The sequence below is a fragment of the Psychrobacter sp. AOP30-A2-5 genome (assembly GCF_052378115.1).
Taxonomy (GTDB): Bacteria; Pseudomonadota; Gammaproteobacteria; order Pseudomonadales; family Moraxellaceae; genus Psychrobacter.
Map to the genome: position 1 here is coordinate 1 of NZ_JBQSXK010000007.1, position 57,671 is coordinate 57,671.

48 protein-coding genes and 4 tRNA genes (1 of these 52 running past the window's edge) are annotated in these 57,671 nt (G+C 42.4%); 22 read left to right on the forward strand and 30 right to left on the reverse strand.

The genetic code is table 11. From position 1 onward, the window contains the following. Positions 1-487: 487 nt before the first annotated feature. The 9 genes from ACT3S4_RS06795 to ACT3S4_RS06835 all read right to left on the reverse strand — a co-directional run bounded on the left by ACT3S4_RS06795 (position 488) and on the right by ACT3S4_RS06835 (position 8,077). Positions 488-562: transfer RNA gene (locus ACT3S4_RS06795), tRNA-Thr, on the reverse strand. A 119-nt stretch (positions 563-681) separates the two neighbouring features. Then, positions 682-755 (reverse strand) — tRNA-Gly (locus ACT3S4_RS06800). Positions 756-839: 84 nt separating this feature from the next. Beyond that, a tRNA-Tyr gene (locus ACT3S4_RS06805) sits at positions 840-923 on the reverse strand. A gap of 67 nt (positions 924-990) precedes the next feature. Next, positions 991-1,066 (reverse strand) — tRNA-Thr (locus ACT3S4_RS06810). A gap of 183 nt (positions 1,067-1,249) precedes the next feature. Further along, positions 1,250-2,746, reverse strand: a complete 1,497-nt coding sequence (locus ACT3S4_RS06815) for an anthranilate synthase component I family protein (RefSeq protein ID WP_444760776.1) — start codon at positions 2,744-2,746, stop codon at positions 1,250-1,252. Between the two features lie 277 nt (positions 2,747-3,023). Further along, positions 3,024-4,178, reverse strand: a complete 1,155-nt coding sequence (locus ACT3S4_RS06820; RefSeq protein ID WP_109591056.1) for an FHA domain-containing protein — start codon at positions 4,176-4,178, stop codon at positions 3,024-3,026. A 123-nt stretch (positions 4,179-4,301) separates the two neighbouring features. Further along, positions 4,302-5,156 carry an RsiV family protein gene (locus ACT3S4_RS06825; protein ID WP_109591055.1) on the reverse strand — a complete coding sequence of 285 codons (855 nt, stop codon included), beginning with the start codon at positions 5,154-5,156 and terminating at the stop codon, positions 4,302-4,304. 213 nt (positions 5,157-5,369) lie between these two features. Further along, the gene (locus tag ACT3S4_RS06830) at positions 5,370-6,965 is read right to left on the reverse strand and encodes a peptide chain release factor 3 (protein ID WP_109591053.1); all 1,596 of its coding nucleotides are present in this window, start codon (positions 6,963-6,965) and stop codon (positions 5,370-5,372) included. A gap of 188 nt (positions 6,966-7,153) precedes the next feature. Continuing rightward, a complete protein-coding gene (locus ACT3S4_RS06835; protein WP_444760777.1) occupies positions 7,154-8,077 on the reverse strand; it encodes a hypothetical protein in 924 nt (307 codons plus the stop codon). A gap of 279 nt (positions 8,078-8,356) precedes the next feature. On the opposite strand from ACT3S4_RS06835, the gene ACT3S4_RS06840 reads away from it, so the two are divergent. The 3 genes from ACT3S4_RS06840 to ACT3S4_RS06850 all read left to right on the forward strand — a co-directional run bounded on the left by ACT3S4_RS06840 (position 8,357) and on the right by ACT3S4_RS06850 (position 12,872). Beyond that, entirely contained in the window at positions 8,357-8,770 is a 414-nt protein-coding gene (locus ACT3S4_RS06840) for an organic hydroperoxide resistance protein (protein WP_109591048.1), read from the forward strand. 197 nt (positions 8,771-8,967) lie between these two features. Next, on the forward strand, positions 8,968-11,958 hold the full coding sequence (gene polA / locus ACT3S4_RS06845; RefSeq protein ID WP_406947485.1) for a DNA polymerase I: 2,991 nt from the start codon (positions 8,968-8,970) through the stop codon (positions 11,956-11,958). 122 nt (positions 11,959-12,080) lie between these two features. Beyond that, positions 12,081-12,872, forward strand: coding sequence for a WG repeat-containing protein (locus ACT3S4_RS06850; protein WP_201502019.1), 792 nt, complete (start codon positions 12,081-12,083; stop codon positions 12,870-12,872). Positions 12,873-12,909: 37 nt separating this feature from the next. On the opposite strand, the gene ACT3S4_RS06855 is transcribed toward ACT3S4_RS06850, so the two are convergent. Beyond that, positions 12,910-13,686: a hypothetical protein gene (locus tag ACT3S4_RS06855; protein WP_201502018.1), complete on the reverse strand. Its 777-nt coding sequence runs from the start codon at positions 13,684-13,686 to the stop codon at positions 12,910-12,912. A gap of 92 nt (positions 13,687-13,778) precedes the next feature. Here ACT3S4_RS06855 and ACT3S4_RS06860 point away from each other — a divergent pair, with 92 nt between their 5' ends. The 3 genes from ACT3S4_RS06860 to ACT3S4_RS06870 all read left to right on the forward strand — a co-directional run bounded on the left by ACT3S4_RS06860 (position 13,779) and on the right by ACT3S4_RS06870 (position 16,819). Then, the gene (locus ACT3S4_RS06860) at positions 13,779-14,939 is read left to right on the forward strand and encodes a hypothetical protein (RefSeq protein ID WP_201552955.1); all 1,161 of its coding nucleotides are present in this window, start codon (positions 13,779-13,781) and stop codon (positions 14,937-14,939) included. Between the two features lie 251 nt (positions 14,940-15,190). After that, positions 15,191-15,739: a hypothetical protein gene (locus ACT3S4_RS06865; RefSeq protein WP_444760778.1), complete on the forward strand. Its 549-nt coding sequence runs from the start codon at positions 15,191-15,193 to the stop codon at positions 15,737-15,739. A 294-nt stretch (positions 15,740-16,033) separates the two neighbouring features. Beyond that, on the forward strand, positions 16,034-16,819 hold the full coding sequence (locus ACT3S4_RS06870) for an SDR family NAD(P)-dependent oxidoreductase (protein WP_444760779.1): 786 nt from the start codon (positions 16,034-16,036) through the stop codon (positions 16,817-16,819). Positions 16,820-16,884: 65 nt separating this feature from the next. Here ACT3S4_RS06870 and ACT3S4_RS06875 read toward each other — a convergent pair whose 3' ends face one another. Next, the gene (locus tag ACT3S4_RS06875) at positions 16,885-18,186 is read right to left on the reverse strand and encodes a right-handed parallel beta-helix repeat-containing protein (protein WP_201552941.1); all 1,302 of its coding nucleotides are present in this window, start codon (positions 18,184-18,186) and stop codon (positions 16,885-16,887) included. Positions 18,187-18,395: 209 nt separating this feature from the next. Here ACT3S4_RS06875 and ACT3S4_RS06880 point away from each other — a divergent pair, with 209 nt between their 5' ends. Then, positions 18,396-18,731: a hypothetical protein gene (locus tag ACT3S4_RS06880; protein ID WP_250163710.1), complete on the forward strand. Its 336-nt coding sequence runs from the start codon at positions 18,396-18,398 to the stop codon at positions 18,729-18,731. Positions 18,732-18,849: 118 nt separating this feature from the next. On the opposite strand, the gene ACT3S4_RS06885 is transcribed toward ACT3S4_RS06880, so the two are convergent. Continuing rightward, a complete protein-coding gene (locus ACT3S4_RS06885) occupies positions 18,850-19,665 on the reverse strand; it encodes a BPSS1780 family membrane protein (protein ID WP_443559695.1) in 816 nt (271 codons plus the stop codon). Positions 19,666-19,871: 206 nt separating this feature from the next. Further along, positions 19,872-20,891, reverse strand: a complete 1,020-nt coding sequence (gene hemH / locus ACT3S4_RS06890; RefSeq protein ID WP_060490449.1) for a ferrochelatase — start codon at positions 20,889-20,891, stop codon at positions 19,872-19,874. Between the two features lie 488 nt (positions 20,892-21,379). Between hemH and metX the strand changes: the two genes are divergently transcribed. The 4 genes from metX to trhO all read left to right on the forward strand — a co-directional run bounded on the left by metX (position 21,380) and on the right by trhO (position 25,926). Beyond that, entirely contained in the window at positions 21,380-22,810 is a 1,431-nt protein-coding gene (metX, locus tag ACT3S4_RS06895; protein ID WP_201555008.1) for a homoserine O-acetyltransferase MetX, read from the forward strand. Then, positions 22,807-23,424: a methionine biosynthesis protein MetW gene (gene metW / locus ACT3S4_RS06900; protein WP_045443684.1), complete on the forward strand. Its 618-nt coding sequence runs from the start codon at positions 22,807-22,809 to the stop codon at positions 23,422-23,424. Before metX ends, metW begins: the two co-directional genes overlap by 4 nt. A 560-nt stretch (positions 23,425-23,984) precedes the next feature. After that, positions 23,985-24,566 (forward strand): tetratricopeptide repeat protein, encoded by a 582-nt coding sequence (locus tag ACT3S4_RS06905; protein ID WP_045443681.1) that lies wholly within the window; start codon positions 23,985-23,987, stop codon positions 24,564-24,566. 277 nt (positions 24,567-24,843) lie between these two features. Then, the gene (gene trhO / locus ACT3S4_RS06910) at positions 24,844-25,926 is read left to right on the forward strand and encodes an oxygen-dependent tRNA uridine(34) hydroxylase TrhO (protein ID WP_444760780.1); all 1,083 of its coding nucleotides are present in this window, start codon (positions 24,844-24,846) and stop codon (positions 25,924-25,926) included. Between the two features lie 66 nt (positions 25,927-25,992). Here trhO and ACT3S4_RS06915 read toward each other — a convergent pair whose 3' ends face one another. Both ACT3S4_RS06915 and serA read right to left on the reverse strand, forming a co-directional pair. Then, positions 25,993-26,421 carry a hypothetical protein gene (locus ACT3S4_RS06915; RefSeq protein ID WP_087814015.1) on the reverse strand — a complete coding sequence of 143 codons (429 nt, stop codon included), beginning with the start codon at positions 26,419-26,421 and terminating at the stop codon, positions 25,993-25,995. 139 nt (positions 26,422-26,560) lie between these two features. Further along, positions 26,561-27,787, reverse strand: a complete 1,227-nt coding sequence (gene serA, locus ACT3S4_RS06920) for a phosphoglycerate dehydrogenase (RefSeq protein WP_444760781.1) — start codon at positions 27,785-27,787, stop codon at positions 26,561-26,563. A gap of 481 nt (positions 27,788-28,268) precedes the next feature. Between serA and ACT3S4_RS06925 the strand changes: the two genes are divergently transcribed. Further along, positions 28,269-29,711 (forward strand): FAD-binding oxidoreductase, encoded by a 1,443-nt coding sequence (locus ACT3S4_RS06925; RefSeq protein ID WP_201552926.1) that lies wholly within the window; start codon positions 28,269-28,271, stop codon positions 29,709-29,711. Positions 29,712-29,810: 99 nt separating this feature from the next. On the opposite strand, the gene ACT3S4_RS06930 is transcribed toward ACT3S4_RS06925, so the two are convergent. Further along, positions 29,811-30,440: a BLUF domain-containing protein gene (locus ACT3S4_RS06930; RefSeq protein ID WP_444760782.1), complete on the reverse strand. Its 630-nt coding sequence runs from the start codon at positions 30,438-30,440 to the stop codon at positions 29,811-29,813. A gap of 639 nt (positions 30,441-31,079) precedes the next feature. Between ACT3S4_RS06930 and ACT3S4_RS06935 the strand changes: the two genes are divergently transcribed. The 4 genes from ACT3S4_RS06935 (at position 31,080) to lspA (ending at position 37,314) form a co-directional block, all read left to right on the forward strand. After that, positions 31,080-32,717 (forward strand): carbon-nitrogen hydrolase family protein, encoded by a 1,638-nt coding sequence (locus ACT3S4_RS06935; RefSeq protein WP_045453728.1) that lies wholly within the window; start codon positions 31,080-31,082, stop codon positions 32,715-32,717. A gap of 145 nt (positions 32,718-32,862) precedes the next feature. Further along, on the forward strand, positions 32,863-33,414 hold the full coding sequence (locus ACT3S4_RS06940; RefSeq protein WP_444760821.1) for a protein disulfide oxidoreductase: 552 nt from the start codon (positions 32,863-32,865) through the stop codon (positions 33,412-33,414). Positions 33,415-33,839: 425 nt separating this feature from the next. After that, positions 33,840-36,686, forward strand: coding sequence for an isoleucine--tRNA ligase (ileS, locus tag ACT3S4_RS06945; protein ID WP_444760783.1), 2,847 nt, complete (start codon positions 33,840-33,842; stop codon positions 36,684-36,686). Further along, positions 36,679-37,314 carry a signal peptidase II gene (gene lspA, locus ACT3S4_RS06950; RefSeq protein WP_444760784.1) on the forward strand — a complete coding sequence of 212 codons (636 nt, stop codon included), beginning with the start codon at positions 36,679-36,681 and terminating at the stop codon, positions 37,312-37,314. The genes ileS and lspA overlap by 8 nt, the downstream gene beginning before the upstream one ends. Positions 37,315-37,476: 162 nt before the next feature. On the opposite strand, the gene ACT3S4_RS06955 is transcribed toward lspA, so the two are convergent. Both ACT3S4_RS06955 and ACT3S4_RS06960 read right to left on the reverse strand, forming a co-directional pair. Next, on the reverse strand, positions 37,477-38,121 hold the full coding sequence (locus ACT3S4_RS06955; protein WP_201559992.1) for a glutathione S-transferase family protein: 645 nt from the start codon (positions 38,119-38,121) through the stop codon (positions 37,477-37,479). 183 nt (positions 38,122-38,304) lie between these two features. Next, positions 38,305-38,976 carry a DUF1294 domain-containing protein gene (locus ACT3S4_RS06960; protein WP_060490442.1) on the reverse strand — a complete coding sequence of 224 codons (672 nt, stop codon included), beginning with the start codon at positions 38,974-38,976 and terminating at the stop codon, positions 38,305-38,307. Between the two features lie 148 nt (positions 38,977-39,124). On the opposite strand from ACT3S4_RS06960, the gene ACT3S4_RS06965 reads away from it, so the two are divergent. Next, positions 39,125-39,622, forward strand: a complete 498-nt coding sequence (locus tag ACT3S4_RS06965) for an FKBP-type peptidyl-prolyl cis-trans isomerase (RefSeq protein WP_109591020.1) — start codon at positions 39,125-39,127, stop codon at positions 39,620-39,622. A gap of 50 nt (positions 39,623-39,672) precedes the next feature. After that, the gene (locus ACT3S4_RS06970; protein ID WP_372815687.1) at positions 39,673-40,713 is read left to right on the forward strand and encodes an aldo/keto reductase; all 1,041 of its coding nucleotides are present in this window, start codon (positions 39,673-39,675) and stop codon (positions 40,711-40,713) included. 169 nt (positions 40,714-40,882) lie between these two features. On the opposite strand, the gene ACT3S4_RS06975 is transcribed toward ACT3S4_RS06970, so the two are convergent. Further along, positions 40,883-41,683 (reverse strand): lysophospholipid acyltransferase family protein, encoded by an 801-nt coding sequence (locus ACT3S4_RS06975; protein ID WP_201502000.1) that lies wholly within the window; start codon positions 41,681-41,683, stop codon positions 40,883-40,885. Positions 41,684-41,987: 304 nt separating this feature from the next. Between ACT3S4_RS06975 and hflX the strand changes: the two genes are divergently transcribed. Further along, a complete protein-coding gene (hflX, locus tag ACT3S4_RS06980; protein WP_201580915.1) occupies positions 41,988-43,415 on the forward strand; it encodes a ribosome rescue GTPase HflX in 1,428 nt (475 codons plus the stop codon). 142 nt (positions 43,416-43,557) lie between these two features. On the opposite strand, the gene ACT3S4_RS06985 is transcribed toward hflX, so the two are convergent. Beyond that, on the reverse strand, positions 43,558-44,208 hold the full coding sequence (locus ACT3S4_RS06985; RefSeq protein ID WP_201604901.1) for an IS1595-like element ISPssp3 family transposase: 651 nt from the start codon (positions 44,206-44,208) through the stop codon (positions 43,558-43,560). A gap of 297 nt (positions 44,209-44,505) precedes the next feature. On the opposite strand from ACT3S4_RS06985, the gene ACT3S4_RS06990 reads away from it, so the two are divergent. The 3 genes from ACT3S4_RS06990 (at position 44,506) to ACT3S4_RS07000 (ending at position 46,883) form a co-directional block, all read left to right on the forward strand. After that, positions 44,506-44,940, forward strand: coding sequence for a CidA/LrgA family protein (locus tag ACT3S4_RS06990; protein ID WP_201580914.1), 435 nt, complete (start codon positions 44,506-44,508; stop codon positions 44,938-44,940). Between the two features lie 22 nt (positions 44,941-44,962). Further along, entirely contained in the window at positions 44,963-45,652 is a 690-nt protein-coding gene (locus ACT3S4_RS06995; RefSeq protein WP_055125716.1) for an LrgB family protein, read from the forward strand. A gap of 406 nt (positions 45,653-46,058) precedes the next feature. Then, the gene (locus ACT3S4_RS07000) at positions 46,059-46,883 is read left to right on the forward strand and encodes a lytic transglycosylase domain-containing protein (protein ID WP_045443853.1); all 825 of its coding nucleotides are present in this window, start codon (positions 46,059-46,061) and stop codon (positions 46,881-46,883) included. A gap of 211 nt (positions 46,884-47,094) precedes the next feature. Here the strand turns inward: ACT3S4_RS07000 and tsf are convergent, their stop codons facing one another. The 10 genes from tsf to ACT3S4_RS07050 all read right to left on the reverse strand — a co-directional run. Next, the gene (tsf, locus tag ACT3S4_RS07005; protein WP_109591012.1) at positions 47,095-47,979 is read right to left on the reverse strand and encodes a translation elongation factor Ts; all 885 of its coding nucleotides are present in this window, start codon (positions 47,977-47,979) and stop codon (positions 47,095-47,097) included. Between the two features lie 346 nt (positions 47,980-48,325). After that, entirely contained in the window at positions 48,326-49,123 is a 798-nt protein-coding gene (gene rpsB, locus ACT3S4_RS07010) for a 30S ribosomal protein S2 (protein WP_045443642.1), read from the reverse strand. Positions 49,124-49,484: 361 nt separating this feature from the next. Further along, the gene (locus ACT3S4_RS07015) at positions 49,485-49,934 is read right to left on the reverse strand and encodes a chemotaxis protein CheX (protein WP_045443639.1); all 450 of its coding nucleotides are present in this window, start codon (positions 49,932-49,934) and stop codon (positions 49,485-49,487) included. Positions 49,935-49,975: 41 nt separating this feature from the next. Further along, a complete protein-coding gene (locus ACT3S4_RS07020; RefSeq protein WP_045443636.1) occupies positions 49,976-50,425 on the reverse strand; it encodes a chemotaxis protein CheX in 450 nt (149 codons plus the stop codon). A 29-nt stretch (positions 50,426-50,454) separates the two neighbouring features. Next, complete coding sequence (locus tag ACT3S4_RS07025) at positions 50,455-50,817, reverse strand: response regulator (protein WP_045443633.1); 363 nt, start codon at positions 50,815-50,817, stop codon at positions 50,455-50,457. A 62-nt stretch (positions 50,818-50,879) separates the two neighbouring features. Continuing rightward, positions 50,880-53,090, reverse strand: coding sequence for an ATP-binding protein (locus ACT3S4_RS07030; RefSeq protein ID WP_201602180.1), 2,211 nt, complete (start codon positions 53,088-53,090; stop codon positions 50,880-50,882). 12 nt (positions 53,091-53,102) lie between these two features. Continuing rightward, positions 53,103-53,987 (reverse strand): transporter substrate-binding domain-containing protein, encoded by an 885-nt coding sequence (locus ACT3S4_RS07035; protein WP_045443631.1) that lies wholly within the window; start codon positions 53,985-53,987, stop codon positions 53,103-53,105. A gap of 369 nt (positions 53,988-54,356) precedes the next feature. After that, on the reverse strand, positions 54,357-55,616 hold the full coding sequence (locus ACT3S4_RS07040) for a multidrug effflux MFS transporter (protein ID WP_201580911.1): 1,260 nt from the start codon (positions 55,614-55,616) through the stop codon (positions 54,357-54,359). 317 nt (positions 55,617-55,933) lie between these two features. Continuing rightward, on the reverse strand, positions 55,934-56,746 hold the full coding sequence (locus ACT3S4_RS07045) for a crotonase/enoyl-CoA hydratase family protein (RefSeq protein WP_045453705.1): 813 nt from the start codon (positions 56,744-56,746) through the stop codon (positions 55,934-55,936). Between the two features lie 161 nt (positions 56,747-56,907). Then, on the reverse strand, positions 56,908-57,671 hold the 3' end of the coding sequence (locus tag ACT3S4_RS07050; protein WP_444760785.1) for an ATP-binding protein. It continues 2,770 nt past the right edge of the window; the window shows 764 of its 3,534 coding nt (coding positions 2,771-3,534); the start codon falls outside the window, past its right edge; the stop codon is at positions 56,908-56,910.

Below are 57,671 nucleotides of genomic sequence, written 5' to 3' on the forward strand. Positions count from 1 at the left end.
TGAATCTTTATCAATCAAAGATCGGTGAATAGCTGTTTGACGGCTCATGATGCATACAGAACCATCAAACCGTTGACGCTATGGCTTATCTACTAAAACTGTTGGATCACTTTACGACTGTATATATGTGCTCAGATTATGCATTTCAATGCTGCACACATAAGTTTAAGCATTATACGTATTTTTTAATCTAGTCAACATTGCAAGATATTATACATTATCGCTGTTGCACTACTTTATCTTAGTGTAAATCATTAATAATATTGGAGCCTGCCGAACCTAGATACTTTTATCTTAAATAATTTTATATAATTACTCATGTATTAGTAACTTAATAAATTGACAGCACTAAAAGGCAACACCTCAGTGTCACCCTTAAATATTATTTGCTACACTGTAATTTATAATTTTCAATATTTTGTAATTTCGATATCGTCACAAACTGTTTAAATATGGCAAAGCAAACACAAGAGGTTTAAACAATAAATGGAGCTCATATTGAGAATTGAACTCAAGACCTCTCCCTTACCAAGGGAGTGCTCTACCGCTGAGCTATATGAGCATGTTTTTAATAACCACAAAAAATAACTTATGGATTTACTAAAAAAAATATCACGATACAGCAATACTAAAACTGACTGTCGTGATGATTTATTGATAATCTTTGCGATGTTGTATATATGGAGCGGGTGGCGGGAATCGAACCCGCGTCATTAGCTTGGAAGGCTAAGGTGTTACCATTATACCACACCCGCAATTACTCTTATTTAAGAAGACTCTAATCGAGAGTTATTAAGTATAAAGAGTATGCTTGGCGCTATGACAAACTTTAAAAAATATGGTGGTGGGAGAAGGATTCGAACCTTCGAAGCTTTCGCGACAGATTTACAGTCTGTTGGGTTTGACCGCTCCCCAATCCCACCTTAGTTTGCTTTAAACAAAAATGACTTTAGTTTAAGACAGATTCATAAAAAGCTACTTTAAGAGAGATGGTGCCGACTGCCGGGATCGAACTGGCGACCTACTGATTACAAGTCAGTTGCTCTACCAACTGAGCTAAGTCGGCTTGTTCTCTTAAAGTGGTGGCTATTCTATCAAATTTTTTGAAAGACGCAAGCCCTTTTTTGCCTTTTTTATGATTATTTCAATAAAAAAATATAACTAATTGATTGTAATGATGTTTTTTTAAATAAAAAAATAGGCTATTTTTCCACAATAACCGCATACTGTGTTTTTATGACTGGAGTCCCTAGCGAATCCGTAAACCATTACACGCCATTTTTACCGCTTTGACCAACGCCAATGCTTTTTTGTTGGTCTCTTCCCACTCTGCTTCTGGAATAGAGTCAGCGACCACCCCAGCGCCCGCTTGGATATGAATTTTACCACGGCGCATCACGGCAGTACGAATAGCAATGGCGGTATCCATGTTGCCATGCCAGCCCAGATAACCGACTGAGCCGCCAAATACCGTTCGGCGGACTGGCTCTATCTCGTCAATGATTTGCATGGCGCGTATTTTGGGTGCACCTGATAGCGTACCAGCGGGGAACGTCGCACAAAAAACATCCAACGCATCCTTATTGGGCAATATCGTCCCTTCAACATTAGAAGCAATGTGCATCACTTGCGAGTAACGCTCGACAAACATTTTTTCGGTGACTTTGACACTGCCATATTCACAAACGCGGCCAATATCATTACGACCCAAATCGATAAGCATCAAGTGCTCGGCGATCTCTTTTTTATCACTCAGCAGCTCTTTTTCAAGCGCTAAATCTTCCGCTTCATTTTGTCCGCGTCTACGAGTACCCGCCAATGGTCGTACCGTCACTTTGCCATTTTCGATACGTGATAATATCTCAGGGGATGCTCCAATAATGTCGAAACGCTTGTGATCATCGAGGGTGTAACCATGCACCAGAAACAGATAAGGCGATGGATTTAAGAATCGTAGGGCACGATAAACTGCTAATGAGTCGCCAGTATAATCGGCCGTCAAACGCTGCGCAGGAACGACTTGCATGACATCGCCTGCTAAAATGTAATCCTTTATTTTATTGACATCATGACAATATTTCTGCGCGCCTGTTTGTGAGGTAAATGTCGGCGTTGGCATTACGGGTGCGCTCAGATTTGGCATTTCTGCCAGTTTTTCTTCAATTTTTTCTAGTTCGCGGATGGCATTGCTATAGCCATCTTCAGTGTGACAATCAGCATAAACGATGATAGATAACGTATTTTCTAAACTGTCAAAAACAATCACGCTCATTGACAGCATCAGCCACATATCCGGCATTGTCATCGGATTGGGGGCGTCTGACAAACCCACGCTTGGCTCGATAACCCTCACCATGTCATAGCCAAAGTAACCTACTAAGCCGCCGCTAAAGCTCGGTAGCGTTGCAATATCCTCGACTGTTGGCATCTTATACTGCGCCATTAGCTGACGAATATAGTCAAACGGGTCAGCGACTGCATCGACATCGGTATGGTCATTTTTTTTGACGGTCATATTACCATCGGCATACTGCAAAATGAGATCACTACCTAAACCAATCATCGAATATCGTGCCCAACGCTCCCCGCCTACGACAGACTCAAATAAATATGCAGAGCCGCTTAAATCACGTACTTTAGAAAATACAGATACTGGTGTCTGTGCGTCCATTAGACGTTTTTTTATCAGTGGAGCATGACTAAAGCCACGGTCTTTAAAAGCTTGGTATTCTTCAAAAGTCATCATAGTGAAGCTCTCTTAGCAAAATATTGGCAAAAGATAGGAACAGTAAAAATGATAATAAGCATATAAATGCAATATAGCGTCAACACTCTATCGAATGTTGACGCTATAAAATGACGTATTGTAATTAGCAATGTTCTTAGTCAGCTAATATTTGACGACTGACTAGGCGGCAATGTTCAAAGGCTAATATCAAAGCTCTCTAACATTAATTCACTGTCATACAACGGACTCATTAGTCGATGGCTAGATGCGTGCCATCATCGTTTACATGCGTCAATTATACGCCGCCCATATTAAATAGCCATAGCGCCAATCCGATAATTAGAATGGCAATAAACACCCAAATAAACCAACCACCGCTTGGTTTTTTCTCTGCCTGTCTTGCATTGGCTGGATTACTGATAGTCTGATCCATCGCATTATTACCTTCTGTCCCAAGATCACGAGATTGACCTAGATTGGCAGTGCCAGAAAATTGTGCTGTTGCCGCCTGCTTGGCTCGTAGAATATCGGGATCTGCTTCTTCTTGTAGAGCAGTTTTAGTCGTTTTGTCATGCTCTGATTCAACTGCTGGCTTTTCATGTACAGCTGACTGCTCTACTAATGACGTATCATGAGCAGGTGCTGTCGGTGCCGCCTCTGTCGCTGCGACGACTTCTGGCTGACTTACAGCAGGTTGTGCATCTGCTACAGTTGCAGCAGCGACTGGTGCCGCTTCAGTTGTGTTAGACACGGTATTATCTATAGCCGTTAAGACTTCATCGATGCCCGTTTGTTTGACAATCGGCTCCTGTAAGACTGGTTCAACTGTTTCATTAACACTGGTCTCAGTTACCCCTACTGAGTCTGCTACTCTATCCGAGGCGGTATCAACAGGTACTGTCTTCACATCAGCTATCACAGGCAGAATATATTCGATGCCCGTTTGTTTCACAATCGGCTCTTTTGCCACTGATTCATGAATAACAGGTTCACTCACCGTCAAGTCTTCGACAGCCTGTGTTTCGGCAGTCGTTTCAGCAACCACGGTCTCAGTCTTAGCCACTGAATCCTGTACTGCTACGGGCGCTAATACATCAGTATCTGTGGCAGCAAGTGGCGCGTTTACCTGAAAGCTGAAACTGGCAAATCCAATGGTATCATCTACTTGTAAAAGGCTCGATGTATTACCGTCGATACGCTGCTCGTTGATAAATGTACCGTTCGACGAGTCTAAATCTTTGACATACAATCGACCATCTAAGACGCTTAACACCGCATGATTACGCGATACTTGCTTGCTACCAAGTACCACGTCATTGTCGCTGCCACGACCAACAGACAGGCTGTCATTGACCGTCAACGTTAGGTCACCAAGCGCTTCTGTTAATGCATTAAGTTGCCAAGTCTCTGTGTCGACTGTCGCCTTCATACTATCTGTATTGTTCGTCATGCGGTAACTCCTTATTCTTTTATTAAATTTCAAATGGTTTTAGATAAATCATTGCCAATTTTTTAAGAGATTTTACGATTTTTTTAATATAAACCGTAATAAGTTATGCAATGACCATCCGAACTATTTAGGTATAAAGTGCGGCTTTATGACACCGTCGAGCTTACTGTACGGAATACTAAGTACCGGCATACCGTAGGCATATGGGCCGATAGCGTAATGCTGATAACGAATATCGATGCCTTTATCCGTCAGTGTCACATTGTCACTTAAGGTAAATGGCCAGTTTTTCTCATAACTACTGACATCGTCGTCAACCGTTTTGACCCACGTTTTATAAGCATCATAAGCAAGCGCTTTAAAACGTGATTCCTTGCCTGATTGAAGCATATCCTCAAGCGTGACTTGTTTTTTGGTGCCAAGGTCAAATATCAAGTATTCGCTATAAGGCATGCCATGAGCGCCACCAGTAAAGACATAAGTATTGATTTCAAACAATTCAAAATCACTGACATGACCTAAATACTCAGGCGTTACCATTAGGCTATAAGCCCATGAACTGCCCTCTGGCATATCTATGAACTGTGAGCTGGCAAAGTCATCAATGGCGGCTTTCACCATTGTCTGATTGACGTTCGTTTTGATAGGCGCAGATTCAGTCGGTTTACTATTGACGACTAAATTATTAATACGCGCATTGGCGATATCATTGATCCAACCGTGATTGGTCTTCAGATATTTGATGTCAATCTCTGGACAATTATCGCGCTCAATACACTGTGCTTGCACTTTTTTAGGCAGCTCATATTCTAGATAATCCGTACTACTGATGAGATTACCTGCATTTGCAGGCATGGCGATGCTACCTAGCAGTAAACTGCCGGCAAGCAGTCTCAGCAGACGACTACGACTTGCTGTCATCGATAAATGTGGATTCATTGTTGGCTGATTGATATCAATTTGATTCGCAGCGTTCATATATCCTCTTTTATAAACATAAGATGTTACTTGATATTCTACCGTAACAATGACGATGTATTGTAGGAACACTGTTTGTGTTTTTAGGGTTTTGCTGTCTCCTGCTAACGAATAGCTACCTACCCTCTCTCGTTTAATGCCTAAATCTAAGCTAATAAAAAAGACACGGCTGGCGTGTCTTAAAAGATAAACTAACTCGTGAAATGATGGATTTTAATGCTCACGAGTATTACTAAAAGTGACTTCTGGATAGCGATCTTGCATCAGCTGTAAGTTGACCCGTGATGGGGCAAGATACGTTAAATAACCACCACCATCTAGCGACAACTGGTCATGAGCTTTACGTTTGAATTTCGCTAATGCCACTTCATCATCACAATGAATCCAGCGTACGGTGGCAATCGATACCGGCTCAAAGATACACTGTACTTTGTACTCTTCTTTGAGACGATGCGCGACCACTTCAAACTGTAGTACACCAACCGCACCTAAGATTAAATCGTTGTTAATCTGCGGCATAAAGACCTGTGTCGCGCCCTCTTCGCTTAGCTGCTGTAGCCCTTTTTGCAAGGCTTTTGATTTGAGCGGATCTTTTAGAATGACACGACGGAACAATTCGGGCGCGAAATGCGGAATACCCGTAAAGTTCAGCTCTTCGCCTTCGGTAAAACTGTCACCGATAGAGATGGTGCCGTGATTATGCAAACCGATGATATCACCCGGATACGCTTCTTCTAACGCTTCGCGGTCCCCTGCCAAAAAGGTCAGTGCATCGGCAATACGTACGTCTTTACCCAAACGTACATGCTTTAGCTTCATGCCTTTTTCATACTTGCCTGAACACACGCGTAAAAATGCAATGCGATCACGATGGCGTGGGTCCATATTGGCCTGAATTTTAAAGACAAAACCACTAAAATCCGTCTCTATTGCCGCTACTTCACGCTCATTGGTTGGATGCGACTTGGGTGGCGGTGCATATTTGATCAAGGTATCAAGTACCATGTTTACGCCAAAGTTGCCCAATGCTGTACCGAACAATACTGGCGTCATCTCGCCCGCTAAGAACGCCTCAACGCTAAATTCTTCTAACGCCATTTGTACCAGCTCAAGTGACTCTTCGAAGGCATCAAACATCAATTGACCCAAACGCTCACGGATATCTGGATAATCATAGCCCGCGCGGGTCTCAGAGACTGTCATCTTGCCGCCATTACCTTTTTCATAAAGGTAGGTCTTATTTTCGGTCAGATGATAGACACCAACGAAATCTTGTCCCATACCAATCGGCCAAGTCACTGGAATACATTTAATTTTTAACACTGCCTCAATCTCGCTAAGCAGCTCAAGCGGCTCACGAATTTGACGATCCAGTTTGTTAACAAATGAGATGATTGGCGTGTCGCGCATGCGGCAGACTTCCATCAGCTTGATGGTTCGCTCTTCGACCCCTTTAGCACCATCGACCATCATCAGCGCGCTATCCACAGCGGTCAAGGTGCGATAGGTATCTTCACTAAAATCGGCGTGACCCGGTGTATCCAATAGATTGACCACATGGTCTTGATAAGGAAACTGCATGACAGAAGTGGTGATCGAGATACCACGCTCTTGCTCCATACTCATCCAATCTGATGTCGCATGGCGATCAGTCTTGCGGCCTTTGACCTCGCCTACTACCTGAATTGCCTGACCCCATAATAGTAACTTTTCAGTCATGGTGGTCTTACCTGCATCGGGATGCGAGATAATGGCGAAAGTACGGCGTTTAGCCACTTCTTTGTTTAATTTCTTTGGATCTACGCTCATAATTTTTGGCTTCAACCTTAACTTCAAAAAGGCTGTCTTTTAGACAGTAATCTAACTAAATAGAATAAATAATGAGCGTATTGTAGCGGATTTAGCGTCAAGGTGCAGAATTAGCGCATAAAAAAACACTCCCTAGATAGTCAAATAGAGAGTGTTGGTCAATTTTTTAACATGATGCGTTTTTAAGATTAATAGTAGCGTTTGATTTGTGCAGCCAAGAAATCTCCTGCGACTTCATTGACTATCGTACAATCCACCACACCGCGAATACTGTTGGTATTCGGATTCATCACACCTTTGGCAACATAATTTGCTTCATAAATAGCATTTTTATCATCAGTGTCATCGTTATATTCGACACCATTGTACTGATAAGCAGGCTGATTCCGGTATTCAAAGAACGTCACTTGTGCCGCTTTTTGCTTATTGCCGATGCCTACACCAAACTCAGAGGTTCTGTAGCCTCTATCATCGCTAAAACGGTTTTCAGCTGCATCAATCCACTTATCGAGCGATGTATATCCCGTCTTGTTTTTGTCGTTAAAGGCTAAAAACGAGCTTTCGCTCTCGACTACTGGAATATAGCAAACAGAGCCTATCGGAAACTCTGCATTGGCTGGAATCTTAGGATAATTATTTAAGTCGGTGAGAATACCGCGACTGTTATTTATGTTTGTACCAGCGCTATAACTGTTTGCCTGCAAGCCTGATAAGTTAAGCGTCTTATAATTGGTTTCGTAGTCTAGCTTGTTATTACTGTCTTTTTCATAGATAGGACGTTTGACAGTGCGGTTATCAACTTCAATGTTTTTGTTTTCCAGTCGCCCTTCGAAGTTGTCTGCCAATACCGTTCTGTCCAAAGTATTCAAACCTTGATTACTATAATTATTAACGATATTTTTTATCTTGATTTCACGCTCACCAGTACGGTAGGTCTCATCAATGCGTGCAATGGCGCTATCTTTCGCTTGCTTATCATAGCTATTGTCAAAGCTGGTCAGCGTAATCTTACTGCTACCCGAACCATAAATACCATCATCCTCCCCGCCGCAGCCAGCAAGGGTAAATGTTAGCAAAGAAAGTGCAATAGGTAACACCATTGATTTATTCATCGAATAAGACCTTTATTGGTTAGATTTTTTATCATCTATTTTGATAACTTTATTTTTTACAGCTATATTCCTATATTACATTAATACTTCTGTTACTTATAGCGATTAAGCTTTTCTTGCGATAGTTAAATGCAGCTAAAGATTCTACTAACAGTTCACTTACAAATCCACAGTATATACTTACGACTGACCTATATTGCTCATGCACTGGTTTGTTATGCTGAATCCCCTATCAAAATTTAATGCTTAAACATAAAAACTCACAACAAAGGATATGTTATGAAAACACTATATTCCACCAAAGCAACAGTTACTGGCGGCCGTACAGGTAATGCCAGTCTGCAAGACAGTGATTTGACGATTAATATGGTCGCACCCGGCTCTGATAAAGACGGTAATAATCCAGAGCAGTTATTTGCGATGGGCTATGCAGCTTGCTTTGATGGCGCACTTGCTGCGGTCAAAGGGGCAGAAAAAGCAAAGTTTGATTCTACTACTGAAGTATCAGTAGATTTAATGAAAGGTGAAGGCTTAGATTTTCAATTAGCTGTGAAAATTCATGTCACTGCTGAAAACACAGAGCTATCAGCGGATGAGTTCCAAAAGCTGGTCGAAAAAGCCAATAAAGTTTGCCCATATTCTAAAGCGACTCACGGTAATATCGATAGTGAAGTGACTTCAGAAGTGAGATAGATTTTTAATAATAACAATGTCGGCTTTATCTATAAGAGAACTCAGTGAATACTGGGTTCTTTTTTTATGAGCGTCTGTCAGCAGTAGAAATATCATAACTATCGAGAAGTTCGGCAAGGTCTGATTTTATCGTTATAATGGAAGCATCGTTTTATCTGATATTTACTCTATCTGATACCTAATAATAAGTGACCTTTATGACTGACCATATGACCGACTCCTCCGTAGACAATAACCACAACTCGCATCAAGCGCTTGACCCTAAAGCCTTACCAAATTTTGATACCATGCCCAACGTAGCGACTATGGACACCAGTCACGTGGACAAAAATCAGCCACCTTTTATTTTGGTTGATGGCTCTTATTATCTGTTTCGCACGTATCACGCCTTGCCAAAGACTATGCAAAACTCGCAAGGGCTGATAACGAATGCCATCCGTGGCACGCTCAATGCACTGTTAAAATTGATGCGTCGATATCATCCCACCCATATGGCGGTCTGTTTTGATACCAAATCACCGACCTTTCGCCATCATATGTCTGCTGATTATAAGGCGGCTCGTCCGCCCATCGACATAGAGCTGGTGGAGCAAATTCCTTATATCCATCGCTTGGTAACCGCTTTGGGCATTCCACTGTTACGCATCGAAGGTGCAGAAGCGGATGACATTATCGGCACACTGGCGCACCGTGCGGTCGAGCAAGGTCATCATGTGGTTATCTCAACCGGCGATAAAGACATGATGCAACTGGTCAATGACTGCGTCATATTGGAAGACAGCTTCACGGGCAAAGTGACAGACACCCAAGCGGTCATCGAAAAATTCGGTATTAATCCAAATCAAATGATTGATTTTTTAACCTTGATGGGTGACGCCTCTGACGGCATTAAAGGCGTGCCCGGCATCGGTAAAAAAACCGCTAAAGACTTACTCGTTGAGTACGGTGATATCGACAATATGTTAAAGCATATTGGCTTTATTAAAGGACGCGGCGCTAAAGGCTTGATTGAGCATGCAGAGGAAATTCCATTCAATGCCAAACTGGCCACTATCGTCACAGACTTAGATATCGGTCAAGACTGGAATGATTTGAAAATCGATACCAATCCTTGTGCTCATATAGATGAATTGCGCGAGCTGTATAGCGAGCTTGAGTTTAGAAATGAGCTTGCTTCTCTTGACCACCCAAACCATCCAGCCAATGCTAATGGGAACGGCGTACAAAGTGTTGCAAGTAGCCAAGCAGATGCTGAATCACAAGCACAAATCGCTAAATCGCTACAATCAAGCAGTATTGAGAATGTCCAAAACGGCAAACAGCATGATAGAGCGTGGCATACTGTGCTCGACGAACCAGCTTTTGAGAGTCTAGTCGAATTATTAGAGTCTGCGCCGCACTTTGTCATTGATACCGAAACCACTAGCGTCCATTGGCGTCAAGCACAAATCGTCGGTTTGTCTTTTGCGGTACAAGCGCATGAAGCCTATTACATACCACTGACACATGCGCTAGAGGGTGACGAACTGACGGCTAAACAGCTCGACCGCGATAGCGTATTGGCTCGCCTAAAACCTATCTTAGAAAACCCAAATATCGGTAAAATCGGTCAGCATTTAAAATACGATGCGCATATTCTCAGCCATTATGATATCGATTTATTGGGTAGCATTCATGCTCGTCCCAATAATTGGGCGATGGATACCATGCTTGCCAGCTACGTGATTAATGCCGCTATCACTCGTCATGGCATGGATGATTTGGCACGCCATTATCTACAAACCCAAACCATCAGCTATGAAGATGTCGCTGGTAAAGGCGCTAAGCAAGTCACCTTTGATCAAGTCGCCATCGATATCGCTAGCGACTATGCTTGTGAAGATGCTGACATTACTTATCAGCTATTTGAGGTGTTCAGCGTTGAGCTAGCCAATGATGACAATAATACCAAATTGCTCAATGAGCTAGAAATCCCAACCGCCGAAATCCTCTGTCAAATGGAAGCAAACGGCATTTTAATCAAACGCCCATTTTTAAACGAGTTATCAAAGCGCTTCGATGAAGAAATTATCGCGCTAGAAAAACGTGCTTATGAAGTCGCTGGTGAAGAGTTTAACTTAGGCTCACCGAAGCAGCTCGGTGAGATGCTATTTGAAAAACTCGGCGTTCCGGGTGGCAAAAAGACCAAATCAGGTCAATACTCTACTGGTGAAGCCGTACTGTCAAAAATCGATCATCCATTGGTCGATATTACCTTAGAATATCGCGGTCTATCTAAGCTCAAAAGCACTTATACCGATGCGCTTGATAATGTCGCAGATAGCGAAACTGATCGCGTCCATACCAGCTATCATCAAGCACTGACCAGTACTGGGCGTTTGTCTTCGACTGATCCCAATTTACAAAATATTCCGATTCGTACTGCGACTGGCCGCTTGATTCGCCAAGCCTTTATCGCCCCAGAAGGTCGCGTTATTTTGGCGGCGGATTATTCACAAATTGAATTGCGTCTCATGGCACATTTCTCAGGCGATAAAAACTTAACTGACGCCTTCAACGAAGGGTTAGATATTCACGCTGCGACTGCCGCTGAAGTACTTGGCAAGGATGTTGCTGACGTAACCTCGATCGAGCGCCGTAATGCCAAAGCCATTAACTTTGGTCTGCTATATGGCATGAGCGCCTTTGGACTGGCTAAGCAATTGCAAATGAGCCGCAATGAGGCACAAGATTATATCGATATGTATTTTGATCGCTACCCGGGTGTCAAAAACTATATGATCAATACCCGTGCCAGTGCTCACGAGCAAGGCTATGTCGAGACGATATTGGGTCGTAAGCTCTACACGCCTGATATTACTCACAGCAACCGCATGGTCAAACAAGGCGCGGAACGTGCTGCGATTAACGCGCCACTACAAGGCTCAGCGGCTGATTTAATTAAGCTGGCGATGATTGCCGTCGATAAAGTACTGCCAAAAGCGCAAGCCAAAATGCTGCTACAAGTCCATGATGAATTGGTGTTTGAAGTGGATAGTGACAAGGTAGATGAAATTAGCCAACTCATTACCAATGCAATGCAAGAGGTCTTAACGACCACTGCTGTTGAAAAAGGCTGGAACGTGGATTTTGCCGTGCCTTTATTGGTTGAGACGGGTGCTGGCGAGAATTGGGATGAGGCACATTAAGCATTTTTGTAGAATAAAACAGCTCAAGACCTAACGTTTTTATTTTATAGGATATGGGCTGTTCTTTAGATTGCCCATATCATACCCAATCGATAGTATCTAATTCGTAGGAGCTGACGTTGATGACTAAGGATTCCGTTATCAAACAATTATCGACCACACTCATCCTAGCTTTTAGCTTGTCTTTAAGCAATTACGTAATAGCATGCGGATTATTGCCAGGATATAAGTTGTCGAAGGGAGTAAGTTGGGGTGAGCTATGTGACTTTAATGAAGGTTTAGCAAGTGCTCAGAAAGATGGGAAATATGGTTTTATTGATAAACAAGCCAATATCATCGTTCCATTCAGTTATAACTTTACTGCTGAGTTTTCTGATGGACTCGCCATCGTTAAAAAAAATGAACATCATGGATACATCAACAAAAAAAACCAAGTCATTATTCCGATAATATATGATGATGTCAGACCTTTTTCTGAAGGTAAGGCGGCTGTTGAGTACGAGGGTAAATGGGGTGTTATTAATGATACTGGCGAACTTACTATTCCATATCAGTTTGACGAAATCAGGTATTTCTCAGAAGGACTAGCACCTGTAAGAAAGGATGAACTGTGGGGTTATATTGATAGCAGTGGAAAGACTGTTGTACCCTTAAACTATCTGAATGCTGATTCATTTCATAATGGCTTGGCAGTCGTGGCAAAAGAGAATGGTTATGGCATGATAAATAAAGATAATAAAATAATCGTCCCTACGGAGTATGACATGCCTATTTTCATTGATAATTATTACATAGATACTTTTAAGTTTTTGAAAGGCAATAATTTTTATTATTTTGATTCAAATGGTGATCGCTTAGCTGTTAGCAGCTATCTTGACACGATGCCTGAAGTGATACTCGATAGACAAAGATAAATACAGTAACCGCTAAAGATAATAAGAATTTTTCATCTTAACTTTTATCATCTGGCAAGTTAAACATCTGTGTCTGCTCGTTGAACTCTACAATAAAGCTATCTGTACCTTTATCCAGACTAGAGGGTATTGGCTCGTAGTTGTTATCATAAAGACCGTGTTCGTAATTGACAGTGACTTTTAAGGGATAAAAGCCTTGAGTCATAACCCCACCTGTATTGATACTAACATCACTTTCAGCTTCACCATATGACGGTTTACTCATAAGCTCATACGAATAATCTAAATCCAATCTTGCCACTTCTTCGACTTTACCACTTGTCATAGCAGCGTACATACTCCAAGAACAATTGGTTTGACCACCTGCACCGGAGCCACAAAACTTACCTACCCAACCGTACCTATCAGCACCCACTTCTCTTAAATCAAAATCTATCAGCTGACTTCTACCCGCTCCGCCATTTTTTATATAAGGACTGCTTGCAGAGACGACCCAAGAATTGCCTAATTTATAAAGTATAAATAAACCGCCAAGTCCTGGTGTCACTCGTGCACCATCTTCCACCGTATCACCAGAAACCAATACATATAAAGTATCTACTCCCTCGATGTTTTTAAATTCATAATGCTTAGGAGCGAGGCAATAGGTTTCTGAGCCCTCATCATATAAGGTACAACCACGCAACTTATCATAGCTTGAACTGTAATAAACACTCATAATTTTTTCAACAGCTTGCCTAGCATCAAGAGATATTTCAGCATGTGCTGAAGGCAAGACCATCAGAAACAAGCTTACAATGATTAAAACTTTCATATAATAGCGCCTCTATATGTATGTGCTTAACGACCTATGGCATAATACTTTTGTTTGTCCTTTTTAGCTACCCAAAGTAATTGAAGCTCTCCATGATTAAACCAGCAAATCTCAATACCATTACCCTTTACACACTTGCCAGCTTAAGTTTATGCACGCAAGCATGGGCGGATACTACGTCTACCACAGAGCCGAAAGTCGAACCGCTAAAATCTGACACGGCTTCGTTATATCATGATGCTAACTCTAATCGAGATGAAAACCTCAATCAATTTGGTTATCGATCTCAACCTACCGAAACAACTGCCGAGCAGTCTGCTCCATCAGTACAAGGAGCACAAAATTGGACGGACGAACGCCGTGAAGAGGTCCAAGAGCAACTGCATGAATGGGCACACAAAATGGACGGTTGGTTCGGCGAACCGGATCCCAAAAAACCAGCCAAAGCCAGTTTACGAGTTGTACTAGATACCCGCTGGGTCAACGATCCACAATCAGGCAGTGACGTGAGCGTTGAACCTAGGATTCGCGGCCGCTTACGATTGCCAGTGTTAGAAAAAAGATTAAGTCTGATTATCGGTGATGAGGATTTGGATGAAGATACCTTCTTAAAACAGAATGTGACGGGCGATACTTACCAAGCAAGTACCAGTAACCAAGATGGACTCGTCAACAGAAGAAAAACGCGGGAAGACAATGGTTCTATCGCCCTACGTTGGTCACGTTTTAGTCATGAGGTTGAGCAGCAGTTAGGGGTCAAAACAGATATCGATGTCGGGGTTCGCTCGCTCGATGACTTATACGTAAAAGTGAGCGCCGATAAAGACTGGTATGACAATAAAAAATGGACTGTCACTAGTGATAGTTACTATCGTTATGGACTCGATAGTGAGCACTATGCAAAAGGCGGGCTAAATCTGCAATATGGCACAAATGCTGAGCGGTTCATCAATAATCGCACCGCCATCCGTTATCGCAATCAAGACAATGAAGAAAGCACAGTCTGGAGCAACGACCTCAGACAAGTGCACTATTTGGGCAATGAAAAACAGTTGGCTTATGGTGTCTCTACTGGCGGTTACTTTGACCATGATAAATCAACATTAAACAGCTATGGCCCTGCTATAAGCTACCGCCAACCTGTCTGGCGAGAGTGGCTTTATGTACAAACAGAGCTAAATTATTACAATGATAAAACAGCGGATAAGGACCATTACCCGTCAGCATTATTACGGATGGAAGCCTTATTTTAACCCTACTATCTATTGAATTGGTTGTATCATCATAGGTATAAATAGCCGATAGCAATGTGCACAACAAAGAGCATTTGTTTGCTTGTATTAACAATGACATATGACTCATTAGTTATATTAAATAACGTTATAGCGCTGACATTGGCGTTATAATAGCGGTCTATTACGTTACCTGTAATTAAATAAATTTCGGTCTAAAGTGAGCCTTTGTGCTCACTTTTTTTATTTTAAAAAATCAGGAGGTTTTTATTTTGAGTTCAGATGGCATCATCGAAATCCCTGGCATTATTATTTTATTCGCCTGTCTGCTACGTTGCGTGCAGTATTTACGACAGAGCTCTGCCACAAATACGTTTAAACAGATTCGAGCTTTTTGGTTGGCAGCGGTGCTGGTATTCTTTGCTGTGATACGCCGTGAGTTAAATTATCTACCAGACTTATTGGTTCCCACTGACTTTATGTTGTTCAGCCATTCTTATGACTGGTGGGAAGACCTCGTCCTGACCATCGTTTATCTGCTGATCGTTGGTTTATTGGCTTATTCATGGCGTTATCTTTGGGTAATATTAAAAAAAGTACCCGTTTCTTTGTATTTTAGCGTCGCCGCCTTGGCATTATTAGAATATATGGGCGAAAACGCCATTATGATTCCCGAAGCTTTGGGCGTCATTACAGAAGAGCTGTCAGAGACTGCTATTTATGGCATTGCCTTGATTTATTTGTGGCGCTTAAACTTAAACGAGTACGACTGTCAAGCAGAAGAGACGAGCGAGCTGCATTGTCAAACGGCTTCACACTAACGCAGAGTGTCTCTGCTAACAGTGATAACTGCTCATTATATTAATTACCATGCGCTCTACATCAATAGTTATACTCTCTAGCAAAATACATTTAGACGAATTTGTTATACTATAGTCGGTTCAATTTAAAAACAGTACAAAGCAACCGAGTGTAGATGTATATTTAATACTTCAAGCGAGGCTAACGCAGTAATATTATTATAGTGGAATGACTATAATAATAAGTCCGAGGGATAAGCATCCTAATATACGACCTCGATTTACTCATGATTAATAACGATTAAGTCACTTATTATGAATATATTGATTACAGGCGCATCACGTGGTATCGGCTTGGCCACCGCCAAAAGGCTGGCGGAAAAAGGTCATCATATTGGGTTATTTGCGACCAATACTGCCACACTTGAAAGCGCCATTAAAGACAAATCTTTTAAGAAAGCCGTCAAACAACAGCGTATTATTACAGGTCAGCTGGATGTCACCCAGCCTGATTCGTGGGACAATGCGATCAAGCAAATGATTGAACATTTCGGTGGTATTGATGTACTCATTAATAATGCTGGGGTGCTGGTCAGTGGCGCATTACCAACGACCAATCTAGATGAGCAACTGGCTTTAATTGACGTCAACTGTAAAGGTGTTTTGATTGGCTGTCATAAACTGGCGCCTTATCTGGCTGATAGCAAAGACGGCAAAATTATCAATGTGTCCTCTGCTTCTGCTATCTATGGTCAACCCGAAGTTGCGACTTATGCGGCCAGTAAGTTTTTTGTGCGAGGTCTCACAGAAGGCCTTAATATTGAGTACGAAAAATTGGGTATCAAGGTGATCGATGTGATGCCGCTGTGGGTCAAATCTGACATGACTGCCGATATCGAAGTGACCAGTATGGATCGCTTGGGCATCCATCTAACGGTCAACGATGTCGCCAAAACATTGTGTAAATTGACGACCAGTCCCAATCGTAAACTCAAAAGTACGCATTACTCTGTGGGCATGCCAGCAAAACTCTTTCAAGCAGTCTCGCAAGTCACGCCAGATTCTGTAATCCGCTGGGTCAATACCAAGGTTGGTGCTTAATAACAACATCACCTATTCGTTATACTGTTATTAACCGGTAACGCTTATTTAATATACAACCACACTTACGGCTGCTCAATATGAGTAGCCGTTTTGCTTGCCTCACGAATTTTTATGGCTTGCTCAGTGGTCTTATCGATAAAAGCATTGTTGCTGATAACCGTTTCTTTTATCGCCCCTGCTGCGCTGTCTTCCCGAATTTCAGAACCAACGCTAATCGGTAAGTTCACATCAGCAGCGAATTGATTACCAGCTATTAGCGTGCCATCGTCCTCCACGATAATGCCCTGCTCGACTTGCTCAAATCGATTATCGATGATCTGATTGTCCTTAGCGCTGTCTAAATGATAGCTGGCAAATGGCGTTTGCTTCAGCAAATAAGCACCGCATTCAAAACCTTTTAGATTGCGCGACTGTCTTGACGCCACCCAAACCCCGACTGGCTCGTCGTTAAAAGTATTGCCACGAATCATATTGTCACGGCTCGACTCGGTACGCTTAAAGTGATTGCCACGCGCCCGATCATCAGCATGCTCAAAGCAATTGCGATACAGCAAAATACTGCCTGCCCCATTATGGATAAATTGATTGTTTTCGATACGGTTATTGCTCGACGAATCCACGGCAATGGCCTCACGATTGGGCTTAAAGGTACGGAAACCATTACCGACAAACACCGAATTTTGAATCACATTATCGCGGCTACCAAATTCTAAATATAGCCCAACAGTACCTGAGTTTTGAATACGTACTTTATCAAAGCTTACGCCATGCACATGATCGCCGACGAACATGCCACTATTGATACTGTTTTGACTACTCACATTAATCACACGAATATCGCTTGGTGCAAGCGCACGATTGGCAGCAGGGTCTATCAAGCCGCGCGCATAACGCTGATTGGGCTGGCTATATTGGCGAATATGTAACGCATGACCATAGCCATCCACATGACAATTGGCAACGGTAATATCTTCGATAGCACTATCTGTTTTGGGCTTAATCATAATTGCGCTAACCTTTGATGCATCATCAGCGCGAGTACTGAGTAGTGCGCCCTGACAGTCGAGAGAGCTGTGCGAATCATTCAACTCAAAGCGTATCGACTTGGCTGTCAAATCACAGCTTGCACTGAGTACGCTGTGACCTTTTACCTTAACTATTTGCTTCGGCGTTAATTGTGCGCAGTCTATGATTGTCGTGGCTTTTGGCAGTTTGGCATCGATAATTAACGGCTGTTTTAAATCAGCCTTATCCAAGCTGCTATGGGCGCTGCTACCAGAAAAAGGTACACCTTCACAAGCCGTCAAACCTATTGTGGCACTGATTAAGGATATTGTGACGAACAACCTACTACTTGATACCATCGTATATTTCCTATTTTTATGTCTATCTTGTACTTGTCTTACATTTTTTGAACATCCTGTGACACCTTACTACTATTAGCAAGCGTCATAACACGTCACAATGTTTTTAATAAAATCACAATGCTTTTAATAAATAAATCTTAATAAATAAATCTTAATAAATAAATCAGTCACATCCATTAATAATAACTATCAATAATGAGGAAACTATGATGGACAATTCAAAAAGCCCATTACCAGAAGCAATGGATCACATTGAAGGTGATACGGACGTCAATAATAACAGCCAAGAAATTGATTTGGCTGACCCTATGTTGCATACCATTGATAATGATGATGTCATTGACAATAGCGCAGGATTTGACAACTCGCAAGCCGGCAGTGATGCGATTCAAGGGCTGACACCCATGCATCATCAAAATATAGACGAATCGCGAATCGATGAAGTACTAGTGGACGATAATTTGGATGACAGCGATTATCCAGATATTGTCGATATCGCTGATAGAGACGCGGCGGAACGTAGTAATGATGACGATTTTTAACCACGCTCTTTCATGATAAAAAAGCTCTCTCATAACAAAAAAGCACGCCCGTTATATCGAGCGTGCTTTTTTATTGTGCTTACCGTACTTCTGATATCAGGGTCTGTTGAGCAACCAACTATAGCGCTGACAATGGCTGATCTGTCCAAACATCTCGGTAACTGGTGTAGTAGGTAATCATACCTATTGGAAGCAGTGCTAACATACCTAGCCCTAGTGTAAAAACTACCATCAATATCATTATTATAGGAGCAATCAACCAAAAAACGAAAAATGGTAAGATATTTTTTAAACACCCTTTAAAACTCATTTTCATTGCCTGAACAGGCTCAATGTTGTGAAGCACAATTAAAGCAGGTGCAAACCAGATAGCCATAAGTACAGGAAATAATAGTACAAAAACCAATAAAACACTCAATACCATACCTGCAATCGCAATGTCACTTGACTCCTGAGCTAAAGACAAAGCCATACCACCGAATATAATCAGCATAGGTATCATTGCAACAATAACAGCCACTAAATACAAGACGAATAAAATAACTAATGGCTTGAGATGCGTATAAAAGGCTGAAAAAAGATGGTCAAATCTCAGCTCGTTGCCTACAGCTTGATCGGCACAACCTTTTATTATTCCACCAACAAAAACAAAGGAAAGAAAGGGGAAAATGAAATTTATCACGGGTACGCTACTACCAATCATAGCAATGATTAAATAAACAACACCAATAGCTAACCATAATAAAAATTGATCTTTAAATATTGCAAATGCTTTGGTAATCCAATTTATACCCCAGCCTGCTTGGCACATTCGAGGTTCTACCAATAACTGCGGTAATAGGCCGCCATACTCGTCAGTAGGCGGTAAGTTCGGTGGTTGACCGTTAGGTTTTTGTAGAGACACAGAGGGTTGTGAATAATTGGAGCTGGACATGTTTATCCTCAAAAATAAAGTTAAGCAAACGTAAAATTAACAATGACAATGACAATGAAACAAAAGTTTATTTGGCATAGTTTTACATATCAGTCACCAAAAATCCCAACTTTATTCTATTTTAATCAAATTCATTAAAATCATTTAGTCAAAAAAATACCGAACATGATGTCCGGTATTTTTTTATAACTTACAAATTCAATTAATCAAGCCCAACCATCTAGCGTTCCCGCCCAGCCTTTGACCAATGGCGCACTAAGCGCTTCGAGCAAATCAATGTGCGCCTCATCCAAGTTCAATGCGGGAATATAGTGATATTCTTGTCCACCCGCGTGAAGAAAGTTTTCACGATTTTCGATGGCAAGCTCTTCTAACGTTTCCAGACAATCAGCAGAAAAAGCCGGACTAATGACTTGTACCGAGCGCACACCTGACTTGCCCCAATCTTCTAGTACCACATCGGTATAGGGCTTGACCCATTCTTGCTTGCCAAAGCGTGATTGAAAACTGATAATCCATTCGTCATCCTTTAGACCAAGCGCGTGAGCTACTTGTGCGGCAGTACATTTACAACGCTTAGGATAAGGATCGCCTTTATCAGCATAAGGCTGCGGGATACCGTGGAAGCTAAACATGAGCTTGTCAGGCTTACCATGCTCTGCTTGAAAGCGGCGAATCGAATCAGCCAATGCTTGAATATACAGCGGATGCGCAAAGTAATCTTTGACGATGGTATAGTTCGGCAAATTACGCTGCTTTAACGTCCACTTTGTCAACGCATCATAAACAGCACCACCAGAGGAAGCGGAATACTGTGGAAATAATGGCAAGATAACAAAGTGATCAACGCCTTCACCGCGCAAGGTATCCATCACATCAGGCAAACCAGGATTGCCATAGCTCATCGCCGGATGGACAGAAACCCGAAATGGTGCGGCACTATTTGCAAGCCGTGGTTCTAATAGCTCCACTTGGCTCTTTAGTATCTTACGAATCGGTGAGTCGCCTTCCCAAATACTGGCATAGGCTTTTGCCACACGTTTAGGGCGGCTTGGCAATACAAACAAATTGAGAATAATCGCCCACAAGAATTTTGGAATCTCGATGACACGGGGGTCAGACAAAAACTGTTTTAAGTAACGACGTACGGCAGGCGCTGTTGGCTCATCTGGCGTACCTAGGTTCACTAATAGGACGGCAATACGGGGAGGCAGTTCAGGTTTCATAGCAGCACTATTTTATTATTAGGTTAATTAAAGAAGAATATGCGATAAAAGATTATTAAGTCATGATTGATTGAATGCTTTGTTAGTGTAGCATTTTATCCATTAATAACGCATGGTAAAAGTACACTTATACAATTTGATACTTAGTTGCTATTTATTGATAGTCAGCAATCATTGATTCACCCTAACCCTTCTCTACCTACCACCCATCGTCCCTAAGAACCATGCTTAAAAGGCTATGCTCAAAAGACTCGCTCGACGGTTGTACTCCTACGCGCATCACCATACAATAGGCAAGCACATTGTAAGAAAAACATTTAGAAAACAGTGTCGGCAAAGCAGTATTGGCAACACTGCCTATCGACAGTTTGCCCTTTTTATTTTATTGATGATTGTTGTCTTGCGAGGTAGCTTTGAACGCACGCCCTAATAATACCAGTGACCAGTCCCCGACAGATACGCTTCATTCGGCGAGCTTAGTTAATCCTGTGGACTCAGTCGGTTCAGTCGGCATTATCACGCCTCAGATTTTTCATTTCGCTGAGCCGTTGACGTTAGAATGTAATCGTACTTTGCCATCGTTTGATTTAATCATCGAAACTTATGGCACGCTAAATAACGACAAATCAAACGCGGTACTCATTTGCCACGCCCTATCCGGCAGTCATCACGCGGCAGGTTTCCATAGCGATGATGATAAAAAGGCTGGCTGGTGGGACAATATGATTGGCCCTAATAAAGCGATCGACACCAATCGGTTTTATGTCGTATGTGTCAACAACATCGGCAGCTGTTTCGGCTCTACCGGTCCAACGACCATTAATCCTGACAGTATCGATTCAGACCAGAATAATGTAAACAAAAACAGTTTAGACAAAGAAAGTTTAAACAAAAACAATCCAGCCAGTGAACTGCAAGTTTATGGCCCTGACTTTCCGCTCGTGACCATCAAGGACTGGGTAAAAACCCAAGCGATGCTGTCAGATCGTCTTGGTATTGATGTTTGGCATGCCATTGTTGGTGGTTCCATGGGTGGTATGCAGGCGCTGCAATGGTCAGTTGATTATCCAAATCGGTTGAAACGCTGCGTGGTCATTGCCAGCACGCCAAAGCTCTCAGCACAGAATATCGCCTTTAACGAAGTGGCGCGGCAGTCGATATTGTCTGACCCTGACTTCAAAGAGGGACGCTATTTACAAGCAGGCACCTACCCTCGTCGCGGGCTAATATTGGCTCGGATGGTTGGGCATATCACTTACTTAACCGATGACGCGATGAAGGCGAAATTTGGTCGTGATTTAAAGTCTGGCAAATTTATGTATGGCTACGATGTTGAGTTTCAAGTGGAGAGCTATTTACGCTATCAAGGCGAGCGCTTTAGCGAAAATTTCGATGCCAATACTTATTTGCTCATGACAAAAGCCTTAGATTATTTTGATCCAACACGTGATTATCCATCAGCCATGGCAACAGATTCGACAGAATCAGCAGCACAGCTTAAGGACTCGATTGCCACATCAGTGGAATCTAGTAAACAAAGCACGCAACCTGCGTTAGAAGATACGGTGGCAACGATAGATGAAAGTGAACAGAATCGTCAGCAAGAGCTGTCTGCGCTCAAAGCCGCCTTTGCCCATACGCAATGCCAATACCTAGTGGTCTCATTTACCACGGATTGGCGCTTTGCGCCGGAGCGCTCACAAGAGATTGTCGATGCGCTGATGGCGACTGGCAAACCAGTTAGCTACATCAATGTCGATGCGCCGCATGGTCATGATTCTTTCTTATTTGATATTCCTCGTTATATGGGTGCCGTCCGAGGATTTTTGACTGCGCCATTTATCACCGACAGCAAATCAAAACAACCAGCACAAAGCACAAATCAAAGCAGCCAGCAAAAAGCAGGAGCGCGCTCATGAGAATGGATCATCAATTGGCTGAGCGCTGGATTGCGCCGCACTCACATGTACTGGACTTGGGCTGCGGCAATGGTGAGCTACTCGCGCATTTACAACAAAATCGCGGCGTCACCGGCTACGGACTTGAGATTGACGAAGAAAAAATCAACGATGGTATCGCCAAAGGCTTATCTATTATCGAGCAAGACTTGAATGATGGTCTGGCACGTTTCGCTGATAACAGTTTCGACACCGTCGTCATGGCACGGGCGCTGCAAGCGGTGAAATCGCCTGATGTGCTCTTACTTGACATGCTACGTGTTGCTCGCGAAGCCGTCATCACCTTTCCCAATTTTGCTCATTGGCAAAACCGCATTCATTTAGGACTTAAAGGGATGATGCCTGTCTCAGAGGCATTGCCTTATGAGTGGTATAACACCCCAAACATTCATCTGTGTACGTTTAAAGATTTTGAGCAGCTTTGTGCACAGCATGATATTCATATCGTCAACCGCTTTGCCGTCAGCGATTCTGAAAAAGGTCATACGCCACTTATGAAAGCATTGATACGCCAAGCACCCAACCTATTGGCAGACGTCGCTATCTATCGTGTCACCAAACAAAAACCTGAATAATAGGTTTATCTACTTGGGGCGTATCTTTATTTTAAAAATGGTGATAAAAATGAGATAAATTGCCGTCAAACAAGGAAAGTAGCGCAAATAATATCGAGATATTGCTAAACTATTTGACGATGTTTGGCAAAATTTAACCATTTTTGCCCATTTAGAAGATAATCGATTGAATTGAAGACACGCCCTAGCATTGGTTGAAAGCAATAGCATGGCTCATAAATACAAATTTTAACCTCAATAGCTGGTTAACTTATTCTTACGCCTAAGTAACCCTATGATTTTATTGAGGACAATGAGGTATGAATAAGCATTAAATCATGTAATTAGTATTTGAGTTTCGTAAGTTTGGGTGTTAAGCTAGCAAAATAGTGTCAATCGCACCCTGATTCTGACCGTTTATCGGTTCGATTAAAGGAATTTGCCACAACACATCGATTAATTATATTGCTAATAATTAGGTAAGTTGGTATCGCAAGATTTCACCTAATTGTTATCGCCGTCTAAACCCTTTTAGCAGTGCAACTTTTTTTGCTTATTAACTGCCTAATTTTGGAGCTGCTATGAAATTATTAAAAGCTGCGTTGTTTACTGCCTTATTTTCTTGTGCAGGTCTAGCAAACGCTGAGTTAATATCAAACGTGCCACTTGATACGTCACGTTTTGAGCTAATGCCAGTCAGTGAGCTGTCTAACCGCGCTGCCCAAGGTAACGATCACGCTCAGTTTTATTTAGCCAAGCGCTTACAGAAAGGCGAAGGTATTGCAAAAAATACCCAACAAGCTATTCAGTGGTATACCAAAGCGGCTCAGCAAGGCGTTGCCCCTGCTCAGTTGAATCTTGCCATCATGTACTTGCGCGGTGAAGGTGTGCAGCCTAATTTGCAACAAGCGAAAGTTTGGTTAGAAAAAGCGGCAATGCGCGGCGATAACCGTGCCAGCTATACGCTTGCATTGCTCGATGAAAAGCAAAAAAATCTCGTCGATGCTTATAAATGGTACGATTTGGCTGCCCGTGACGGTATGCTCGATGAAAAAGTACGTAACAAAGCGCGCGGTAAAATTGGCCAGTTGGCATTGAACTTATCCAGTTCAGACATCGCTAGCGCTCGTAGCAAAGCGGATACTTGGTTTCAGAGTAAGTAAACTCTAATTTTGCTTTACGCAGTGAATATGAAAAAAAGCTCAGTATCTTACTGGGCTTTTTGTTGTCTATCTTTATTATTATAATCACCACCTATATCTTTCTTAAGAATGATAAAACCTCCAAAACTTCCCTAAAATTTGCTACACTACGCCCGCATTAGCCAATTCCACAATCGCGCTAGTGTTATAGCATTACCAATCAATTTCAACTGTTAATTTTAAAAAGCACCCTAAACCCAACGCACTAGGTTTGCGACCTAGCCAGCAGGAGAAAAACATGAGTACCATTCAAGACCACAATACAGATAGCAGTATCCAAAATAGCACTGTCACCGACAAAAAATCAGCCCCAGCCTACGATAGCGTCACCAATAACATCGTCGTTGCCGCTCTATATAAGTTCACGCGTTTTAGCGATTTCGAGCAATACCGCGAGCCAATTTTAAATAATATGCTCGATAATGATGTCAAAGGCACGTTATTGATTGCCAATGAAGGCATTAATGGTACGATTTCTGGCACACGTCAAGGTATCGATAACGTCATTGAGTATCTGCGCAGTATCGAAGCGATTGGCAGCTTTACCTTTAAAGAATCTTATACCGATGCTCAGCCTTTTTATCGTACCAAAGTGAAGCTCAAAAAAGAAATCGTTACCATGGGCGTTGAGAATATTGACCCATTGCAATCAGTTGGACGCTATGTAAAACCAAGCGAATGGAATGCGTTAATCTCAGACCCTGATGTCATTCTTATCGACACCCGTAATGATTATGAAGTTAAAATCGGCACGTTCCAAAATGCCGTCAATCCAAATACCGAAACGTTCCGCGAGTTCCCAGAGTACGTCGCAAAAGAGATGGATCCAGCCAAACATAAAAAAGTCGCGATGTTCTGTACCGGTGGTATACGCTGTGAGAAGTCTACTGCTTATATGCGTGAGCAAGGCTTTGAAGAGGTGTATCATTTAGAGGGCGGCATCTTAAAATATCTAGAAGAAATCCCAGCCAGCGACTCTATGTGGCAAGGCGATTGCTTCGTTTTTGATAACCGCGTGTCGGTCAATCATAACTTAGAAAAAGGCAACTATGAGCAATGCTTCGCCTGCCGTATGCCCATTACTGTCGATGACATGCAAAGTCTTGCTTACATCAAAGGCGAGTCATGCCCACACTGCATTGATAAAGCGACCGACGAGCAAAAAGCCAGATTTCGCGAACGTGAGCATCAAATGCAGCTGGCGAAGAAACGTGGCGAAGCGCATATTGGTAGTGATGTGATTGATGTGATTGAGAAACGCAAAGCCGCTAAAATTGAAGCACGTCGTCAAGCGGAAGACGCTAATCAAGCTAAAAAATAATTGCAAGTAAATATTGTCTATTAAAAAATGTGGCAGATTTATTGTAAGAAAACTTGCCACATTACTTTAAATTATGAAACCTATCACATTAATATCTTTCTCATTTGCGAACTCAAATAGTTTTTGAACTTTTTGGAACAGGTTAATTACATCTTGATCTTCTGCATAACCCATATCTGATACCACTTCATTTAAGTCTGTCTCTTGAAAGTCTGATACAATTTGCGTCACTGCATCAGAATCGTATAAAAGACCTTCCTGTGCCTCATAAAACTCTTTATCTTCCTTTGCTAAAAATAATAAGTTGGATAACGGGTAATCACCACTTCCCAAAATTTCTAGCACTTCCATGGAATAAAACTCGAATGATTCTTGAATGAAATTTTCATACTGATTGTCAGTATTCCAACGCATTTCATGAAGGTCGATATTACCATTAATTATATTTTCTAGTTGGTCATCAGATGCTGTGCAGAAGCCAAAAGCCATTGACATAATATGTTCCTGTAGTAGTCCATGAATAATTAATCAACAATTGAGTAGTAATGATATCGTAAGCATTTACTGAATAATAGTTTAAAAATAAAAAAGAGGCTTATTAGCCTCTTTTTTATGAATAAGTTATCACTATAACTTAAAACAAAATACGCACACGAATCGTTTCTTCTACGTCTTTTAGTTGATCTAGTGCGGCATCTGAATCGTTATAATCAACATCCATCACTAGATAACCGACATCGCCCTCTGTCATCAGGCTTTGCGCGAGGATGTTAATCCCTGCTTCTGCAAACAGACGGTTAATCTGTGACAGCACGCCTGGTACGTTTCTATGAATATGTAGCAGACGGTGTGAGTTTTCTTTGAACGGAACAGAAACTTCTGGGAAGTTCACGGCTGTCGCTGTGTCACCTTGGTCAGAGTATCTAACAAACTTATCAGCGACTTCAAGTCCGATATTGGCCTGTGCTTCTTGAGTTGAGCCACCAATGTGCGGCGTCAAGATGACGTTATCAAATTTACGCAGTGGTGATTCAAACTCTTCATCAGCTGATTTTGGCTCTTTCGGGAATACGTCGATCGCCGCGCCCAGTATTTTACCAGATTCAAGCACAGCGGCTAAATCATCAATCTCTACGCAAGTACCACGAGCGGCATTGATAAAGTAACTGCCGTCTTTCATATGGGCGAACTGCTCAGCTTTCATCATGTAGCGGGTGCTTGGTACATCAGGTACATGCAAAGTCACGATGTCAGCCATTGATAGTAGCTCTTCTAAGCTACCTACTTGTACCGCATTACCTAGTGGCAATTTGGTCACAGCATCATGATAAATGACTTTCATGCCAAAGCTTTCTGCTAAGACAGACAGTTGCGAACCGATAGAACCATAACCGACGATACCGATAGTCTTACCACGTACTTCATGTGAATTGGTCGCAGACTTGCCCCAACCGCCACGATGTACGGTCGCGTTCTTTTCAGGAATGCCGCGATATAGCATGATGGCTTCGGCCAATACCAGTTCAGCCACCGAACGGGTATTTGAGTATGGCGCGTTAAAGACGGGAATACCCAAATCACGAGCGGCGTCTAAGTCTACTTGGTTGGTACCGATACAAAAGCAGCCAATACCGATGAGCTTGTGCGCGTGCTCAAGTACTTCACGTGTCAATTGCGTACGCGAACGGATACCGATAAAGTGAGCGTCTTTAATTTTTTCGATCAGCTCATCTTGATCTAATGCGTGACTGATATTCTCGATGTTATGATAACCAGCTCCTTCCAATACTTTTAAAGCATTGTCATGTAGACCTTCAAGCAATAAAAACCGGATTTTGTCTTTTTGTAGTGATAACGCCATATGAGAACTGTCCTATAATTGTCTTGTAAAATTATCTGAGGGATAATCTGTAGTCGAAGCCGTTTAAAGTAGGTACAAAGTAACCAAGCGCAAACCATACACTGAGTACATTAAATGAGGTTAACGTCGTAACCACTTACCAATGCTTTAACTATAGGGTGGGTGAAACGAAAACAGTCTGGATATCTTACACAAAATTGGGCGGCGATGTTAGCAGATTAGATGAATTATTGGTTATCAAGCCTGAAAACTTTTTATGCTATAGTAAATCATGCTGTTCGACGTTTATTAAACTATTTTTTGCCATTTACCGCCATATAAGCACGCAGCATGACATCTTTCTATCATTGCTTTACTGGCTCACTTATAATCATATAAATACGTACTATATAAACATACCTATGTGGCTATGTTTATATCCATTTAGCGATATAATAATCCCCTTTAGGCATAGCGCTTACGTTTATACCGAGATTTGACCATGACTTCTTTATCTAGCCAAAGCACCTCTGCAACCCATACAGCTGCTGTTCAAACTATTTTAAGCACGCTCATTGATGCCCATCAGTTTGACGCCAGCCAAATCAAAACCGACCCTGAGAGTTTAGAACATTGGGGCAAGGACTGGACCAAGCACTTTGCCCCTGCCGCTGCTGCTATTCTCTTTCCAAAGACGACTGAGCAAGTACAAGCCATCGTATTGCTTGCCAATGAGCACAATGTGGTGTTAACGCCAAGTGGCGGTCGTACCGGTTTGTCAGCTGGTGCTGTCGCCGCCAATGGCGAGATTGTCGTCAGTATGGATAAAATGAACCGTATCGGACAGTTTTATCCAGCCGATCGAATAGTTGAAGTCGAAGCAGGCGTCATTACTCAGCAGTTGCAATCATTCGCAGAGTCTAAAGACCTCTACTACCCTGTCGACTTTGCCTCAGCTGGCTCAAGTCAAATCGGTGGCAATATTGGCACCAATGCAGGCGGTATCAAAGTCATACGCTATGGCATGACTCGTCAATGGATTATGGGGCTGACAGTGGTCACTGGTAAAGGCGATATCTTGCAGCTCAACCGCGGTATGGTCAAAAATGCTACGGGTTATGACTTACGCCAATTATTTATCGGTAGCGAAGGCACACTTGGGCTTGTCACCCACGCGCAAATCAAGCTTGAGCGTCAGCCGCAAGACTTAAACGTCATGGTACTGGGCATGGACAGCTTTAATGATGTCATGAATGTGCTATCAGCCTTTCAAGCAAAGATTGATTTGACCGCTTTTGAGTTCTTTGATGATGTGGCGATTGATAAATTGATGGCACATGGTCAAGTACAAGAGCCATTTGAATCGCGCACCAAATTTTATACGCTATTAGAGTTCGAAGCGCCATACGAGCCGATCATGGATAAAGCCATGGCGATATTTGAAGAATGCATGGAGCAAGGTTGGGTCGTCGATGGTGTCATGAGCCAGAGCTTGGCACAGGCTGAAGAGCTGTGGAAGCTGCGTGAATACATCTCTGAGACCATCTCAGTATTTACGCCTTATAAGAACGATGTATCCGTACTAATAAGCTATGTCCCTGAGTTTATCACCGAGATTGATCACATCGTCAGCAGCAACTACCCTGACTTTGAAGTCTGCTGGTTCGGTCATATTGGCGATGGCAACTTGCATCTTAATATTCTAAAGCCTGAAGACATGAGTAAAGATGATTTCTTTGCAGAGTGTCAAATCGTCAACAAACACGTGTTTGAGACGGTGCAAAAGTATGGCGGTTCGGTTTCGGCTGAGCATGGCGTCGGTATGACTAAAAAGCCTTATTTACAATATAGCCGCAGTGAGACTGAGATTGAGTACTTACGAGAGGTAAAAAAAGTCTTTGATCCGAATAACATTATGAACCGTGGCAAGATTTTTGATATGTAAGTGCTTATTCAATGATTAAGCTCATAATTAAAATGGCATAAAAAATGACGCTAAACATTGATATTTAGCGTCTTTTTTTTGTCTTATAAAAGTGATTATTTATAAAAATAACAACACTAGCGCTACCACTAATAACACACTTAAAAAACCTTGAACGATTAAAAATGCTTGATGCGGGGCGGCGATATGACGAAACATGTTGCCCAGTGCATTATAGGTAATACCAGCCGCTTTAATATGTGGCGGCGTATCAAAGGTTTTGATGATTTGTAAAAAATTCTCGGTACGATCAGGCGACCAATTATGCGGCGCACATGGCAAATATAGCGATAACTGTGCGGCTTGCTTTTTGCTCGCTGGTGACCATAACCAACGCTCTAAAAATAATAAGCGCATACGCCAATCCGCAAAACGGCGATGTTCTATCGTCTGTAACAGCAATATTTCAGTATTCTTATGGCGCTTATCCGCAAATATGCGTTGCTTTAAGGCAAATACGTGCGCTTTCTCACCTTCGATGCATTGCAAAAAATGACCACTACCATAACATAGAGTACCTGTAATGCCATGCTGTTGATTATAGTTACGCGCATGACATTCTACTTCATCAAATATAGAGGCGCTTAAACGTGAGACAAGCGTCAAACTACTAACATACACCAATTGAACCAGCGCTGAGTCTTCTATCTCATCCCAGCTACTGACTCTATTGTTGTGACTTGAGGGCATAATAAAACAATCCTAAAAAGCCGATTAAATACGGCTAAACAAAACAAACACAACGACGCCCCAATAAAAAAAGACAGCGACTCACAAAAACGTAGCAAATAGTTACCACGTTAAACTGTCATTACTTGAGTAGCTTGTTATGATAACCAGCAAAACAAATAGACCAAAACCAAATAGATCAAAACTAAGCATTCTAAGATATGATATTTAAAAATAATGTTAAGCTAACAAAATATCTGTACTGACATCTTCAGGTTAGAAGCTGTACCAAACACTTGGCTTGTATTAACCCCAACGACGGTTTGTGAACATTATGAAAAATTTTATAGTTACTTTAATTCATAGCTAATTTAATTTACAGACACTTTAATTTAAATTTATAGCTACTTTAAAATGATATGAGATTCAAAAAACACGTCAGTAACGCCAAATCTGACAGAATTCATAAGATAAATCATTTTCATAACTTATTGTAAATACAGTGATAATTGATTGTAACGATAATATTTTATGATTGGAATATTTTTATCACTTTTTTTACACAAAAAATTGCCAACCGAAAAAAATTGCCAACCGAATTGTGGCAACGCATGCTATTTGATATCACTAAAATTAATAAAGATCCAAAACAGGAACATTATGAGCAAAATAGAAAAACTAGACGACTTTCATCTAACCATCGCTGAAATCAAGAAAAAAGACTATCCACAATTAAAAGCATTAATGGATCGTGTCTATGTCAACTTAGGCGGTGCATGGTCAAAGAACACTATTAATACCTTAATCGATGCCTTCCCCGAAGGTCAGATCGCTTTATTTGATCATGATCAATTGATTGGTATCGTGTTATCTATGCGTGTTGATTATGCCACGTTTTCTAACCCGCATACCTACGACGACTTGATTGGTCATAAAGAGATTATCAGAGACAACCCTGAAGGCGATGCTATTTACGGTTTAGATGCGCTGATCGACCCTGAATACCGTGGTTATCGCCTAGGACGTCGATTATACGATGCCCGTAAAGAGCTGTGTCGCCAGTTAAACTTCCGAGCTATTTTGGCTGGTGGTCGTATCCCGAACTATCATAACCATCAAGATCTCACACCTGGCGAATATATTGAAGCCGTCGCGGCTCGTGAAATTCATGATTCTGCATTGTCTTTCCAACTCTCAAATGGCTTTATCGTCAAGCGTATCTTAACGGCTTATTTGCCTGACGATAAACAATCTAAAGGTTTTGCTACTCTACTTGAGTGGGCAAATATTTATTACGAGCCGCAAGATTATAAGCCAAACACTCGTAAGTCTGAGGTGCGTATTGGTGGCATCCAATGGCAAATGCGTGAAGTCGAGTCACCTGAAGAGCTGCTGCAACAAGTCGAATTCTTTGTCGATATTATGGCTGATTACAATTCTGACTTTGCTTGTTTACCAGAGTTCTTTAACGCACCGTTGATGGGTCTGTGTGAATCGACGGATCAAAACGTCGCTATTCGATTTTTAGCTGGTTATACCGAATGGTTTAAAAATGAGATATCGCATTTAGCGGTCAGCTACAACGTCAACGTCATTACAGGCTCGATGCCGTACTTAGACGAGGACGATACGTTATATAATGTCAGCTACTTGTGCCGCCGCGATGGTACGGTCGAAGAGCAGCGCAAAATCCATATTACCCCGCATGAGCGTAGCGCTTGGGTCATCGAAGGCGGTGACGAGGTTAAGGTGTTTGATACCGATGCCGGTCGTATTGGTATTTTGGTCTGTTATGACGTTGAATTCCCTGAGCTTGCCCGCCTCATGGCACTTGATGATATGGACATCTTATTCGTGCCATTTTGGACAGACACGCAAAACGGCTATCTACGCGTGCGCCACTGCGCCCAAGCACGTGCGATTGAAAACGAATGCTATGTGATGATTTGTGGTTCGGTTGGTAACTTACCACAGGTTGAAAGTCTCGATATTCAATACGCACAGTCTTCTATCTTCTCGCCATCAGATTTTGCTTTCCCGCATGATGCGATTATGGCAGAAACCACTGCCAACACTGAGATGGTATTTTTCTCAGATGTGAACTTAGACAAGCTTATTCATGTCCGTAACGAAGGTTCGGTACATAATCTGCTTGATCGCCGTGATGACTTGTATAGTTTGAAATGGAAGAGAAAATCTAAAGTATCAGCCAGTAAGCTAAGCGATGATGAGCGCCTCGAAAACTCTGGTAGTGTCCTGCTCGGTGATCCATTACAAAACCGTGCGCAAAAACCTTAATCAGTCACTTTAAAATACCAACACTGAACACGGTTTAATAAAATTTATGAATAATACGGCTGACATTTCAGCCGTTTATTTTTATCTATCAACAACCACTTATCAAAGCCATTTATACAAAACCTATAGCAAAAAAGCAGCCATTATGACGACTGATACTGAAAAATCCATTAAAAAGCCAAAGAAAACGCCCAAGCAAAAGGGGTTGTCTATCGCTAAAAATCTCCTCATATATGGCTTGGTATTTGCTGTTATTTATACCGCTATCAATTGGTGGCGACAGCCTATCATGCCAGCCAACCCGCAATTGCAACTGACCGATTATCAAGGGCAAGTTGTTGACTTAGCGGCGCTGAGCAATGAACAACCAACGCTGGTGTATTTTTGGGGCACGTGGTGTCCCATTTGTAGTATCACCTCGCCGACCATAGACAAACTTGCCGCCGCAAATGATTATCCGGTCGTTACGATTTCCATTAAATCAGGCACTGACCAAGAGCTGCATCGCTACCTTAATGAAAACAGCTATCGCTTTACGACAATAAACGATCAAGAAGGCAGCATCTTCGCTGATTGGCAAGGACAAGTGACGCCGTCGTATGTCATCTTAAAGAATGGCGAGATGACTCAAGGTTTGACGGGTATTCAACCCTTATGGTCGCTGAAATTGCGCTTATGGTTATCATCCGTTTTTTAATGCTTAGCCTGCTGTTTAGAGTCCAATTATTTAGAGTCCAGTCGGTAGACAATGGCACTTGCCATCCGTATGATTCAATAGGTGATGCATCACTCATATAAATAATTGGTTTTGGCTAAAATAAGGACAATACTGACCAGCTCTTTTTACCCTAGCTTTTTTGTCATATAATAGCTGCCAATCTCATTGCCTCTTTTTAGTTTATTGCTATCACGGTATTTTATTATCCATAAGCATATTTTATGTTGCATTCGTCTCGATAGCATTTATTATTGACGTGAGCATATTTATGACGTTGATGCACAGCGATATATTATAAGCGAGAAAGCGATCATCAACGGTTAAGCAGCCAGCTAAGCATTACCCTAAATGTCACATCTGACTTTACATCGATTTTTAATCCATTTTCTAAAAAGACACCTTCTATGACTGATAAAAGTACTGATACGCCAAGCCAGGATTATAAAGACACGCTAAACCTTGCCGATACGCCATTTGCGATGCGTGCCAACCTTGCCAAGCGCGAGCCAGATTGGCTTGCTGCTTGGGAAGCGGATGATGTATACGGCAAAATTCGTCAGGCACGTGCTGGGGCGACCAAATACATTTTGCACGATGGTCCTCCTTACGCCAACGGTCAGATTCACTTGGGTCACGCCGTTAATAAAGTACTTAAAGACATTATCGTCAAGTCAAAAACACTATCCGGCTTTGATGCGCCTTATGTCCCTGGTTGGGACTGTCATGGTCTGCCTATCGAGCAAAAGGTCGAAGCCAAAGTTGGCAAGGTCGGTCAAAAAGTATCGGCGACTGAGTTCCGCGGTCTATGCCGTGAATATGCGAGCACCCAGATTGAATTGCAAAAGGCAGATTTTAAGCGTCTAGGCGTATTTGGCGATTGGGACAATCCATATCTGACCATGAACTTCCACCAAGAAGCCAACATCGTGCGCGCCCTTGCCAAAATTTATGACAATGGTCATGTGACTCGCGGTATGAAGCCGGTCAACTGGTGCTTAGACTGTAGCTCTGCGCTGGCTGAGGCGGAAGTGGAATACCAAGATAAAGTGTCTGATGCTATCTATGTGAGCTTCGATGTTTTGGATACCGATAAGGTTGCCTCGTTGGCTGACGTAGCGGGCAATATCGCCGCTGTTATTTGGACGACGACCCCTTGGACGCTACCTGCTAACCAAGCCATCTCTGTACATCCTGAGCACAACTATAGTGTGGTGGCGACTGAAAAAGGTAATTTGCTATTGGCCGCGGATTTGGTTGAAACAGCGTTAACGGAACTCAAACTTAGCAATCAAGGCGTGCTAGCGACCGTATCTGGGCGCGAGCTTGAAGGCTTGCGTGCCCAGCATCCACTGATTGCAGACCGTCAAGTGCCATTAATCCTAGGCGATCACGTAACCACAGATAGTGGTACTGGCCTCGTCCATACAGCACCCGGTCACGGTCTCGACGATTATATCGTTGGTCTAAAATACAATTTACCTGTTGAAAACCCAGTCAGTGGAACGGGCGTCTACCTAGACAGTGCCGCAGTATTTGCAGGCGAGCACATCTACAAAGCCAATCCAAAAATCATCGCCGCACTGCATGACAATGGACATCTAATCAGTCATACCAAAATTGAGCACAGTTATCCGCATTGCTGGCGTCATAAGTCGCCGATTATTTTCCGTGCAACGCCGCAGTGGTTTATTAATATGGAAACCAAAGGTCTGCGTGAGCGTGCGCTTGCAGATATCCCAGCAGTAAGCTGGACACCAGCATGGGGACAAAACCGTATCGAAGCCATGATGACGGGTCGCCCAGATTGGTGTATCTCGCGTCAGCGTACGTGGGGCGTGCCGATTACTTTCTTTACCCATAAAGAAACAGGCGAGCTGCATCCAAACACGCTTGAGCTGATGGAAGTCGCTGCACAAAAAATTGATGCAGGTGGTGTGGAAGCTTGGTTTGATTCCAGCTGTGAAGACTTCTTAGGCAACGAGGCTGCTGACTATGACAAAGCAACCGACACCCTAGACGTTTGGTTTGACTCTGGCACGACGCATTTTGCCGTACTTGAACAACGCGATGAATTAACCAATCCAGCAGATATCTACTTGGAAGGCTCTGACCAACATCGCGGTTGGTTCCAGACGTCATTATTGACCTCAGAAGCCATGTACGGTCGCCCACCATTTAAGCAAGTACTGACGCATGGTTTTGTGGTTGATGAAAACGGTCGCAAGATGAGTAAATCACTTGGCAATATCATCACGCCGCAGGAAGAGATCAATAAAACAGGCGCGGACATGCTGCGTTTGTGGATTGCCTCAAGCGACTATCGCTATGAGATGAGCGCAGGTAAAACGGTCTTTAAAGGTGCAATCGATATGTATCGCCGTATCCGTAACACCCTGCGTTTCTTACTTGCCAATACCGATGACTTTGATCCTGCGACCAACAGCGTCGATATCAATGAGCTAGTCAGCCTTGATAAATTCATCATTGAGCGCGCGCAAACCGTGCAAGCACAAATCATCAGTGCTTATGATGCCATGGATTTTCACCAAGTCACCCAGCATATTACTGCGTTCTGTTCGCAAGATTTGGGCAGTTTCTATTTAGATATTATCAAAGATCGTCAATATACGACTCAGACTGATGGACAGCCGCGTCGCTCTGCGCAAACGGCGATTTACCATATCGTTCAGGCACTCATTCGCTGGATTACGCCGATTTTGTCATTCACGGCACAAGAAGCGTGGGAAGTATTGCATGGCGCTGACAGTTATGTATTTACTGAAGAATGGTATAAATTTCCAGAATTTGAGCTAAGCGCGATCAGCAACGATGACTGGCAACGTATCATGTTGGCAAAGGATATGGTCAATAAACATATCGAGACCGCACGTGGTGAAAAAATCATCAACGCTAACTTGTCTGCCGATGTTAATCTATATGCTGACGGTGCAATGCATGAAAGCTTAGCCAAGCTGGGTGAAGAGCTGCGCTTTGTACTAATCACTAGTAGCGCAACTTTGAAACCTATGAGCGACGCTCCTGCCGATAAAACAAGCACAGATGAGCAAACTGACGCCAGCACGGATGAATCAGTAGACTTAGTGGTCAATGTTAGCGCCGCAACTGGCACCAAGTGCGTACGCTGCTGGCATATCCGTGATGATATCGGTACCGATAGTGCACATCCAGAACTATGCGCGCGCTGCGTGACTAACGTCAGCGGTGATGGTGAGGTGCGCCACTATGCCTAACTCAACTGAATCATCAGACAACAAGCCGCCATATGCTGAAGTCGATAAATCACCTGAGCCAGCTCATGCAACCACAGGCAGCTCAACGACACCGAAAAGTCGTCTGAATAAGACGCCAAAAATGATTGCGAATGGCCGTCGTGCGTTTACGTGGTATCTCCTATCGTTGGTCGTACTAATCATCGATCAATGGACGAAATGGTTGGCTGAAACTAAGCTGACTTTTCATGAGCCAGTACCTGTGATTGAGCCTTTTCTGAATTGGACACTGGCATACAACTATGGCGCGGCATTTAGCTTTTTAGCAGATGCTGGTGGTTGGCAGAAGTGGTTTTTTTCGGGATTGGCATTGATAATGTCGCTATTTTTAATTGGCTACCTGATAAAAGCCCCGCGCCAAGCCAAGCTACTATCGACAGGTCTAGCGCTAGTGCTCGGCGGTGCGGTTGGCAATCTCATTGACCGCTTGCTACATGGTCACGTCATCGACTTTATCCATGTACATAACGCTGATGTCTGGCATTACCCTATCTTTAATATTGCGGATATGGGCATTAGTATCGGTGTGGCGTTGATTGTCATTGACATGCTATTTTTAGAAAAAAAGCGTGAAATGCCACGGTCGTAACCGTCTACAGCTAGAGATATTAATTAAATTTATAAATAAAAAAGGTGGATTACTCAGTCGTAACCCACCTTTTTTATTCATCATTTTTTCTGATAAAGGCTATTAGTTAGCATAGAGTATTGTGCCTATACGCCACTCTCAACAGCTTACATTCATGATTGATTATCTCTTAGGAAATTTCTCTCGCTTCGATAATTTTTTAAGATAATCTTGAACCTGCTCAGGCAACTCAACACCCAGCATCTTCAACCATGAAAACAAATGCTGATAATAAATGTCTGCCAGCGTAAAGCTGTCCCCCGCTATATACTCCTGCTCATCTACCCAAGCATAAGCAATCGGCAGGGCTTTTTGGATACACTTCAGGCAGTTGTTAGCGGTGCCCTCAGGCCAGTTTTCATAATTGTCTAATACCTTGATTTTGGTGAGTATCCATAGATAACTCTCAATCTCGATCATGCCAAATGAAATCACTTGGCGAAGTTTATAGTTTTTCTCAGCGAAGTTCTCATCTGCTGTGTTTGGTGTCAAAGGTTTGTCAGGGTGTAACTCATTGAGATATTCAATAATAGCTAACGACTCAGTAAAGTGTTTGCCTTCATGTGTGATGGTAGGGATTTTACCAAAGGGGTTAACGGCTAAAAACTCAGGACTTCGCTGCTCCCCTTTTTTGCCATCTATTTCTTTGGTCTCATATTCTAAGCCAAGCTCCTGCAATGCCCAAATGACCGTTTCAGCGCGACTTGGATGGGTATATTTGTATAAAGTAATCACTTGCGTTCGCCTTTTATTATTAATTAAATCCATTTAAGGTTTATCCTGAAAAATCGTGCTTATTGCGTACAATTCATCATACTCGCACAAAATACCAGCGTACGGCAACCAGCCACTCAAGATATAAAACTTTGATGTTTCATCAGCCGTTTATTTTAGACTTAAGCATTAAACATCAAAACTACACCGCTCACTATGATAAATAAACAAGTGCTTTTATACCAAAGAATCAAGTAATCCTTGCAAAAATTTCAAGCTTCCTCCTGTCAATATAAACAATAACCCCGCCATATTGATGAGAACAGTCAAATAATACGCCACTCGAAATTCAGGCTTTTGCGACTTGTGGCGTAGATACGTTTGCGCAACCATCGCGCCCACCCAACCGCCCAGCGCACTTAGCAGATGCAAGGTTGATTCAGGTGTGCGCCAATCATTATTCTGAGCAGCGGCTTTGTCCTTGGCATACATCATATAAGTAATGAGACCCAAGGCCACATACCAACCCACAACCAGCCAGCTGAGCTTGTTCATGGCGGCCAATAAGATTAATACGCCATAAAAGCCCACACCAAGGAACAAACGTTTCTTTTGTCCTGCTTCAAAGTCTGCTTGCATACTACGTTTGTGATTACGCTGACGGATTTTCTGATTTTTTTGCGCCATTTTTTGCTGCACAAAGCTCAGCTCTTGTACATCTTTTGCTTGCATACGCCCTTGATTGTCCTGCCCAAATGTAAAAACAACTGGCTCACCGACCTCAGGGCGACGACGCGCTTTAAACTCATTGATATGAAAGAATATTGAATCACCATTCTGTGTTTCGATAAAACCAAAGCCTTTGTCATCTTGCCACTTTTTAATGTGACCTTGTTGTTTATTTACCATAAAAACCCCTGCCTACTCTTAGAATTGCCAAATATATTACACTATTTGCGTTACACTATTTACGCTTACATACTCTCCAAGATGGCTTATCATTTCTTATATTATTTGCCAAACCAATTCCTAATCCCGTAATAAATGGCTGTTGACTATGACCGACTCACAATTTATCACTCCCAATGAAGACACCCGTATCACTTTTGGCAGCCTTGTAAAGCTGCACTTTGAAGTATCACTAGAGAACGGTACGATGATTGATTCTACTTTTAGCCGTGATGCGCCTGTGACGCTCACCATCGGTGATGAAAGTTTGTTACCTGGCTTTGAGCAGGTATTAATGAACCTGCGCGCAGGTGACACGCGCTCTGCTCACCTTGAGCCGGAGCAGGCATTTGGCGATTGGAATCCTGACAACATCCAACATTTCAGCCGTACTCAGTTTGCGTTAATCGCTGATAATCCAGAAATCGGCATGATGGTAGAGTTCGAAGACAAAGGCAAAAACACTCTGCCGGGTACGATTAGTGCACTCGATGACGATCAAGTCGAAGTGGATTTTAACCATCCCCTTGCCGGGCAATCCCTGTTATTTAAAGTAAAAATCTTTAAAGTTACCCCGCCTGGTGTCACTGGTATAAAGCTCATGTAATCGCTTGAAAAACTGTCAGCTATAAAAATACATTTACAAAGGACATTCATATGCAATATCAAATGTTGCCACAACTCAATGAAAAAGTTTCTAAGATTTGTTTAGGCACGATGACATGGGGACAGCAAAATACCGAGACCCAAGCACATGAACAAATGGACATGGCGCTAAGCGAAGGGGTGAATTTTTGGGATACGGCGGAAATGTATCCATCGCCGCCGGATAAGGACAAGCAAGGCGATACTGAACGCTTTATGGGTACATGGTTTAATAAAACCAAACAGCGCGATAAAGTCATTCTTGCTAGCAAAATATCGCCGATGGATTTTTTGCGTGATGGGCAAACGCGTTTTAATGCCGAACATATTAGCAGCGCCATCGATGGCAATCTTCAGCGTTTGCAGACCGATTATATTGATATTTATCAGCTCCATTGGCCTGAACGTCAGGCGAATTTTTTTAGTCAGCTTGGCTATACCGAAGAGATGGCATCGCAACCATTAGATGATTTGACGCCATTTCTAGAGACCATTCAAGCGTTAAATGATGAGATTAAAAAAGGGCGTATTCGCGCTTATGGACTATCGAACGATACCGCTTGGGGACTGATGCGCTATCTATGGGAGGCGGATAAAAATGGTTTGATCTCTCCTATCACGGTGCAAAATCCTTATAGTTTGCTAAATCGCTTATATGAAGTCGCTATGGCCGAGATTACGCACCGTGAAAATGTAGGTCTATTGGCTTATTCACCGCTTGGCTTTGGTGTCTTATCTGGTAAATATCTCGATGGCAAACGCCCAACTGGTGCGCGACTCACGATGTATGATCGCTTTGCGCGCTATACCAATGAACAAGCGCTATCAGCCACTGCTCAATACGCCAAAATTGCAGCGGATGCAGGTTTAGATATGGCACAGATGGCATTGGCTTTCGTTAACTCACGCTCATTTGTCACCAGTAACATTATTGGCGCTACTACGATCGAGCAGCTAAAATCCAACATCGATAGTATCCATTTAACCTTAAGCTCAGAAGTATTGGAAGCGATTGAAGCGGTGCATACCCAGCATCCTAATCCTTCACCCTAATTTTAGCTTGATGTGACACCATGGTCTGATGCAAACCAGACTTTAGCGCATTGAGGCTGTCGTATTTATAATCGACAAAAAAAGGCGCAAATCGCAGTTATAAACTGAGCGATTTGCGCCTTTTTATTGGAGCCTGTTGAATATTTGCAATTATTATGCTGTCAGCGCTTTATACTTTAGCGACTTTCGTTAAGACTCGCGAATGCAGTTCCGCCAAACCTTCTTGCATACGTGTCTGTAATAAATCAGTCAGCTCACTTTTGCTCATGCCTTTTGGATCTATTGGCTCCAATGGCAATACATAGGCGGTCACATCTTTAGTATCGAGTACCTTTTTTAGGCTCTCTTTCATCGTAAGCTTGCCATAGTAAGGCAACTCTTCACTTAATGTACCGTCTTTATTGACATAAGCAATCACTAGCGGGCGTACGGGCACGTCAGCATCTATGGCTGCTTGTAGCAAAGTACCATGAATACGTTTGATTTTTTTGCCATCGGTGGTGGTCGCCTCAGGAAAGAATATGACCGAGAAACCTTTGGTCAAAAAATTGGCAATTTGGGCGGCGACCGACCCTGCATCACCGGAACCACGCTCAATAAATACCGTGCCTGCTGCATGAGCCAGCTTACCAAATACAGGCCATTCACCGATTTCGGCTTTGGATAAGAAAAAAGCAGGACTCAATGTACCCACCACAGGGATATCCATCCATGACACATGATTGGATACCCATAATCCGTGGTGCTGCTCTACCCGCTCGACTGCCACAACCTTGACGCCAAAAGAGCCTGCCATTTTGCGGCAAAAGGCTTGAATATAGCGTGGTAATTTTTCGCGTGGTGGCTGCTTAAATGCGCCAATACGTTGGGCGGCGCGCAATCCACCAGCGATAGTGGTGGTCATGCCAGCAATTTGTTTGCCGCGCCCCAACTGTTGTCTGAGTGAGAAGCCTGACTTAGATTGGCTCATCTGTGTCCCTCGTGGTTAAAAACTTATGATTATATATCGTAAACAAGCGCCATGAGTATAACAAAATTTATTCAGTCAGTGACGATTTGTTCACTGAGTTGCTGTTTATTCAACCAGTTCTACTGCGTTCACTGATTTGCCTATGGCTTTCATTTACGCTGTAACATAAAACCATCGTTAATTGTGCTAGAACGCTTTAATATTAACTGATAAGACCACATATATATGGTCATATGAACGCTATATCGACGTTTACTGAATGGATAATAGCGATATATTTACTTTATTAAATAGGTGATACTCTTTGGATTATTTTGAAAGACACGAAGGTGGCGAGCGCGCCATTATAGTACATTTAGACATCCGTCAAATTCAAGATCCTGATGATTTAGGTGAATTTGAGCTGTTAGCAGACTCAGCAGGGGCTGATCGTTTGGCTTTAGTCACAGGCTCACGCCAAAGACCCGACGCCAGATACTTCGTTGGTAGCGGTAAAGCAGAAGAAATAGCAGAATTGGTACGCGAACATGATGCGGACATCGTCTTATTTAACCATAGCTTATCGCCATCACAAGAGCGTAATATTGAAGCCTTGGTAAAATGTCGCGTACTGGATCGTACGGGTTTGATATTGGATATTTTCGCGCAGCGTGCCCGTACTTATGAAGGTAAGCTACAAGTAGAGCTGGCGCAGCTCAACCATTTATCGACGCGTTTGGTACGAGGTTGGACGCATTTGGAGCGTCAAAAAGGCGGTATTGGTCTACGTGGACCCGGCGAAACCCAGCTTGAGACCGATCGTCGCTTGCTACAAGTGCGCGTGAATCAGCTTAAAAGCAGAATCGAGAAAGTCAGACAGACACGTGCACAAGGTCGAGCCCGTCGCCAAAAATCAGATGTGCCGACGATTTCGCTTGTCGGTTATACCAATGCGGGAAAATCTACGCTATTTAACCGCTTAGTCGACGAAAATATTTATGCAGCGGATAAATTATTTGCCACGCTAGATCCCACTTTACGCCGTTTAGACTGGCAGGGTGTTGGTCGTGTTGTTTTAGTCGATACGGTAGGTTTTGTCCGTCATCTGCCGCATGAGTTGGTCGAATCCTTTCATGCAACATTAGAAGAAACCTTGGAAGCAGATTTATTGCTACACGTTATCGATTCTTCTAGTGAAGATATGCATGAGCAAATTCAAGCGGTCAAAGACGTATTAGCAGAGATTGATAATGATGTACCAGTGCTCAATGTCTACAACAAGATTGATTTGACAGATGAGCCTGCACATATTGGTTATGCTAGCGAAGGACAACCCAATCGCGTCTACGTTTCTTCTAGAGAAAATCTAGGCATGGAAGAGTTGTCGTTAGCCGTCCAGCAGCTACTGACTGGCACACTCACCACCTTTGAGTTGACCTTACCTTATCATGCAGGTCAGTTAAAAAACGCCTTATATGAGCTGGGTGTTATTCAGGAAGAGAGCTACGATGACAGTGGTCATGAGTGCTTAACAATTCGCTTGCCAAGCGATACGCTAAGACAGCTACTGGGTCAGGCCAATTTAGAGCCTTTAGATGTATTGCCATTAGCACAAGCCACATTATTGATGCCAGTACTTGAAGAGTTCGAAAAGCCTGATGAGATTGAAGAGCCGACGATGACCGAGGCAGAAGAAAAAGCGTTTGATGAGTTTGATGCGCTCAATTCTGAAGCCGCTAAGTCAGAGGAATAAGCAGTAGAAGTGGAAACTTCTGACTTAAAGATATAAATGACTAAATCTTTAAAATAGCTTTATAAAAGACAAAAGGATGATATCCATTGATATCATCCTTTTTTTTGGCACATAGCATTAAATTTGGGGCTGTCCTAGATAACTAGTTCAAACCCTGTTTAACCCATTGTTTTAATTGTAGTAATTGCGACTTTGGGTCACTGTGATTAAAACGCCACTCACATTCCTTTAAATAGAGGTGAAAATGCTCTTTTGGAACCCCGTTAAACTTACGTAGATGCCGTTTAGCTTGGTTCCAGAAGTTCTCTATGCCGTTAATATGATTCTTATCATTAACAAAGGTTTTAGAGTGGTTGATACGATAATGAGTAAACTCACTGACATCTAATGCGTTATAGCTTTTAAATGAGTCAGTATAAACAATGCTATCAGGCTTCACTTTTTCTCTTATGATTGGGATCAAAGTATCTGCTTTAGCATTGGGTATAATACAAGCGTAGACCTTGCCATTACGCTTTAATAGGCCAAACACGGGCACTTTGCTACCAGCACCTCGCCCTCGCTTGCCTTTGCGGGTTCCACCAAAGTATGATTCGTCTACTTCGATTTCGCCTTCAAATAGACCAGGGTCTTGGCTATTCTCGTAAATAAGCCGTCTTAGCCTATGAAAGTAATAACTGGCTGTGGTTTTATTAACACCAACTAAGCTTGCTGCTGTTCTGGCGGTTGAACCGGCAACAAATAACTCGATTAGTCTGTTTTGTTTATACCAACTTAGTTTGCTTTTTCTCATAGTGCTATCCTAAATAATTTTACTTATCTAGGACAGCCCCTTAAATTTTTTATAGGTTACCCGATCACGAAAACGCGCTACCATAGTCGATGTCTTTTAAAGTGAGCACAAGGTAGCCTGGCGCAAATGATACACTCATTATAGTAAGCTTTATTAGTTTGCCTACTCTCTATATAATCATCGGCTATAGGTTCAACCAATATTCATATCATTGATAGATAGAACACACTTATTAGAGTGCGGTTACCTATTTTGTGGCTCCTATCCTATCTATTTCTAAATCGGCCAGTATTTCTTATGAAATCTACTCATTCCACCCATTTGCCGCTATGGCTTGCATTAATCCTCACACTCACGATGGTCATCGTGGTTCGTGAATCAGCCGTTATCATCTGTCAATTAGCAGGAATAGAAAAGGCTGCCAACATCGTTGGATTGGTCGCCATGTTCTTTATTTTGATGGCATGGCGATTACTTAAAGGGTTGCCCAGTTGGCTCACCCAAGCCAGTAATACTTTATTAGTGGATAGCGGTTTTGCTTTTTTGCCCGTGTCTGCAGGTGCAGGTTTACTGCTATTTGCTTTAGGTGATGAGCTTTGGGGCGTTATGCTGACGATGATTATTAGCACACTCATACCGCTTTGGGGACTTGCCATACTTGCCAACCGTTCGCTCAATCACGATGTTAGCATCGATAGCACCACCGTTGAAGAGCACAAAGGACAGCTATGAGCTGTATGAACAAGGAAATGCAATGACTTTTGATAACGTGTTTGTGGCAACCTTTGCGGCGATATTATTAACGCTAATCGCTCATGTGACTGCTCGTGTATTGGCACGTAAGCTCTCATGGCTGCCGATGGTGATTACGGCGTTGGCGCTTGTTCTCTTATTTTTGTTTATCCTACAATGGGATTACAACGATTATTACGATGTTGCCAAGCCTGTATTTGATCACTTATTGGGATATGTCACCGTACTGTTGGCAGTACCATTAGCAGCAATGAACTTTAAAGGTCTGCCAGTCAAAAAGCTTACTCTCATAGTTATCCTTGCAAGTGTGGTTGGTGCATTGCTACCGATGTCATTGGCTTATTTATTTTCATTAAGTCACGACACTATACTCGCTTTCGCAACGCGTTCAGTGACCACACCAATCGGTCTGAGTGTCGCAGATTTAATTAAAGCACCACTTGCCATGGCTAACTTAATTATTATTGTCTCAGGGCTTATCGGTGGTACTTTGGCGCGCTTTTTATTTCGCGGTATCGATGATGACCGTGCCAAGGGCTTAGCACTTGGGTTGGCAGCACATGCTTTTGGTACCGTCGAAGCATGGCAAATTAGCCACACTGCTGGGCGTTATGCGGCATTTGGATTGGCAGTAAACGGGCTGGTCACCGCCGTTTGGGTGCCTATTTTTATCAGTGCACTTTCTATATAACCCTGTTCAAAGCAGTTTTCAGTGCTTTGAACAGCTTTTATTTCTCACGATTCATTCATTGCTACAGCCAGAATATTCACGTACCACACACGCCTAAAAATAATAAAGCCGATACTCAATCAACGTACTCAGAAACGGTAGTGTGTTGATTTTTTTACAAATTAAAAATGACTTTTATACTTTGTGCTGATAATCGTATGCGTCGAAAAGTTATTATATGTTATAGTAAGCAACTATTATTTTTTGTATCCAATGCGAGTGGTTTCTAGTTAGACGTGGTTTTTGCTAGGGTGCTATATCGTTTACAGCGATAAAATCCTACCAGCACGATAACCGCTTAAATGCGCAGAACGACGCGCCTATAGGCAAAGCAATTTGCTATTACTCGATGAAAAGTGATAACCCTATGATAAATGTTACAACCTTAGTGACTCGCTGCTTGTCTCCTGTTTTATTGACCGCTGTCGCCCTATCCAGCCTATCTCTATCTGTTGCTGCTCAAGCAGGTAATATGTATATTTACAAAGACAAAGGCGGACAAGTCTTACTCACTAACGTCAATCCAAGTGGTAATTTTGACAAATTCACCAAAAAGGTAAAAGTCACTTACTACAAAGATTCTAAAATGTATGACGGTAGTAGTGACAATAGCAGCAGTAATTACGGTAGTAGCTCTGCCAGCAGTAGCGGAAGCCGCAACTCATACGACAGTTATATTCGCGCCTCAGCTCAGCGTCATGGAGTAGATCCTGGGCTTATAAAAGCAATGATGCATAGCGAATCCGCCTTTAACCCGAATGCACGCTCACCTGTCGGTGCGCAAGGTCTCATGCAGCTAATGCCAGCGACTGCGCGACGCTTTAAAGTCAGCAATCCTTGGAACCCTGCAGATAATATCGAAGGCTCTGCTAAATATATTGCATGGCTGATGAAGCGTTTTAATAACAACGTAGAATTTGCGGTTGCGGGCTACAATGCGGGTGAAGGTAACGTTGATAAATATAACGGCATCCCGCCTTTTAAGGAAACCCGTAACTATGTCAAAAATGTCATGAGCCGTTACCATAGCTTGTATAAAAACGACTCAGGGCTATCAGGCAGTACCATGAACGCTAGCAATCAAATCGCCAATCCTAGTCTCAGTAGTGGCTTACAAAACGTCAGCTATGGTACCAGCAGTAATAGCAATAGTGCCAGCTATGCCAACTCAGCATATGATGCGCTACGCTAAAATGAAGACTACATGAACCGTTGAATCCAAACGTAAAAAAGCCCGTTAATTATATTAACGGGCTTTTTTGTGCTAAGAGGCTTTATCTATTAATTCATAATCTATCTTGTCATATTTTTTGAGTTCGATACAAGATTAATAATAAAGCTGATCGGTGAGTACCAGACCAAAAAGCTTAGCACTCACCTTTCTTCTTAGCAAAATTTAAAAATTACTTGTTAGCCAGTGCTTGTGTTGCAGCAACTTCAGCAGCAAAGTCTTCTTGCTTTTTCTCGATGCCTTCACCAACTTCTAGACGTTTGAAAGCAAGTACTTTTACGCCTTCAGCTTTTAGTACATCACCAACTTTCTTCTCGTTGTCCATAACGTATGGCTGACGCAATAAAGTCACTTCTTCTAGGTACTTACGTAGGCCACCTTCGATCATTTTTTCAACGATGTTATCAGGCTTGCCAGACTCACGAGCTTTTGCTTCGATGATGTCTTTTTCGCGTGCTAATAAATCAGCATCTACACTTTCGTCATCAACCGCAACTGGGTTAAACGCAGCGATATGCATGGCAAGGTTTTTGCCAGTATCGGCGTTGCCACCTTCAAAAGATACCACAACACCAATACGTAGACCATGACGGTATGAAGCAAGGTTGCTACCTTCTAATACTTCAACGCGGCGTACTTGGATGTTTTCGCCGATTTTTTGTACCAAAGATACACGAGCTTCTTCAATAGTCTGACCATTGCCATATGGCAATTCAGCGATAGCAGCTACGTCAGTCACATTGTTTTCTAATGCAATGTTCGCTACTGCTTCTGCAAATGCCGTAAAGTTTTCGTCTTTTGCAACGAAGTCAGTTTGGCAGTTTACTTCTAACAAGAATGCTTTGTTATCGCCTTGAGCGATGATGATAGCGCCATCAGCTGCAATGTTACCCGCTTTTTTAGCGGCTTTGGCTTGACCAGATTTACGTAGGTTATCAATGGCAGTTTCTACATCGCCGTTTGACTCTTCTAACGCTTTTTTACATTCCATCATGCCAAGACCAGTACGGTCACGCAATTCTTTTACCATTTTGGCAGATACTTTTACTTCTGACATAAGAGTTACCTTTTATTATGTATGGGAGTGCTTAATTTCTATGAGATATATCTTTACTATCTATTGGTACTATATCGCTTTTATAGTAATGAAAGCACTCATGGTTGATCGTGATAACAGACAACATTGTAATGACAGATATTGTGCATCACGAGTCTAGCTATAAGCGATAATACTCGCTTATTAACGAGTGTTCCATCAACAATAAGGCATGACGAGTAAAACTACATCATGCCTATTGTAAGCTTATACGTGTGAGCTTATACGCTGTTAATAACTTTATATGAATGCTGACAAGATAACTATCAAGACACCGTTACAAAGTTAAACCTTAGCGGTCAGCGATTTATTCTGCTGGAGTCGCCGCTTCTTCTGCTTTGGCTTCAACTGGTGCTTCTTCAGTAGCAGGTGCTTCTTGCTCAGCTTTGCCGCCCGCTTGAGTCTGTGCGTATTCTTTACCAGCGATAATCGCATCAGCCATAGAAGTCACATACAAGGTCACAGCACGGATAGCATCATCGTTTGCTGGGATGATGTAATCAACGTTATCTGGGCTAGAGTTAGTATCAACGATACCGATAACTGGGATACCTAGATTTTTAGCTTCTTTGATAGCAATCGCTTCATGATCTACGTCTACAACGAAGATTGCGTCAGGTAGGCCGCCCATATCTTTAATACCGCCTAGTGAACGCTCAAGTTTTTCCATATCGCGAGTACGCTCTAACGCTTCACGCTTAGTAAGCTTGGCGAAAGTACCGTCTTCTGCTTGCTTTTCTAGCTCTTTTAGACGGTTGATTGACTGGCGAAGTGTTTTCCAGTTGGTAAGCATTCCACCTAACCAGCGATGGTCAACGTATGGCATGCCAGCGCGTGCTGCTTGCTCAGCGATGATACCGCTTGCTGCGCGTTTAGTACCTACGAACAATACTTTGTTTTTCTTGGCAGCTAAGCCGTTAACGTAAGTCAATGCTTCGTTAAACGCTTTTACTGTGTGCTCTAAGTTAATGATGTGAATCTTGTTACGGGCACCAAAGATGTATGGTCCCATTTTTGGATTCCAAAAACGTGTTTGGTGACCAAAGTGAGCGCCGGCTTGTAGTAAGTCGCGCATTTCGATTTTGGTTGGATTCTTTGTAGACATGTGAAATTCCTATTGGTTGGGTTATGCCTCCACATCACAAAAACTGCCTATCTAGCGACACGCATCTGCTAACGGTTAATGCTCATTGTGGCAGCACTAACTTTTTTGCAAATTAATCAAGTCGCCAAACACCCAGCAATTTTTTGCCATGATGTGTGTGTCATTGGTTGATGGGTTGGTTTAAAAAATTGAGCTATCGTTTGAACGTAAAAATACGATGTGATAAAAATAGCTGGGCTGTATTTTATCACATAATGCTTAGCGACTGCTAGCGCTATTATGCTGTTTAAGTAGATGATAACGCATAAAAAAACGACGCATTAACGTCGTTTTTTATATTGAATAAATGAGCAGCTGTAGATTAAGCGATACAGATACCAATGACCGCTTTATACCCACGCCAGGTAAATGGCGTGACGTAACTTTGGCGATCTTTTGGCAAATAAGACACGCTTGGTGCGCTCTCAACAATATGCGGCGGCGAGATAATAAACTCTGAGCCAAACTCAGTACGAGCATTACCAGAGATAGTGTTGGCCATCTCACCGAGCAGATCTTTCATCATCGTGATCGATGAGTCAGGCTCGCCCATCACTTTTATGACCTCTCGTAACATCACGCTTGGCGCACTCACATACACACAGCCTTCAAGAGGCCCTGATATCTCGATAACGCCGCTATAATCATAACCAACAGCACTCTTGTTATGATTTAAATAAGGGGTATCAATGGACACTTCCGAGCCATCAATTTGTGCAAAAAATGCATTGATTGAGCTCAGAAACACACCCAATTTTTCTACTTTAACCATAATATATTAATATCCATCTTTATGACGCGGTGGCAGCAACGTTAATCCTGCAAACAGACCACAATCTCGCCTATCTGCGAGTTCCAAGTGATGGGAATGATAAAAGAACGCTCATCATTCGGCAACACAATACTTTGTGGAGAGCCTTTAAATACAAACGGCACAGAAATATGGAACTCTGAGCCAAACTCTTTACGCGCGTTACCAGCGATTGTATTGGCCACTTCACCAGCCAAATCGATATAATTCTCATCGCTTTTATCCGTTTCACCCATGCTATCCAGTATAGCGGACAATAACTGACGGGTTGCCGAAAAATACACCACGCCTTTTTGTCCACCCGATATACCGATCACACCCGTATAATCATGGACTTTTGGCTGTTTATTCTCTAACAGATATGGGGTGTCAGCGACAAGCTCCTCTCCCCCAAACTGATTAAAATAGTTACTAATAATACTTAAAAAAATCTGTAGCTTTTGTTCTTTCATAATGACATCTACTTAAGTCGTTGAATGGTTTAGTCTTGCATTAGCTCATACAAAGACTCTACAAGCTCTTCTTCTGAAAAAGGCTTGCACAAAAATCCGCTGGCACCCAACGACAATGCTTCAATGCCAGTGGCTTTATCAGACAGTGCTGACACCACTAAAATGCGTACTTCAGGGTCAATCGCAATGATTTTCTCAATGCATTCAAGTCCGTCCATTTGTGGCATGGTCAAGTCCATAGTGATTACATCAGGACGATGGACATTGAACTTTTCAATGGCTTGGACACCACTGGTTGCCGTCGCAACCAGCATAAACTGCCCTGAATCGTACGCGCGTTGAATACGATTTCTAATAATATTTGAATCATCAACAATCATTAACTTATGCATAACTGATCTATTACCTTTAATGAAGTGCTTGTCATCCTTGACAATATACCTGCTGTTTCTAATTAAGCTTTTGGTAAAGTAATAACAAACCGTGTCATCTGACCAAATTCGCTGTTTACGTTAAGCTTGCCATCATAATCTTTTACTTTTGCTTTAATGATATCGAGACCGACACCGCGTCCGCCATCTTCATCTGCGTGTTCTTTGGTAGAGAAACCCGAAGAAAACAGTTGTTTGAGCAGCTCGCTTTGACTGAGCTGACTGGCTTCTTCTGTACTAAAACGACCATCACTGCTTAACTTGGCACGAATGCTGTCATAATCAATACCTTGACCATCATCTTGCACCATCAGCATGAAATCTGAGCCGTTGTCTTTTAGTTCTAAATCAATCGTCCCAACCGCAGTCTTACCAATCGAATGACGAACACTTGGCGCTTCAATGCCATGCACCACGGCATTACGTAGTAGCTGAATGCTAATCTCTTTAATCGGCTTTACCAGATGCGCTGGTATGTCCGCTTGCATCAGTGTATTACTCTTTAGCTCTACTTGCTTACCTTGTCTTGCGGCAATATCTTTTGCAAATGCTTTATAAAAAGACAGATGATCATCAGTTGCTTCATTACCTAGGTCAATATCCTGACCGATATCAGTATCTATGATACTGGTTGAAGGATTTGATGTCTGACTGTCAGTCGCCACCGTTTTTGACATACTGTTTTGAGCAATATTGTCATCTAACCCATTTGCAGTTGGTGCAGTCGCTGGTGCTGAACGGTTAATACGCTCGCCCAAAGTCGCGATGGTATTTGATAGGCTTAATAAGTCATCCAAATGTACGGCCAATGGCAAGAAATCGTTACCAGATAATTGACCTTGGTTTTGCAATGCGTGCAGTTTGTCTTCCGCATCTGAGGCAATCTTGGTAAAGCTATGCAGTTTTAGCGCAGAAGCTTCACCTTTTAAGCTATGCATTTCGCGATAGATGGCTTTTAGTTTGCCCTCAAGCTCATATTGTGAGCTACCAGGATTTTTCAAGATATTGTTCATCTTCTCAATGTGCATCTGCGTATTATCGATAAACTCATTAATAATCTTTGGATTTACATTTAGAATAGTGGTGAGCATTTCAATCTGCATATCATTTTGCGAACGCTCTTTTTCTAGACGCTGCTCTAAATATACGGCATCTGATACATCGTTGACGTTGACCAAAATACGGGCAATGTCTTTGTTGTCATAAACACGTGAGAACTTGAAGTCTAAGAAGCGATTATTCTGTGCTTTATCACCAGCGTTGTTGTGTAGCATGACTTTGTGCAGTGGATTCAGAGAATCTACCAATTTTTCTTTAACGCGTGGATTGTAAAGCTGCTCAATAAATTGCTGTGTGGTTTTCAGATCTTTATCAGAAATACGCCCACGTAAAACGTTGGTAAAGTTCTCTCCTGACAATCTGTCCTCACCGATAATATCATTCAGTGCGCGAGAATGCTGCTGACCAATATTCAAGTCTTTATCAAGTAAGAATAGACCCGTATTTACCGTTTCCATAATCTCTTGCGTCTCGCGACGAGCAGCGAACGCTTCAGCATCGGTTTCACGTAAACGACGTACAAAGAAGAATACAAAGATTAGAAAGTAGGTAAAGATGGCGGCAACACCAAGCACCTGAATCAGACGAATGGTCGTCGCTTGGCGTTCAGCACTATTAAAAACATCTTTGGTCAAATTGTCTAACGAATCGTTAATCAATAGACTTGACGTCTTGGCTTGTTCAACGGCTTGGGTCAGATCATCTTCAGAGGAAACCATAATATTATCAGCATCTTTGAGATATGCTTGAATCTTAGGCTCTAACGCTTTCCACTGCTCATTAGCTGCGGTAATGTTTACTTGTGCGTTACTGTCAATCTTTGGCAGATCATAAGTTTTGCCATCAACGTCAGTGATCGTTGCACCTTGCTCAATAGCAGCAATAGAGCTGGTAATCAACGCCGTGTTTTCCTCCAAACGCTCCAAAACGCGCTGAATATGCGGAGAGTTAGTATCTTCTCCATAGCTATTATCTAAGTCAAATAAATCTTTAATTACCGCCTGCGCGCTATTAGCGACTTGGTTGGTTTGGTCAATTAACGCGGTATTTCTTTCTAATAAGTTTGAGGTATAGAACGTAAAGGCTAACAAAGCACCGATGAGCGATAAAAATAGTGCAATTGAAATGATCAGACCTTGATAGCGCTTATTGTCAACATTGGGAGTGGTTGCCATCTTCAGAATTCCTTAGTTCAATTGCGTAGTATTAGTATCAGAATTGCTCTTATCAGCAGATGCAGGTACAGCCTCACCTAACCAGCGCTCTTCAATTTCTTTAAATGTCCCTTTTTCTTTCAGTTTAGCAATACCCTCATTAACCGTATTAATCAACTGAGTATTTTCTTTTGCCATTAATACGACTTGTTGCGCTGAAGGTGCGTCTGCCGCTTCATAAGGTACAATCTTCACTTTATGTTCTGGATAACCTTTTATGATGTACTGCAGCACTGGCATGTCGTATAAGAAAACATCAGTCTTACCTTGCACTAAGTCCTGATAAGCCAAAAATGCAGTAGATCTTGAAACCAATTCAACCGAGCTACCCATCTGTTTCAGAGTATCTTCTTCTTTAGAACCTGCCAACGTACCAGTTTTTAGACCCTTTATATCGTTTAAGCCTTTGATATCAAACTTACCTTCCAAGTACATGATGGTAGCTGGGTTAAAAAAGTAAGGCGTTGATAGACCATATCTTACCGCGCGATCATCTTTATAAGAGATACCAGAAATAGCTAAATCACGTTTTCCTGACTCCACACTATCGAACATGTCTTGCCAAGTTTCTTTATAAAACTCGACTTTAAAGCCTTGCTCCTCGCCGATAGCTCTAATGGAATCAACGTCCGTACCCTGCATATTGCCATAGTCATCTTGAAACGAGAAAGGGGGTAAATCACCTGTCATAGCGACCTTTAATGTTGGTGCCGTATCAGGCAAATTACTGACAAAATTATCTTTATTTTCTGTTACTGGCGTACCAGTAGAATTGGCATTTTCTTGAGTGGAAGAGTTACCGCAGCCAAACAGGCCAACACTCAATACAATTGGTAACACTCGATATAACTGCATCATAATTTACCCTTAAAGCTTCACGTGGTTGCACATATTAATTAATGACAATCTAGCAAGGTTAGGTAATATCTTCACAATACTTACTTACAGAAAGTTACGTTTGATAATACTTGCCTAACTTTATGATTGCAATAATTATGTTTAGTTATTACGTACAATTTGTTATATATGGCAAATAAAGAATATTAAGGGCGTACTTAAGTCTATTTATATGACTAAAAACTTGTAATATAGTCTTGTTTTATGCACAGTTTTAGGCAGAAAATAAAATAAAAAGTACAAAAAAAAGCATCCCTACATAATCAATATAAGAATGCCTTTTAAGAACGCCTTTTAAGATTCTAGTGCAAAAACTATAAAGTCTCTGGCTTACTCCGCATCGTCCAGATTTAAATTACGATCTATCTGCCAAATCAAAAAACAGCCAAGACTCATCAAAGCGAACATCGCAATACCAATTTTGAGTACAGGATTAACTGGAAATAGGTTTAATAATAATCCACCAAAGATACCGACTGAGAACATGAGCGAGCCTTGTAGCGCACTTGCCATGCCCGCTCGGCGTTTTTGAAAGGCCAGCGCAATAGCAGAAGCATTTGGCTGAGTCAGACCTAAGCCTGCGATACAGAAGAAAATACAAGCCAGTACCAGTGGAAGCCAAGCATCAGTACCCAAAAATAGACCTATGATAAATAGCACGCCTGCAGAAATAACCTGCATCATCGCACCAAAGCGCAAAATACTCAAAATACGAAAGCGATTGGTAAGCCACTGATTCAGCTGAGTCAAACCCACAAAACCAGCAGCATTCATCCCAAATAACCAAGCGAAGTGGGTTGCGGATACCCCATAGGTATCCATAATCAGCTCAGAGGCTGAACTGATATAAACAAACATCGCCCCCATCAGCAGGCCGCCACCAATCGCTGGATAATTGAACGTCGGGTCTTTTAATAAGTCCCAGTATTGACTCAGTACTTCTCTTGCAGGACGTACATTACGATTTTCTTCCGTCAACGTTTCAAAGAAGAAAAACTTTGTGAGCAATAAATTTAACGTGCCAAAAGCAGCCAAAAACCAAAAAATAGAGTGCCAGCTAAAAAACTGTAGAAATAGCGCACCAAGCGATGGGGCTAATATCGGCGCTAAACCCATCACCAAAATCATAATAGAAAAGGCTTTTGCGGTTTGCTTAGCAGTCAATCGATCGCGAATCGCGGCACGAGTGACCACCGCGCCGACACAGGCACCAAGTGCTTGCATCGTCCGTCCAACAAACAATACATACTCGTTATTAGTAGTCGCACAAACAATGGAAGCGATGACATATAGCGTCATACCGATATATAAAGGCTTAACGCGACCAACACGATCACTAAATGGTCCATAAAATAACTGGCCAAATACCAAGCCTAAAAAATAGGCAGGAACAGAGTTGGCCATAAAGGCTGTGGAGACACCAAAGTCATCTGCCATCGATGGTAATGCAGGCAGATACATATCAATAGACAATGGCCCCACTGCCACGATAAGTCCAAGCATCATAATCCATGCAACAGGCAAATCAGCAGAGCGTACGCGCTCAGAAGCAATGGGTCGATTGGGTAGAGAGGATTTTGGAGCAGACATATTCAGACCATTTTATATAGAGTGTATTGAGTCGTTATAAAGGTTCAATACACTCTAGTGATTGTTATTGTAGTATTCAGGCTTCCATTGTCTTTAATATTCAGTCTTTACTCAATACTGAAAACAAGGGTCATTGCCACCATTAGTGCACATTTGCATGCAGTGGCGCAAGTGGACAGTGTTATATCGTACTATCCGCTCACATTTCAATAGAGGTATGACGTGAATAAAACAAACAATAACAACTAAAAACAATCACAATAATTTGTCAAAATAGGTCTGAGCGTTAGCATAGCGGCATAATTAGTAAAAGATATTTAGCGGAACTGGCGCTTGCCAAATGCCGTACTGGCTTGCTTGGCTTTTCTTAACGCAAGCTTGCGATTACGACCGAGCATCATTTTAAGCTGCCATACTTTTTCCTTATATAAAGTAGTGGCTGGCTGCTGGAACATAGCATTGACCACACGCTTACTCGCCAACACCGCATCAGGAGAGCGCTCTGCAAATTCAGCAGCGAGCTTTTGCGCCTGCTCAAGTGGCGCTTCATTGCAATGGCTGACAAGACCCAATGCTTTGCCCTCACTGGCAGTCACGATACGCGCACTCATGGCAAGCTCTTTTAGCACATCTTCACGTACCACGCCAAACGCGGATTGCGTCAAACCCATGTCTGGTACCAGACCCCACTTAGCTTCCATAATAGACAGTTTGCAATCTGGATGACTGATACGCACATCGCAAGCCAGTGCTAGCTGAAGCCCTGCACCGATACAATAGCCTTCTAGTACAGCAATGACCGGTACAGGCACATCGCGCCATACCAGACAAACACGCTGGAACGAGCTCTGCCATGGCTTTACCAGCTCCCAAACGGCGAACGCTTGATTTTTTGGATGATTTAAATCACCTAAGTCGATGCCTGCACAAAACGTGCCTTCAGCGCCATTTAGAATCACCGCACGTATCGTTTTGTCTTTACCAATGCGTTCTGCGACAGCTATCAATTCTTTCACCACTTTAAAGCTCATGGCATTTTTTTTGTGTGGGCGATTTAAGGTTACCGTGAGTATATTGTCAGTCATACTAACTTGTAAGGTTTCATATTGGTAAGTGGCAATCGCGTTCATAACAATCCTTATTCATGAATAAAATAGAAATGGCATCTAAATATGATGCCGATACGTCTAAAGCTGATGGCAACAATATTAACAGCCTTGTTACGACGCTACCTCATCAATAACTGACTGCAACGATTCGATTCATCGTTAATGTCATAAAACCATCACTTCTAAATCATTTTCCACGTCATATCATTTTCACTCAAACGATGATAATTGAGCTGAGGATAGGCTGATAAATCCAGCGCCTGCAAGTTATTTAACGCTGTTATTAATGCGGCATAATATGGCTCAAGCATGGCAAACTGCGCAGGGGTGGTGTGTTGGACATTCAGCAAGCATTTATCTTCTAGGTCTTGACTGGCCTGACGTAATTGCGGCACACCGGTATAACGACTACCGCCTAAGATGCGATGGGCAATTTGCGCTAGCATACTGCGATCACGGGTATCCCACGCTTGCGTTAGCGCTTGCTTTTCATCATTAATAGTATCAAGCATCATAATGATAAGCTTGGCTGCCAAGTCGGGCTTATTCGCTGAGCGGGTCAACGCGTCTTGCCAATCTAAAATAGCAAACCCATCACCTTCATTAGCCCCCAAAGAATAATGGCTTAAATGGTGGTGACTGCTGTCCCAATTCTTTGTTTCTTGCTCATATGTGTGGGAATTTGTAGGCGTTACCACTCCATCGCGAGCACTATTTATCGGTGTTTCTGATGGCTTTAATAGTGGCGACTGTCCTTGTTTATGTAAGCGCAAGTTCTCATAGCGTGGCTGGGTGTCGCGCGGTGTTTCGCGTCTATAGTCCTCGCGTGGTTGGCTGTCTCGCAAGTAATTATCACGAATTTTCTTCAATGATAAAGGACGCGTTATTTTTGGCTGATTGATTGTATTAGAACCGCTATGACGGTTATTTTCATCACCTTTCACCA

Coding starts and splice junctions, on each gene's coding strand:
- ACT3S4_RS06815 (WP_444760776.1), bottom strand. CDS start 2,746: ATGATGACTTTTGAAGAATACCAAGCTTTTAAAGACCGTGGCTTTAGT.
- ACT3S4_RS06820 (WP_109591056.1), bottom strand. CDS start 4,178: ATGACGAACAATACAGATAGTATGAAGGCGACAGTCGACACAGAGACT.
- ACT3S4_RS06825 (WP_109591055.1), bottom strand. CDS start 5,156: ATGAACGCTGCGAATCAAATTGATATCAATCAGCCAACAATGAATCCA.
- ACT3S4_RS06830 (WP_109591053.1), bottom strand. CDS start 6,965: ATGAGCGTAGATCCAAAGAAATTAAACAAAGAAGTGGCTAAACGCCGT.
- ACT3S4_RS06835 (WP_444760777.1), bottom strand. CDS start 8,077: ATGAATAAATCAATGGTGTTACCTATTGCACTTTCTTTGCTAACATTT.
- ACT3S4_RS06840 (WP_109591048.1), top strand. CDS start 8,357: ATGAAAACACTATATTCCACCAAAGCAACAGTTACTGGCGGCCGTACA.
- polA (WP_406947485.1), top strand. CDS start 8,968: ATGACTGACCATATGACCGACTCCTCCGTAGACAATAACCACAACTCG.
- ACT3S4_RS06850 (WP_201502019.1), top strand. CDS start 12,081: ATGACTAAGGATTCCGTTATCAAACAATTATCGACCACACTCATCCTA.
- ACT3S4_RS06855 (WP_201502018.1), bottom strand. CDS start 13,686: ATGAAAGTTTTAATCATTGTAAGCTTGTTTCTGATGGTCTTGCCTTCA.
- ACT3S4_RS06860 (WP_201552955.1), top strand. CDS start 13,779: ATGATTAAACCAGCAAATCTCAATACCATTACCCTTTACACACTTGCC.
- ACT3S4_RS06870 (WP_444760779.1), top strand. CDS start 16,034: ATGAATATATTGATTACAGGCGCATCACGTGGTATCGGCTTGGCCACC.
- ACT3S4_RS06875 (WP_201552941.1), bottom strand. CDS start 18,186: ATGGTATCAAGTAGTAGGTTGTTCGTCACAATATCCTTAATCAGTGCC.
- ACT3S4_RS06880 (WP_250163710.1), top strand. CDS start 18,396: ATGATGGACAATTCAAAAAGCCCATTACCAGAAGCAATGGATCACATT.
- ACT3S4_RS06885 (WP_443559695.1), bottom strand. CDS start 19,665: ATGTCCAGCTCCAATTATTCACAACCCTCTGTGTCTCTACAAAAACCT.
- hemH (WP_060490449.1), bottom strand. CDS start 20,891: ATGAAACCTGAACTGCCTCCCCGTATTGCCGTCCTATTAGTGAACCTA.
- metW (WP_045443684.1), top strand. CDS start 22,807: ATGAGAATGGATCATCAATTGGCTGAGCGCTGGATTGCGCCGCACTCA.
- ACT3S4_RS06905 (WP_045443681.1), top strand. CDS start 23,985: ATGAAATTATTAAAAGCTGCGTTGTTTACTGCCTTATTTTCTTGTGCA.
- trhO (WP_444760780.1), top strand. CDS start 24,844: ATGAGTACCATTCAAGACCACAATACAGATAGCAGTATCCAAAATAGC.
- ACT3S4_RS06915 (WP_087814015.1), bottom strand. CDS start 26,421: ATGTCAATGGCTTTTGGCTTCTGCACAGCATCTGATGACCAACTAGAA.
- serA (WP_444760781.1), bottom strand. CDS start 27,787: ATGGCGTTATCACTACAAAAAGACAAAATCCGGTTTTTATTGCTTGAA.
- ACT3S4_RS06925 (WP_201552926.1), top strand. CDS start 28,269: ATGACTTCTTTATCTAGCCAAAGCACCTCTGCAACCCATACAGCTGCT.
- ACT3S4_RS06930 (WP_444760782.1), bottom strand. CDS start 30,440: ATGCCCTCAAGTCACAACAATAGAGTCAGTAGCTGGGATGAGATAGAA.
- ACT3S4_RS06935 (WP_045453728.1), top strand. CDS start 31,080: ATGAGCAAAATAGAAAAACTAGACGACTTTCATCTAACCATCGCTGAA.
- ACT3S4_RS06940 (WP_444760821.1), top strand. CDS start 32,863: ATGACGACTGATACTGAAAAATCCATTAAAAAGCCAAAGAAAACGCCC.
- ileS (WP_444760783.1), top strand. CDS start 33,840: ATGACTGATAAAAGTACTGATACGCCAAGCCAGGATTATAAAGACACG.
- lspA (WP_444760784.1), top strand. CDS start 36,679: ATGCCTAACTCAACTGAATCATCAGACAACAAGCCGCCATATGCTGAA.
- ACT3S4_RS06955 (WP_201559992.1), bottom strand. CDS start 38,121: ATGGATTTAATTAATAATAAAAGGCGAACGCAAGTGATTACTTTATAC.
- ACT3S4_RS06960 (WP_060490442.1), bottom strand. CDS start 38,976: ATGGTAAATAAACAACAAGGTCACATTAAAAAGTGGCAAGATGACAAA.
- ACT3S4_RS06965 (WP_109591020.1), top strand. CDS start 39,125: ATGACCGACTCACAATTTATCACTCCCAATGAAGACACCCGTATCACT.
- ACT3S4_RS06970 (WP_372815687.1), top strand. CDS start 39,673: ATGCAATATCAAATGTTGCCACAACTCAATGAAAAAGTTTCTAAGATT.
- ACT3S4_RS06975 (WP_201502000.1), bottom strand. CDS start 41,683: ATGAGCCAATCTAAGTCAGGCTTCTCACTCAGACAACAGTTGGGGCGC.
- ACT3S4_RS06985 (WP_201604901.1), bottom strand. CDS start 44,208: ATGAGAAAAAGCAAACTAAGTTGGTATAAACAAAACAGACTAATCGAG.
- ACT3S4_RS06990 (WP_201580914.1), top strand. CDS start 44,506: ATGAAATCTACTCATTCCACCCATTTGCCGCTATGGCTTGCATTAATC.
- ACT3S4_RS06995 (WP_055125716.1), top strand. CDS start 44,963: ATGACTTTTGATAACGTGTTTGTGGCAACCTTTGCGGCGATATTATTA.
- ACT3S4_RS07000 (WP_045443853.1), top strand. CDS start 46,059: ATGATAAATGTTACAACCTTAGTGACTCGCTGCTTGTCTCCTGTTTTA.
- tsf (WP_109591012.1), bottom strand. CDS start 47,979: ATGTCAGAAGTAAAAGTATCTGCCAAAATGGTAAAAGAATTGCGTGAC.
- rpsB (WP_045443642.1), bottom strand. CDS start 49,123: ATGTCTACAAAGAATCCAACCAAAATCGAAATGCGCGACTTACTACAA.
- ACT3S4_RS07015 (WP_045443639.1), bottom strand. CDS start 49,934: ATGGTTAAAGTAGAAAAATTGGGTGTGTTTCTGAGCTCAATCAATGCA.
- ACT3S4_RS07020 (WP_045443636.1), bottom strand. CDS start 50,425: ATGAAAGAACAAAAGCTACAGATTTTTTTAAGTATTATTAGTAACTAT.
- ACT3S4_RS07025 (WP_045443633.1), bottom strand. CDS start 50,817: ATGCATAAGTTAATGATTGTTGATGATTCAAATATTATTAGAAATCGT.
- ACT3S4_RS07030 (WP_201602180.1), bottom strand. CDS start 53,090: ATGGCAACCACTCCCAATGTTGACAATAAGCGCTATCAAGGTCTGATC.
- ACT3S4_RS07035 (WP_045443631.1), bottom strand. CDS start 53,987: ATGATGCAGTTATATCGAGTGTTACCAATTGTATTGAGTGTTGGCCTG.
- ACT3S4_RS07040 (WP_201580911.1), bottom strand. CDS start 55,616: ATGTCTGCTCCAAAATCCTCTCTACCCAATCGACCCATTGCTTCTGAG.
- ACT3S4_RS07045 (WP_045453705.1), bottom strand. CDS start 56,746: ATGAACGCGATTGCCACTTACCAATATGAAACCTTACAAGTTAGTATG.